Below are 57,671 nucleotides of genomic sequence, written 5' to 3' on the forward strand. Positions count from 1 at the left end.
GCGCCTTGCGCAAAGCCATAAAATCCCACGGCGGGCAAAAAGAAAAGGAAATGGATTTGTCTTTTTCGTATCTAAAATAATAATTTATAAAATTATGCTCAAACCAAAATATTTTCTCTACGCTCGTAAATCAACGGAAGATGACGACCACCAAATTATGAGTATTGAAGCTCAATTATTTGAATTGCGAGAATATGCGCGTAGAGAAAATGTAGAAATTCTTGCAGAATTTACAGAAGCGAAAAGCGCAAAGAAACCCGGACGGGAAATGTTTGCCGCCATGATTACAGAAATTGAGAAAATGGACGGCGTAGGAATACTTTCGTGGCACCCTGATAGATTAGCAAGAAATAGTGTTGATGGCGGCAAAATTATTTATCTCGTAGACACGCAGAAAATAGTTTCTTTGCGCTTTCCGACATTTTGGTTTGAGCCCACGCCGCAAGGGTTGTTTATGTTGCAAGTGGCGTTCGGTCAATCCAAATATTACAGCGACAATCTCGTTGAAAATATCAATCGTGGTATTCGCCAAAAACTCCGCCGCGGAGAGTGGCTGACAAAAGCGCCGTTTGGTTATGTGAATAATACTAAAACACGAACAATAGAACCACACCCGACACTTTCAAAAGTTATTGTTCGCGCTTTTGAAGAGTTCGCCACCGGAAAACATACGCTCGGAAGTTTGGCGGAGTTTTTGGCTGAACTTGGTTTGGAAACAAAAAACCGAACGCCACTTGCCAAAGCGTCCGTTTCGCGAATGCTCACTAATCAAGCATATTTAGGTTTGGTGAAGCATAAAGGCGAATATCACGAAGGACGCTTTGAGCCAATTCTTTCCGCAACGCTTTTTGAAGTCGTGCAAAAAATTCTTTTGCGCCGTGCCAAACCTCGCAAAAGCAAACAACGCCACGATTTTCCATTTACCGGACTAATGACTTGCGGAGAATGCGGCTCGGCGATCACGGCGCAATTTTCGCGCGGCAAGTGCGGCGGACTATATCGCTATTATCGTTGCACAAAAAAGAAAGGTGTTTGCTCGCAAAAATATATCCAAGAAAAAGAACTTGCCGCGCAAATAAAGGCACGGCTTCAAAGCGTTGCCATTTGCGACGAGTGGACGAATAAAATGCTAAAGCAAGTTGACGAATGGGAAAAAGAACAAAACCACTCGTCGCAAAAGTTTGTCCAAAATCTGAAAAATAAAATGTTTGAAACGCAAGAGAAACTGGATAAATTGGTTTCCGCTTACATTGACGGCGACATTCCAAAAGAAAATTATCTGCCGAAAAAAGAGGAACTATTGAAGCAAAAAGTTTCTCTTGCGAACGATTTGGAAGATTTTGGACAAACGGGAAAGAATTGGCTCCAACCCTTGCGTGCGTGGATTTTAGATACGAAAAAAGCCAAAAATTTGGCTTCTTCCGAAAACTATGAGGAAATGAAGCGGTTTGTTCAAAAAGTCGGAACGAACCCCAAATTTTTGGATAAATCCATTTCCTTTTCTTTTTGCCCGCCGTGGGATTTTATGGCTTTGCGCAAGGCGCAAAGCCCGAATGCCGAGCGGCGAAGCCGCGAGGCAATCCTTTCCCAAAACGGCGAAAGTTGCGATTGGTGGACCTGAGGGGATTTGAACCCCTTACCTCTACAATGCGAATGTAGCGCTCTACCAAATGAGCTACAGGCCCGTTTTTTTAATTTTTAATTTTCAATTTTAAATTTTCATTCAATTTTTAATGCATTAATTTTAAAACTGTTTAAAAATTTTTTCATTAGAAATTTAATAGAAATTAGAAATTGAAAATTAGAAATTTATTAGAATCCCGTCTTTTCCCTTAAAATTCTAATCCTTTCTTCCACTGGGGGGTGAGTAGAAAAGAGTTTGGCTAGAAAACTCACTGCTTTTCTCCCTTTGAAGGGCGAAGTAATAAAAAGATGGGCATTGTAGTTCTGGGCGACACGCATCGGCGTCTTATCTTGCGCTATTTTTTCCAAAGCGCGCGCCAAACCTTCAGGATAACGGGTCAAAAGGGCACTGGAAGCATCGGCTAAAAATTCGCGTTTGCGGGAAATCGCAAGCTGAATCAGAGTGGCGGCAATCGGCGCGATAATCGCAGTTACCAATCCTAAAATCAAGACCAGAATACCTCCGCCCCCTGAATCTTCATCATTTCCACCTCTTCCCCAAAAAAATGCTCTTAAAATCCAATTCGCGAGCAGAGTTACAATACCCGCTAGAATGACCACAACCGTTTGCAATAATGTATCACGATTTTTAATATGGGAGATTTCGTGAGCAATCACCCCCTCTAATTCCACCCTTTCTAGTTTCTGCAATAACCCTGCGGTTACCGCCACCACGGCGTGTTTTTCATCTCTGCCTGTGGCAAAGGCATTGGGTTGCGCTTCGGGAATAATATAGACCTTGGGCGTGGGCATACCAGCGGTAATCGCCAAATTATACACAACACGATACAGTTCTGGAGCGTCTTTCTCTTGTATAGCTTCCGCACGGGTTAAGGATAAAACAATTTTATCAGAATACCAATAGCTTAAGATCGCGCTAATTGTGCTAAACAAAAAGGCAATTATTAAAATCAACTCGCTATCAAAGATATAGCTCAAAACCCAACCTAAAAATAAAATCACGAGCAAAAATAAGGTAATAAAAAACCATGTTTTGCGGATATTGGAACTAATTTGATTATAAACATTAGGCATTAAAATAAATTAAAAATTTAAAATGAAAAATGAAAAATTACAATGTAAAATTCAAAAGGTAAAATCTCGGGGTTTAAAGAAAGAGTATAGTGCGCTCAGCAGGATTTGAACCTGCGACCTCAAGCTCCGGAGGCTTGCGCTCTATCCGCTGAGCTATGAGCGCCAAAAAATAATATATGTCTGGAATTACAAATCAAAAATCAATATTAAAAAATTTTCTAAATAGAAAAACAACATTCAAGGATTACAATGACAAATGGGCATTTGATTGCCTATCCTAAAACCTTATAGACCGCATCCCCTTCGCGCACCTTTTGGCTTATTTGCAAACCAATTACATCACCCTGTTTTGCTTCTTGGACCTCTTTGTGCTCAATTTGCATTGATTCTACTTTTTGATCAAAATCATCACTATGCCCTTTCACGTGGATTGTATCGCCAATCTTTAATTCGCCTTTTGTAATCTCAATAATTCCCACGCCAATTTTGTTGTAATAATGGGTAATTTTGCCAATTTCTTCTTCTTGGCGCTCTGCTTGTTTTTTTTCTTCTGCCATATTTACCACCTCCTTTTTTGGAATATGGAATTATGAATTAGGAATATAGAATCAGAGTGTTTATTTATGATACTCTGCTTTTTTCAGAAAAATTGTTGTGTATTACTATTAATTCAGCTTAGTTCATTATAGCAAAAATATGTAAAAAAAGAAATTTTTTCAATAAAAATTCAAAAAATTTCATCTGTGGATAACTCACTTGTATTCGGTTTTTGTTTGGGTTATAATACAAAGAGATGGGCCTCGATGAGCAAACAACATAAAGCGTCATTGCGAGGAGTCCCGAGCTTGTCCCGTAGTACGCCTTAACCGGACAGGGCTTGCCGAGGGACAACAAAGACCGCCCGCCTCGCACTCCCGCGAAGCTTGCGAGCGGGAAGGCAATCTCATTAACAGCCATAAGAATGGTTATCAAAAAGATTTTCTAAAGAACAAAGGTTTTATAATTTTATGAGATTGCTTCGTCGCTCCTTGCGGTCACTCCTCGCAATGACGATATCAGTATGCAAATCACTAAACGTCAAAAACAAATTCTGGACTTTTTGGTTGAATTTATTGCCACGCACGACTATGCCCCTTCCTTTCGGGAAATAGCCGATCATTTTGGTTTGTCCTCCACCGCCACCATTCACGAACATATTAAAAACTTAGAAGATGCGGGTTATTTGCAGGCAGTCAAAGGCGAGGCGCGCTCCTTGAGTCCCTCCGGAAAATTCATCCGCTTTAAAAAAGCAATTGAATTGCCCTTGGTGGGTTTAATCGCCGCGGGCGAACCCATTGAAGCGATACAGGAAAATGAAACATTCTGCGTGCCCTTGGGGCTTGTAGACCACAAACCCAGCTCTTTTGTCCTGCAGGTAAAAGGCAGTTCTATGATTGAAGACGGAATTTTAGATGGCGACTATATTATTGCCGAGCGCAACTTTTCGCCAAAGAATGGAGACACAGTGGTCGCGCTTTTGAACAATCAATACGCGACGTTGAAAAAATTCTTTCGCGAAAAGAATCGAATTCGCTTGCAGCCCGCCAATCGCACAATGAAGCCGATTTATGTGAAGAATCCGGCGATTCAAGGAATTGTAAGGGCGGTGATGAGGAAGTATGTGTGAAAAGTTAAAAGTCAAATCTCAAAAGTCAAAACTACATCTAAAAGTGTAAAAGTAGCTTTTACTTTTCAGTTTGAAATATAAGGGGAACAAAAATCGACCTTGAAATGGGTCGATTTTTGGGTCTGGAAAAATTTTACAATTTCGGATATTTCAAAAAATTACTTTCTTTGGATTTTTGCAGAGATTTATAAAAGAAGTAATCATCGCTGCCATAATAATTCTCTGCTATTTTACCTAGCAATTTGTATCCTCTATTTTTATAAAAGTTTACATTCTTCTGATCGGTCCAAAGGTGAAGCTTGTGCACGCCTTTCTTCTTTAAATCGGTCTCACATAATTCTAAAAGCTTACTTGCAATCCCCTGACCTTGGTGTTTTGAATCCACTGCGATCCAAATAATCAAACATACGCCGCCGACATAAACGCCAACAACAAGATAGCCTACCACTTTTTGGTTGGCACAAGCCAAATAAATAACGATGTTATGATTTTTAAGACGCGCGGACAAGGAGACCGGATCGTATTCTTTTTTAAAAAAGTACTCTTGGGTTTTGATTGAATATTGCGGGAATTGAGAGTGAATGCTTTGCTTGAAAAATACATAAAATGGCTTGAAATCATTGGCAGTTGCTTTTTTAAATGTATATTTCTGTCTCATAAAATTTCATTCTTTTATTTTAGTTTAGCACCAAAATAAGCGATATACAAATATATGATGAAATTCTCCCCTGACAAGAGGAAGGGTAAAAATAAAAAAAGCTCGCTTCGTAGGTATTGCCTAAGAGGCGAGCGAAGGTTCTGAACATCTAAACTTCAAATCTATGATGAGGTTCATGACGATTACGAAACACCTCTATCATTCTTTGAAGTTTTGGGTCGTATTGTTTTTTGACCCACCACCAACTTCCATCTGGATCTTTTTGGAAAAAGAGGTGTGGTTCTGTGTGAGCCACTTCTTTTTCTACCCGGATTATTGTCACAACTATTTCACCGCGATAATTTCTATATCGCAGGAACATTGCTTTTTGGGGCGGATCTATGAGAATTTCACGACCTCCCCAGCCAACATTGCTGGGTTGCCAGCCTCGAGCACTATAACCAACCACTCTGCCGGAGATTTCAACTATCTCCTCATCAGTGCCTTGGACTATATCTTCGAGACTATTGTAAACTGGAACCAAAACCTCACTATAATATCTAGCGGATGGGTATTGAGGTTTGAGTTCACCGGAAACAACAGATCTTCTTGCAAACATTTTCGTTCTCCTTTCAAGATTCTCCTCTTCCCTTCCGGCCAGAAGGGATTTTTTCTAAAGTATTGACTTCAACATAGAAGTGAATACTGGCCATCAGCCTGACTAAGTTTGTTTAAAAAACTTAGAAGACCCATCGCCCTAAATCGGGCCAGAGAAAATAGCACCCTAAACGGGTAGAAAGGAGCGGCTACTTTTCCAAGCAACCAAATTAATTCTAAAGAAATAGAATCAAATTGCTTGCTTTGAATATTCAATCTCTAAAACCACAAATATTTATGGGTTTGGGGATTGGGGGCAATGTTATTATCATTGCCCGAGGTTTGATGTGTTAATTAGGCTAGTAGTGTGAGGCCTTTTAGAACCCCCAGTTGCTCGTCTGACAAAAGATGATCTAGCGAAGTCCCTAGGAGTAGCTTCATCATTCTTAAGGTCTCAAAGAGTTGGTTGATATACTTTCTAATGAACCCCCATGTCTGCTCACATAGCGAAAGATATTCTGCGTCTGCGAGATAAGCTGATGGGATATCATAATTCGCCCAACCGGCATTGAAGAGTATTTTTGCATATTGGCTGGATCCGGTTGAAATCATTACCGCCGCTGGAATTGGGTCGTGACGACCTTCTTCCCAATCTAACTTTCCTTCCTTCTTCAAACGATCAGTAATGTCTCCCATTTTTCCCTGAATATATCCATACTGCGGGAGACCCATTATTTCCATTTTAACATAGCCATTAACATCCTTATAAAACATTTCATATCCTCCATACAAAACAAACTGTAAGAAACTAATCTCGAGCAACCACACAATGTAGTGCTCCAGGGAATATGGAACGGCTATTGCAAGCCGCTTAAAATCCACGCCTTCGGTCAGGCATTCACTATAGATCGTCTAGGCGACCAAGCTGAGGCGGAAAGTTTTAAGAAGAGGAATTATAACCCCTCCTAACCTCCCCCCTTATCAGGGGAGGGACCGTACTTCCTTCTTTCGCCGCAATTTGGTCGCTTGGAGACATATAAAGTTTTAAAGAGCAAATGTTGCACTTCAAGGGTAAATTTACCCTTTTATTTTGTAAATAGAATTATAGCATATTTCAACAAAAAAGTCAACATTTAGCATCAAGTTTGGCTAAAATAAACGAAAAATTGCTTTATTTTGAGCTATTTTTGACTCCTAATACTTAGTCTGGATTCTGCTTTTTTGGCTTGACTCTGGTAGTAGCTTTCATTATACTACATATGCTTATGACGCAAAATCGTTCCGATAAACAACTAATCGCCGATTATCTTGCTGGCGACGAACCATCGCTGGAGGTTTTAATTCAGCAATATCTGAAGCCAATATACAGTTTTGTTTATAGATATGTGGGCAATATGGACAATACGGAAGATATCACCCAAGAGGTATTTGCGCGAATGTGGAAGAATATTAAAAAATTTGACCCCAAAAGAAAATTCAAAACTTGGCTTTTTAGTATTGCCAAAAACGCGGCCATTGATTTCTTGAGAAAGAAAAAAACCATACCATTTTCGGAATTTTTCGCCCAAGGCAGATCCGCTTTTGATGGAAAAAATGAAGAGGGAGAAAATATGATTTACGAAACATTAAGCGATCCAGCTCCCCTTCCCGATGAATTACTTGAACGCGCGGATATCGCCCAAATGCTCGCCTCGGCAATGGATAAACTTTCACCCAAATATCGTATGGTGATATTCCTTCGCTACAATGACCATTTTACTTTTCACGAAATCGCTGAATCCCTAGAAGAGCCGCTCAATACTGTAAAAAGCCGCCACAGAAGAGCGCTTGTTAAACTTAGACAAATTATTACTAAATCCGCCTGATACAGACCCGCCTAAATCTAGGCGGGTTTTATGATTATCCCTTTTGAATTACGAAATCCACGATTTGCCCATCGAAAGAACCCCCCTACCCCCCCTGTCAGGGGGAAATTTGTATTTTCTAACCTTCCACAAGGGGGTAAAGTATGGACGGGTGCACCAAAATGCATTCTTTGTTCGTATTAGTATATGTAGTAAACCCCGTTAGAGAACCTCGTTTTCTAACCCCGTCTAGAAATTTATTTCTAACGGGGCTAACGGTCTGCACCAATTAAAATCGGCGTATCCGTTACAAATTCATTTATAACGGGATGCACTTTCTCTAACGGGGTGAAAAACTATGCATAAAAACTACGAACAACTTTTTTCTCACCTTACGCCTCCAGAAATGCCGGATAATCTTTTTGAAAAGACGATGCGCCGCATCCAAAAAGAACGTCAATCTTCCATTCTTAAACGAAAGGTGATGATTCTCTCTATCGGAATGATTGGAATAATAGGCGCGGCAGCGGCTTTTATCCCTGCTTTTAAAATGGCGCAAACCGAACTGAGCGAATCTGGCTTTCCGTATTTTTTGTCATTAATATTTTCTGATTTTGAAACTGTGGTTGCATATTGGCAAAACTTCATTATGTCGCTTTTAGAAACATTGCCCGTTATGGGTTTAGCTACACTTCTCCTAACCATCTTAGTGTTTTTAGGCTCACTAAAATTTCTTGTAAGAAATGTTAAATCAATTTTTACACTAACAAATAACGCCTAAATTTATGGATTTCAACCAATTTTTTCGCTCAAAAATATTTAAAATTACACTCTTGACGATCGGGCTGCTAATCATCATTCTGCTTATTTTCCAAGCAGGAATGCTTGTCGGTTTCAAAAAAGCAGGTTTTTCCTACCGCTGGGGAGAGAATTATCATCGTAATTTTGCCGGACCTCGCGGAGGATTCTTTCAAGACTTTGCAGACAAGGATTTTATTGAAGCTCACGGTGTTTTCGGTCCAATTATTAAAATTGACGGTTCTACCCTTGTTATTAAAGGAGAAAGGGATATAGAGAAAATAATTTTATTGAAAGATGACACCGTAATTAAACATTTTCAAGACACAATCAAACCCGGCGATTTAAAAATTGACGACCATATTATCGTTATTGGCTCCCCTAATGATGCTGGTCAAATAGAAGCAAAATTAATTCGGGTTTTGCCGCCGCCATCTTCCGGGATGCCACCACCACCTGGAATGTAACCGTATTTATTAAAGATTATATATCAAAAATATGCTGCGAAATTTTTTCAAAATGATATCGCGCCACAAAATTATCACAACAATAGTTATTCTTGCGCTAGCAGGCGGTGGCTATTTCGGATATAAGGCATTAAAAGGAAACACAACCGAAACCCGCTATGTTTTGGCAACGGTTGAAAAAGGAACACTTGTGACATCGGTTACGGGAACTGGACAAGTGTTACCCGTTAATCAAATAGACATTAAACCCAGAGTTGCCGGCGACATAATTGATATTAATTTGAAAAGCGGCCAAGCGGTGTCTTCCGGCGAAGTTATTGCCAAACTTGATGTGAGAGATGCTACAAAAGCCGTAAGCGATGCAAAAATAAACCTGAATAGCGCAAAACTTGCTTTAGAAAAATTAACATCCTCATCTTTATCAACAAAACAAGATTATGTAGATGCTTATAATACTCTTGAGGGCGCGTTCCTTAATCTCACTACGAGTATTAACGGAATTGATGATATCTTGCATTATTCTTCTTATATCTGGGGTGATAATGGCAAGGCAGTGGAAGCATTCGGAGGCACTGCCACAACATATAGAAAAGACGCGGAACAAAAATATGCCGCCGCGCGCCAAAAATATGATAAAAATTTAAAAGATTATTCAGCTTTAAACCGAGACTCCGCGATAAGCACTTTAGAATCAGTTTTGGAGGAAACATACAACACGATAGAACTCTCCACGGAAGCGATAAAAAGCACAAAAGTACTGGTGGATTATGTCAATAATGAAACTGATCCAAATAATCGCACAACAGCAATGACAGTAGACCAAACGAGTCTTGCGACCTATACAACTAAAGCTGATTCCGATCTTACAGATCTTTTAGCGGCACAACAGGCAATTAAAGATTCGCAACAGGCAATTAAGGATTCACAAATTGATGTTCAATCGCAACAACTCGCTATTCAACTCAAAGAAAGCGCGCTTGGAAGTGTCCAAAAGGACCTCCCGAAGTATACTGTTGTCGCCCCGTTTGATGGCGTGATCACAACCGTAAATTCAAAAAAGGGAGACTCTATTACCACGGCAACAGCAATTGCCACGCTCATTAGCAAAGAGATGATTGCAGAGGTTACCCTTAATGAAGTTGATATGGCGAAAGTTCAATTAGGTCAGAAGGCAACGCTCACCTTTGACGCGATTGAAGGTTTAAGCCTCACAGGGGAGGTGGCAGAAATTGACACACTAGGAACAGTAACCCAAGGAGTGGTGACTTACAATGCGACAATCGCTTTTGATACGCAAGATAAAAGGATAAAACCCAATATGAGCGTTTCCGCCACGATCATCACTGAAGCAAAACAAAATGTTTTGTTGGTTCCCAATTCCGCGGTCAAATCTTCAGGCAATAATACAAATTACGTGGAAATGCTTGAACCGACGGTTATTGCGAGCCAACCTGCGGCAGGGAGTGCTGGCATTGTCTCAAGGACGCCTCCGAGAGACCAACAAATACAAGTTGGTTTAGTGAATGACACATCCACAGAAGTCATAAGCGGACTCAAAGAAGGCGACCAAGTGATTATTCAAACTATCAACACATCAAGTACGCAAAGTACTCAATCGCAAAGTCAAGGTGGTCTATTTCAAGTGCCAGGAGGAGCCAACAGAGGCGGTGGCGCTGGAATTAGAGGCGCTTCGCAAATCCACGACGATTAATTTAACCCCGCTCCCTCCCTCTCCGCCTCCCCCTCGGGCAGGGGGAGAGCCGCTCCCTTCCCCTTCGAACCCGCTACGCCGACCCGCTACGCCAGAGTGTCAGCGAGGCGAGCAGGAGGAGTAAATTTCGTAATTTAAGGTTTAATATGATTGAATGCAAAAATATAACAAAAATATACCAAAGCGGCACAGTGGAAACAATCGCTCTCAAGGGAATATCATTAACCATTAAAGATGGTGAATTTGTGGCTATCATAGGCCCTTCTGGTTCAGGCAAATCAACCCTAATGCACATAATAGGAGCGCTGGATACGCCAACAGAAGGCGAATATTTATTTGATGGTGATGATGTTTCCAAACTTTCTGATGACGAATTAGCCGACATCAGAAAAAATAAAATCGGATTTGTTTTCCAATCATTTAACCTCTTGCCGCGCGCAACCGTTTTGCGCAATGTTGTGTTGCCGCTCGTTTACGCTGGCATCCCAAAGAGTGAGCGTGAAGCGCGAGCGAAAACCGCGCTCCAAAACGCGGGTTTAAGCGAATCTCACTTTAATCATCTTTCTAATCAACTTTCAGGTGGACAAATGCAGAGAGTGGCAATCGCGCGGGCGCTCGTCAACAATCCAACACTGATTTTAGCTGATGAACCAACGGGTAACCTTGATAGTAAAACTGGTGAAGCTGTTCTTAAAACTTTTCAGAGTCTAAACAAACAAGGCAAAACAATTATTTTAATTACTCACGAAAAATATATCGCAGAGAGAACGAAACGCATAATTGATATCAAGGACGGAGAAATTATTGAAGATATTGCTACTCATCATTCTAAAACAGCTCAACAAATTCAAGAATAAAAAATATGTTCATCGCTGATCTATTTCAAGAAACATTTTCGGCTATATTTGTAAATAAAGCACGTTCGGGACTTACTATGCTTGGTATTGTTATTGGCATTGGTTCAGTGATCGCGATGATCTCTATTGGCCAAGGAGCGCAAGGTTCAATTGAATCCAGCATCCAATCAATCGGATCAAATCTAATATTAATTATGCCTGGATTTCAAAGAGGATTCAGCCAAGTTAGCTCCGGGCGCGGCGCGGCAACAACTTTAACCCAAGCCGATGCCGATGCCATCCAAAAAGAAATTACGCTGACGAAAGCTGTTGCTCCGGAAATCTCAAGAAGATATCAAGTAACCGCGAAGGGTAAAAATACCAACACGCAAATTGTGGGAACCGTCGCAGTATATCCAGAAGTGCGCAATATTCAAATTGACAATGGTTCATTTATTTCTGATCAAAATGTGGTTGGTTTATCTAAAGTAGCTGTGCTCGGCCCTACGACAAGAGATGATCTTTTCGGAGAAGGCACAAACCCCATCGGAGCAAGTATCCGCATCAACCACGTGGATTTCAAAGTGATCGGCGTTACTAAATCCAAAGGGGGTAGCGGCTTTGGCAGCCAAGATGATGTGATTTTCGTGCCCCTTTCCACAGCCCAACGGTTTCTCGCGGGCGATACTTACGTGACCACAATCAGCGTGGAAGCAATGGACCAAAACTCTATGGTTACCATTCAGCAGGAAATCAGTGATTTATTGCTCCAAAGACATAATATATCTGATCCCCAGCTCGCCGACTTTCAAATATTAAATCAGCAGGATATTGTGCAAACCGCTTCAACAGTGACAAACACTTTTACAATGCTCCTTGCTTCCATAGCTGGTATCTCTCTTATCGTGGGCGGCATCGGCATTATGAATATGATGCTCACGACCGTCACGGAACGGACGCGGGAAATCGGATTGCGCAAAGCCATTGGCGCCAAAAAGAAAGACATTAATCTTCAATTTCTGACTGAAGCTATTATGCTTACATTTATAAGCGGAATAATTGGGGTCTTCTTGGGGTGGCTGGTCTCTTTAATAATTTCTCATTTTGGTGGTATTGCGACACAAATTTCACTATCTTCAATCATCTTGGCATTTGGCGTGTCAGCCGCTATCGGAATTATCTTTGGTTATTACCCCGCCCGCCGTGCCGCGGGACTAAATCCTATAGAGGCGCTGCGCTATGAATAATACAAAATTTTAATTCTTAATTTTTGATTTTTAACTAACTCTTATTTGCCCTGTTAGAAATAAATTTCTAAACGGAGTCAGAGAATGAGGTTCCCCCAATGGAGTTTGCTTAATTTTTATTGACATTATAAATAAGATAATAATTTAATAACTTAATAAAAAATAACCAAAAAATTATGACTACAGAAAATTTATCAAAAACATCTAACGGGATAAAAAAAATATTGCCTATGGTGATTTTGCTGATATTGGTTATTGGTGGCGGAACTTTTTACGGAGGAATGAAATATAGTCAAAGCAAGAGAGGTAATCCAAACTTCGGAAATCTTTCACCAGAACAACGTCAGCAACTCGGCGCGAACGCGAGAGGAGGATTAAGATCAGGAAATCAGGGAAGAGATAATTTTACTGCTGGAGAAATCATTGCTAAAGATGATAAAAGCGTAACCGTTAAACTCAGTGATGGCGGTTCAAAAATTATTTTCTTTTCGGATTCTACTGAAGTTGTAAAATCGGTGAGCGGCGCTGCAAGCGACTTAGAAATCGGTAAGACAATTACCGTAAATGGCACAGCGAATCAGGACGGCAGTATGACCGCCCAATCAATTCAGCTAAGACCGGCAAATCCACCTACTCCCTAATATGGAAACAAAAGCAAGTATACGGGGAATAAATCCCGCGTTAATTTTGATGCGGGATTTTTATAATCGGAAATAAAAAAAGGTAATTAACTTTTGTTTGTTAATTACCTTAAATAATAATTTCACTATCACGCCGGCCGGACGTCCGTCTTTACAGGTACTTTCTTTTCAGCTTCTTGAACAGCTTTTAGGATTTCATCGAGTCCTGCTTCTCCCTTCTGCACCACCTGACAGCCCATATTTGTTATCTCCTCTAAGACTTCTGAGTCGTCAACCACTTATCCCGCTTTCTTCTTCATTTTAATCTGAACACCTTTCACCGCGATCTTCTCTTTTAAATTAACAACTTTTTTCTTCTTTATCTCTTTGATGGGTTTATCCGAGACTAGGGCTTCATTTAAAACCTGATCCATATTGGAAACGGGGATGAATTTTAATTCAGCTCTCGCTTCTTTCGGAATTTCATTTAAGTCCTTTTGGTTATCCTTGGGAATAATGACCACTTTAGCTCCAGCCCGATGGGCGGCTAAAGCTTTTTCTTTTAAACCGCCGATTTCCAATGTATTGCCGCGAAGCGTCACCTCACCCGTCATTGCCACCTCTCTCTTCACAGGACGCCTAGAAATAGCGGAAATTAAGGCGGTGGTAATCGCAATCCCGGCTGATGGTCCGTCTTTAGGAATGGCGCCGGCAGGAACATGGACATGAATATCATTCTTTTGAAAAAAATTCTCATCAATTCCCAACGCCCGCGCCTTGCTGCGCGCATAGGAAAGAGCGGCTTGCGCCGATTCCTTCATTACCTCGCCGAGCTGACCAGTCAAAATCAAATTACCCTTGCCAACCATTGTCGTGGCTTCAATGGACAAAATTTCGCCGCCAGCCTGGGTCCAGGCAAGACCTGTCACCACCCCGATCTCATTTTTTTTCTCGGTCAAAGAGAGGGCGAATTTGGCTGGCCCAAGGTATTTGCCAAGTTCCGCAAGTTTAATCCGATAGCCTTTTTTCTTACCATTTCCCGCAATCTTGCGCACAATCTTGCGACACAAAGTGGCAATCTCTCTTTCCAGATTACGCACACCCGCTTCCCGCGTATATTCTGTGATCACCGCCCGAATCACCGCATCATTAATTAGCAAATCTTTATTCTTCAAACCGTGGGATTTATACAGTTTTGGCAAAAGATGCCTTTTGGCAATGGCGAGTTTTTCATCCTCGGTATACCCGGGAAAATGAATCACTTCCATCCGATCACGCAGAGCAGAAGGAATCGTGTCTAAAACATTGGCGGTGGTGATAAACATCGCCTTGGATAAGTCAAAGGGCACTTCCAGATAATGATCGGAAAACTCATAATTTTGCTCGGGATCCAGAGCTTCCAAAAGCGCGGAGGTAGGATCGCCGCGAAAATCCTTGCCGACCTTGTCAATCTCATCAAGCATAAAAACAGGATTTTTCTCGCCTACCGTGTTCATTCCTTGAATGATGCGTCCCGGAAGAGCGCCGACATAAGTGCGCCTGTGCCCCCGAATCTCTGCTTCGTCGCGAACCCCGCCCAAGCTCATCCGAAAAAATTTTCGGCCAAGCGCGCGCGCAATAGATTTGCCAATAGAGGTTTTACCCGTGCCGGGCGGTCCTACAAAGCATAAAATCGGCCCTTTAATCTTGCCGACCATCTTCTGCACCGCTAAATATTCAATGATTCTCTCCTTAATCTTTTCCAAGCCATAATGATCCTCGGCTAAAATTTTCTCCGCTTTTTTGATGTCAATTTCGGTTTTCGCTTCCCGCGACCAAGGCAAATCAATGAGCCAGTCCAAATAAGTGCGCAGATAAGAAATTTCCGGCGAAAAAGAAGGCATTTGTTCCATGCGGGCTAATTCTTTCAAAGCGACCTTCTCCACGTTCTCGGGCATCTTTGCCATTTTGATTTTCGCCTGCAAATCTTCACCCCCCGCGCCCTCTCCTTCGCCCAGTTCTTTCTGAATGCTCTTTAATTGCTCGCGCAAAAACATCTCTTTCTGCATTTTGCCTAATTCCTTCTGGGTTTTGCGTTCAATTCTTTTCCCTGTTTCCAAAATTTGTTTCTCGCGCGCGAGGTGGCGAGAGAGCAATGCCAATCTCTCCTGAATGCCCACAGTCTCTAAAATCTTCTGCCGTTCTTCCAGCGATAAATCTAAATTAAAAACAATAAGATCAATCATCTGATCAGGGGTTTTGGCGTTAAAAATCGCGACAAGAACATCCAAAGGAACCATCTTGCCCATAGAAATGCATTCTTTGAATTGGGCGAGAATATTCCGAATCAAAGCCTTGACCGCCAGAGTGTTTTTTTCTTTGGGCTCTAAAACTTTGATCCTCACCTTAAGAAAAGGTGATTCCTGCGCAAGATCCAAAATCTTAGCGCGAGCCATACCTTCTATAATTACCTTTATTGAACCGTCCGGCAATAATAAATCTTGAGCAATCATCGCCACCGTGCCCATTTTGTAAATATTTTTCAAAGTCACTCCCCCTATCTCTTCTTTTTTCCCTTCTTCCTTTTTTGGGGAAATTTGGGTGACAAAAAGGGCAAGGCGATCCTTCTTCACCGCTTCCTCGAGGGCGGCGACGCTTTTTTTCTCGCGAATAATTAAAGGTAAAACCAGTTTTGGAAAAATCACCGCGTCTTGCACTGCAACCAAAGGCATCACTTTTTTAATTTGGGGTTTTTTAGGGTTAGGGGGATTAATCTCTTTACTTTGAAAGTTGAGGCTGAAATCTTCGTTATCTCCCTCAATCTCTCCTTCTTCAGGGTCAATGTCCGCGGGAGCGTTATTTGGATGCATCATTTTTGTTTTTAGGTTAAATATGGAACTGTGAATTATAAAACTTCCATAAAATCATAAAATATTCCTCCCGCTTAGGGAAGCGAGGGGTCTAGGAGGGCTTCTGAAAGTTTATCTCCCACCCCTTCCACCTCCCCCTCGGGCAGGGGGAGGACCGCTCCCACCCCCTCTTGCCTCCCCGCTCAGGGCAGTGGGAGTGCATAAGGCTTAACTAAATTTATTATAACATATTTCAGAAAATAAAAAAGGGCGGTATGTTTTTCAGAACATATGCCCTCAAGACTTTTGAGATCTCTCCTTTCGAAGTTTTTTTAATTCTTTGATACCGGATACCTCAGGCTTGCCTAATTCCTCCAAGACGCGTTTCCAATATTTATCCCTTTGAAGAATACAACCGCCCCCGCAAAGAAGACCAAATAAAAAAAATAAAATAGCGGGAAGAATCCATTCCATTCTAACACTCCTTTTCATAATAAGGACACACTTTACAAGCATATGATCTTGTTTCACTACAATGAAAGCATTCGGGCGGATCCGTATAATGCGGAGCATTTTTTATCCCTCGCCAAAGAGGATAAACTATAACCACAAACAAAAAAAAGGCTATAAGAATACTGAAAAGCATCCTCATTCAGTACACCTCCTATCATTGAATAATTATCACCGCTTTCCTTCCCTGTTCTATTTTCTCTTTCGTCCCAGGGAAATCGTGAATCGCGTTATATAATACATCGTAAGGATAGAAGTAATGTTCACCGCGCCGCGTGCCGGGGTCATTAGCGATAAATCCCTTTTCATTAAAACCAATCAAAACTAAATTGTGATATAAAGGACCGGGTGGGGTAAAATAAGGATTATAGAGAAGGCGGCCCGCTGCCGGAACAATAACGGGATTACCAGCCGCAATTTCTCTTTTTAAGCTAGAAATACTAATATCATAGCTTACCCTTACTTTTTTGTAATGATAACACTCTTCTGCCAATTTAGCAATACCCTCGGCATCACTATCTTTGTAATCGCCATAATGCTTAATCTGGAACTCAATGAGCGCGTCCAGCTCCTGCCGCATTAACTCTTTGGTTAAAACTTTCTTTTGCCGAAAATAATGAACCATCACGATACTCGCTTCTTCGCAGGATTCCTCGTCGCGTTCGTCCCACTTGCTATAAGGGGATTGGGAAGCGAAGGGCACATCTAATAGAAATTCCGAAGGTATTTTCTCTTCTTCACGGGGGATCTTTGCTGACGCAAGGGGCAAAGAACCTTGAGGCAAACTACTCGTGTCTTTTTGCTCCTTTACCTCCATAGTCTCAGGGGTTGAGGGCAAATCACTATTGTGTTGCGCGGATTGCTGTACTTCTAAAAATTCTACCTCCACCCTACTCCAATATAAAATAAACCCCGCGGCAATAATGCTCAAGGTTAAAACTAGGAAGATGCTTTTCTTAGGTGAAATAATCATTAAAAAAATTATTCAGAGACCTGAAAATATAATTCTAAAACCACACCAAGAATTAAAACTCCTAACAAAACATAAGGCATCCAGTGAGAAAAAGGCAGGCGATAAGAAACCCTCTTTTTCCCTTTGCGCCGCGCGGCGTAAAAAAGCTTAATCATCAAGACGCCCTCAATTCCAACAATAAAAACACCTATTAAAGAAATAATCCCTATAAAATCCCGCGCTCCCACCAAAAATAAACACAGCGGAACAATAAGGGTAATAAAGGTTGCTAAATGCTGATTTATTTTATAATCATACCAAAGAATTTTTTTAAAATTTGATCCTATAGTGAAAAAAGAAGTCATTATAGCCAAAAAACCCAAAAAGGCGCCAAAAATCACCACCCATTTGCCTAAAAATAATTCTAAAGCCGAAATCGCATCCTTGGTTACGGCTGGACCAGCTATCCCAATGACAAGGACTGCGAAAAAGAAAAAAACAAATAAAGGCACTAAGGTACCGATGACAATTGCTCTTTTAATCTTGAAGGGTTTTCTTTTTAATACTTCCACTATCTCCGGCACAGCGCATCCCCCGCTTAAAGAAAATAAAACTGCTCCATAAGGAAAGAAGAAGTCAGCCACACTCACTTTGGCTAGATTACCTGCCTGAACATAAGGCAACCCCCAAAATCCCAAAATGACAATCATTAAAAAAAGGAGCAAACCAACTAAAATCAAATTTATTTTATCCAGTAATTTGACCCCGAAGATAACGCCAGGAGCGAGGAGGGCGAAAAAAAATAAAGTATAAATTTCTACCGAGCCTCCTAACCAGAAATGGAAAATATTCTGGAGGAAAACGCCGCCAAGAACTAAATAAGCAAGCAGAGTGCCAATATGCCCAAATGCACTCATTACGGTGGCAAAAATTTGGACTTTGCGGGAAAAATATTTTTTGATGAAGCCGATATAGCGCCGTTTACCCGGCGTACGCAACACAACCTCTCCATAAAGCAAATGCAAATAAAGGGTGAGACAGCCTCCCAAAAATAACAAAAGCGCGCCCAAAAAAAAGCCGCTTTTCTCCATCGCGTAAGGAAGACCGAATATACCCGCGCCGATAATGGTGCCTACAAGAAGCGAGACAGCGTACCAAAAAGTTTTATTTTTCATGAATTTAGAATCAAGAAGCAAGAATCAAGGAGCGATTTGATTTTACCATATTTAAGTCTCATTTCAAAACCTTAATTCTTAATTCGTAATTCTTGCTTCTGATTAAAAGTGGATAACCCTCTATCCCCTATTTTAAAAATATGCTATAGTGATATGATTTCTTGATACTTATCCACAACTTTTAGAAACAAAATAAAATAATTCCTCCTTCCTTTGATAATTTATCCCGTTAGAAATAAATTTCTAACCAGGGTTTACAAAGGAAGGAAACGGGAAATAGAAAGGAGGTGATTATTCTTGGATAACAATACTCTCTTTAATGAAGAAGACGACAAAAAAGAAAAAGATTCAAAAAAAGATGAGATTGAAGACGAGTTAAATTTAGAAGAAGGAGAAGAGGATATCATTCCGATTGAAGAAACCGGCGGGGGCGGACGTAAAATTCTTTGGACCATCGTTGTCTTGATTATTATTGGGTTAGGCATTTATTCTTTCGCGAAAAGAGAGCAAATCAGAGAAAGCCTGAAGAGCCAAACAGGCGAAGACCAAACAGGAGAACTAGGAGCAGCTTCTGAAACAACTCTAGAAAAATTTACCTGGGAGAATCAAGATCAAAACACAGGTGAAACTCAAGCCAAGACTAGCATCCAAGAGGAGGACAATAAAATTGTCACCACGGAAACCGAACCGCCAAAACTAGAAGAATTTACTGCCAATGGAGAAGAAGGTACGGATGGATCCGCAGACACCCAGACGGAAGTGAAAGAAGAAGTGACCGCAAACGCGCAAGAAAATACCCCACCCGCTATAGAAAGCCAAGAAGATAAATTTGTCGTTGCCGCGCAAAAAGGAGAAGGGATCACCAATCTTGCCCGCCGCGCCCTCAAAGAATATCTGGATAAGACCAACCGCGGAGGAGAACTCAATGCCGAACAAAAAATTTACATTGAGGATTATCTCCAAAACAAAACTGGCACCGAAAGGCTGGGAATCAATGAAACGCGAACGTTTACGGTGGGAATGATGGAAGAATCTATCAATGCCGCAAAACAGCTCAATGAAAAACAACTTAAAAATTTGGAAAAATATTCAAAGCTTGTTTATTCCGAATGAAAATATAAAAAACCGTAATGGAGCCTGTTTTAAAATGGGTTCCATAAAATAAAAAAGCCCTCCACTTAAAAAATGGAGGGGCAGAAAATAAAAAGCAGCCGCTCGCGAAAAGGCATGCCAAAAACCGCGGGCGGTTTTGTTTTCACCCCCTATGGTATAGATGGGGGTACTATTTTAAAACAGAAAACTGTTTCTCCTTACTTGAGATGAGATCTGCCAGGGAATCAATAATCTCCTCTGATTTTACACCTAGCTTCAGAAAATCTTCTCTTTTCATATAACTGGAGGTAATCATTAGTACCCCCACGCCAGCAGCTTTCCCTGCCATAAAATCAGATTTATAACTATCGCCAATCAGGAGAATCTCGCTAGGCTTGATGGGCCATTGCTGCAAAATAGGATCAAAAACCCGGGGGTCAGGCTTCTTAAAGTCGTCGTCACGGGTAATAATAATGTCAAAAACATTCAGATCTAAACCTAAGCGCCGAGCATGCCACCTCAAAATCTTTGAACTGCGGACAGTAACTATCCCCAATAAATATTCTTCTCTTTTTAAGTAAGATATCACATCAATGGCACCAGGGATTAAATCCTTCCTTGATGTTCCTAAGGGCAAAGAAAGATAAGCGCTAACCTCTTGCAAAAACAAATAAATAACCAGAGGGATATTCTTTAAGGTCTTCCATAATCCTAAACGATAAGCCGTTTTGAAACAAAGCCCTAAAGAATTGGTCAAAAAGAGCCGCAACACTCCATCAAAATCAAACAGGGTAATTTTTATTTCCTGATTCACGCTAAACCTCCTTCCTTTAGGACATCAATAGTTTCCGTTTTAAAAAATAAAGAACAATAAACAAGAAGATAATATAATAGCTCAAAAAGAACTAAGAATCAATAGAATTCGGATTCTTAATTATTTTTGAGCTTTTAGATTATTTTTGTTGAGTCCCGCGGCTTTTTTTCAACACAGCGCCAGTAATAAGAAGAATGATGGAAAAACCAATAATAGCTCCAGCCTCAACTGATTTGAATAAATTAAATCGTCCAAATATATCCGAAAAAATCGAACCAACGCTGTCCGATATGGCAGGATCTAACGCAATCGGCGTTTGAAATAATTTCAGAATATCGGATATTTTGATACTGACAGCGAAAATATAAGAACATAAAGAAAGAAGGAAAATTGGCAGACTGCTAACCAAAAGAACAATGCCAATTTTCTTTAAGACTGCGGCAAAGGGCCGCCAAGTTAAAAGCCCAATGGAAACTAAAAGGATAACTAAAACGACTGTGGCAAGATTAAGGATAAAAAATCCTAAATGTATATAATCTCGAAATTTATTTAAACCTGACATTACAAGCTCTTGAGGGTTGGCGCTGCCGGCAGAGGCAGCTGTTTTATTTTGATTCAAGTTGAGCAAGTCAAAAGTATCAGGAATATCTTTGAGGCTAGAGGCGGAAACCGTCTCATTCACAAGTTTATCTAAATCAGCGTCTTTCATATTAGAAGGAAGACAACCAGTCGGTTTCCCTTGAGAGGATTTCAACTGGCTAGGGGTGCACTGCGGCAATTGAAGCAAAGTTTGTTTCTGCATCTTTTGCAGTTCTGGTTGCGCGGCTTGTTTTAACCCCTTCAGGGAGATTGCGAGGTCAAGACTAGAATCGTCAGAATAAAGCCAGGCAAAAAAATTGTCCACCACTCTTACCACCTCTTTTTCCAAGCCCGCTTTACTAATTATGTTAGTTAATGCCTGACCTATAGCGTCACTCCCTTGCGGCGTCCCTTCAGTTTGACTTTTTTGCAAGGAGCTAACAATTAAAGAAGTAAGTGCGTTCGTGATCCGACCTTGCTCCAAGAGTTCTTCATAAATTCCGGGCTTCAAGAAGACATATTTGACATTGTAGCCATAGAGAACGAGCGCAAAGAGAAAAAAGAAAATGATACTTAATAAAACGGCGACGATTTTGCGAAACATAAGTTTTTTTTATTTTTTATTTTAAAAATTAAGCTTTGTTTTTATTATAGCACGAAAAATGATTTTCAAAAAATTATTTACCCCATTAGAGAAAACCGTTAGGGAACTAAGTTCTCTAACCCCGTTTAGAAATTTATTTCTAATGGGGCTAACGGGGTTTACTCATAGCGCAGCGCCTCTATGGGATTCAGAGCTGCGGCGCGGCGAGCAGGATAAAGACCGAAAATTAAACCTACGGCAGCGGCAACGCTCACGGCTAAAATAATGGACATCAAAGGCACAGAGAAAACCCAATCCGCGTACCCAAGACTTTTAATGATAATGGAGGCAACCAAAGAAAAGAGAGCGCCTAAAATAATCCCGCCGATTCCCCCCAAAACCGTGAGCATTACCGACTCCAATAAAAATTGGGTTAAAATATCAGAATTAGTCGCGCCGAGAGCTTTGCGCAATCCGATTTCCCGCGTCCGTTCGGTAACCGAAACAAGCATAATATTCATAATCCCGATCCCGCCAACCACTAAAGAAATGGCGGCAATGGAAGAAAGCATGATAGATAAGGCGCCCATAACCTGCGAGAGCATATCTTGCGCTTGCGCTTGCGTCCCCGTATGAAAATCATCCTTGGATGGATCGCTACTGGGGTTATCAATTTTATGCTGGGCGCGCATTGTCCATTGGATATCTTGTTCCGCCTCACTGACCACATCCTTGCTTCGCGCTTCGGCAATAAAAGCTAAAAGATAATCAATACCCAGAAGTTTCTTTTGGGCAGTCAAAAGAGGAATATAAATTTGACTATCCTGACTTTGGAAACTAGCGCTTCCTATTTTTTCCAGTACGCCAATTACCTCAAAATTCTTGCCTTTGATTTTTACTTTTTTACCTAGAGGATCCTGGTCATTAAATAAATCTTCTTTAATTTGAGCCCCCAAAACCACGACTTGGGCTTCAGATTTCACCTCATCAGAGGTAAAGAAACGTCCCGCGACAACCTTTAAATCCGATATTTTTTCCATATCCGCGTCCACCCCAATAAAGGTTGCCCCAACATCATTATTTTCATAAACAACCTGACTTTTGCCAGGAATGTAGCCTGAAACCGCGGCAATTAAATTCAACTTCCTGACTGCTTCCACGTCTTTATTTTTAATCGTGGTCAGATTAATTCCACTCATCATATCCGGCGGCCCATTTTTATTTAAAGCCCCCGGCTCAACAATAATATTAGCTGCCCCAAAACCCTGAATTTGATTTAGAATAAACCCCTCGGCGCCAGAGCCAATAGACATAATTAAAATCACGGAGGTAATGCCGATAATAATTCCGAGCATAGTTAAGGCACTCCGAGATTTATTGCGGGTCAGGGCGTGGGTGGAAGTTTTTAGGGTATCAAATATTTTCATAGATTATTTTAATTTAGAGTAAGCAGCGTGAAATAATTTTTAATTTTTATTTCTTAATTTTTAACTAATTTTTGTTGAGTTATTGAATTATTGTCTTATTTATAATGACAATAGAAATTAGTCAAAAATCAAAAATTAAGAACTAAAAATTTTGATGGTTCTTTACGTCGCTTTCTATTTCTCCGTCTCTTAAGTGAATAAGTCTTTTCGCATGTCCAGCATCTTCTGGGTCGTGAGTGACCATAATAATCGTCCTGCCTTCCTGATTTAATTTTTGCAAAAGATGTAAAATCTGATCTGAATTTTTACTGTCTAAATTGCCCGTCGGCTCATCCGCGAAAATCACACTCGGATTAGTAACGAGCGCGCGGGCAATCGCTACCCTTTGCGCTTCTCCGCCGGATAACTGGTTGGACAAATTATTCAGGCGAAACCCTAAATTCACTTTGAGAGCGGCTACTCTGGCTAAATCGTCCCTATCTTTTGCCTTAGAATAAATGAGGGGCAGCTTAATATTTTCTAAAACCGTAGTTCGAGGCAATAAATTAAAAGCTTGAAAAATAAACCCTACTTTTTCATTACGCAAATGAGCCAAGGATTCATCATCCAATCCCTCACTGCTTTGGCCGCCAAAAATATATTGACCTTCGCTTGGACGATCTAAAAAACCCATAATGTGCATTAAGGTAGACTTGCCGGAACCGGAAGGGCCCATAATGGCGACAAATTCACCCTCTCCGATTTTAAGGTTAATATTATGCAGAGCGATAGTGGCCACGCCTTCGTTTTGATAAATTTTACTTAGATTTTTTAGCGCAATCAAAGACATAAATTGTTAAATTCCAAATTCAAAATTCTCTCGCTCCGCGAGATCTGGCGAAGCCAGACAAATAAATTCAAAATTCCAATTTCCAAAATCCAAAACAAAGCAGTTCTGAATTTTAGTATCGTGATTATTTTGGAACTTGAGATTTTGGGTCTAGGATTCCAAATTTTATTGCTTAACAAACGTTATCACTTCATCTCCTTCTTTTAAGCCTTCTAAAATTTCAATTCTGCCGCCATCACCCTTTAAGCCTGTTTGAACGAAAATTTGTTTATTGGGTTTATCTTCTCCTTCCCATATCTCAACATATTTTTTTCCATCTTGCTCTTTCACGGCGCGCAATGGCACACTTAGAACATTCTTTTTTTCTAAGATTTTAACATTGATATCCGCGCTCATACCGGAACGGGTTAATTTTCCAGGATCTTGAAAATTAATCTTAATTTTGTAGTAGGTTACGCCTTCAATAATCGTCTCGGCTGGCTCAATAGAGGCAACCTGACCACTAAAAGTTTGGTCTGGAACAGCATCCAAAGTAATTTCGCATTCCTGACCTGTCTTGACCGCGTTAATATCGCTCTCGGGCACCTCTGCTTCAATCTCCCGCTCTTGCGCAATCAGAGTCATTATTGGCGAAAACGCAGAGGCTATCTCTCCCTCCTCAACATTAATCTTGCTTACAATACCAGCAATAGGGCTCACAAACGAATTTTTCGTTATCTGCAACTGTGCTAATTCTAAAGCTATCCGATCATAATCCACTTGGTGCAAAAGATTGGATTTTTCCCAGTTTTGGGCTAAAGCCTTCTGCCGTTCTAAAGCTTCGCGCGCTTGTTCTTGTCTATACCACGCATCATCCTCCGCTTGTTTAGTGGTTAATTCCAAAGTCGCTAAGGCTTCACGCGTTTTGCGCTCTTGGGCTTGAATATTGGTAAGATTGGTCCGCGCCAAATCGCGCAGGGTGAGAGTAGTATCACCATCCTCATAATCCTTTTCAATATCATTAAAATACTCTTGATAATCACGCGTATAATTTTCTGCTTCTTCCAAGCTCACCTCTCCCTCGCGAAGATCGCGTTTGTTCTTCTCTTGAAGATTAAGATAACTTTGATGAGCCTCATTATAAGTCGTTTCCGCGACCAGCAAGTCATTGGTTTGCGCCATCGCAAGATTACTTTTCGCCAGATTCAAACTGGCTTGCACCTGCTCCAGACGGAGAGCTTCTTCGCGGTTATCTAATTGAATTAAGGGCTGTCCTGCTTTCACTTCATCGCCTACTTTCACGTTCATCTTTTTCACCACGCCCGTATTTTCAAAAGACAATTCCAAAACTTTTTGCGGCTTCACCGTGCCATTAACACTTACGGTTTGTTTCAAATCCCCCGCCGCCGCTTTTTCCACAGAATATTGAGGTTGCTTTTGAGGACGCAAAAAAATCGCGGCTAATATACCGCCAATAACCAAAACGATAATAACCAGCATAATCCATTTAGTGCGTTTTTTCATCTTTTTAAATAGATAATACTAAGTATCTAAGATAGCATTTTTGGCTATTTTAGTCAACCCCTCACCCACCTTTCGTCATTGCGAGGAGGACTTTCAAAGCCCGACGAAGCAATCTCATTAAACGATATTTATGCCTAATTTATAAAATTGTTTCGTCGTCACTCAATAAGCTCGGGACTCATCGCTAATAGACACAAGGTAAGGGATTAAACAAAAAAGAGGCTGGTTTTCAGACTCCCTTATTCTCTTTTTTTAAAAATCCACTTTAAATCCTCCGCTTTCAATAATCTTTTTAGGATTTAAAAATAATTTTTCTTTTAACTGCGCTTCGGAGAGTGCTCCTTCTAAAACTAAACCATAGGAAAGAGGGAGGAAAGAGGAAAAATTGGCAATGCCCGTTTTGCGCGGCAGGGGAGCATAATCACTCGCAATAACGTCAATCGTGCCGTCGGCTAGCCCTTTTTTCACTGCCTCAATGTCTTCCTTCAATCCTAAAGGAGGATTCACTTTCACGTCTAAATCATCTTTAGTGTAGGTGAAATAATGGGGACAGGTTTCGCAGGTTATTTTTAAGCCTTGCTTCTTGGCGCGGCGAATTAAAATCACACTCCCCTTTTTGCTAACGTGCTGAATATGGAGCCTGCCGCCAACTTTTTTTAGAACCATTAAATATTTTTTTATAAACTCTGTTTCCAGATAAGGTCTTTTTAATCCTACCTTATAAGATGGACTGCAATGAGCCATCACTAAAACCCCTTTTCGCAAAATTACTGTTAACAAATTAAGGTTGGCTAAGTAATTTCCATCATCGCTAAATCCAACTACAGAGGATTTTATTTTATCTACTGCCACTAGCCTTTTGCCGGACAAATTTTTGGTGATTGCGCTTACAGGCAATGCTTCGCAATATCTTTTTTTCTTTAAAGACCGCTTGATAGCCGCCAAATTATCCAAGGGAGGATCAGTATTGGCCATATAAATAACAACGTCAATACCGCACATTTTAGCAATTCTGGTGTGCCCTGCGATATCATTTCTTAAATGAGCATGAAGATCAATGACCGGATAACCTAGAAACATAATTTGTTAAAAATATTAAAGATTGGAATTTTACCCCCAAATCAACAAGGTAGCCATAATGCCAATGCCTGAAATTATAGCCATTAACTGTTTTATGGAGGTTTTGGGATTAAATTCATGATGTAATTCCGGAATTAAATCCGCGCCCGCGATATAGATGAAACCGCCGGCGGCAATAGGGAGAATTATAGATGAAAATCCAGCCACGACCGAGCCAACTAATAAAGCAATCACCGCGCCCAAAATGGCGGTAGAAGCGGAAAGAAAGTTAAATATAACCGCTTTTTTGACCGAAAGACCACCATAGACCAAAACACCAAAGTCCCCAATCTCCTGCGGAATTTCGTGTAAAATCACGGCCAAGGTGGTAGCAAGCCCCAAAGAAAAATCAAGACTATAACTTGCCGCAATAATCATTCCATCAGTCAAATTATGCAATCCATCGCCAATTAAATTCATCGGCACCACGGGGTGAATATGGGTTTTGGAATTTGGAATATGACAATGCCGCCAACGCACTACTTTTTCTAAAATAAAGAACAGGCAGATTCCAGCCAAAATCAAAAGGGAAATTAAAAGGTGGTCTGTCTCGCTTTGAAAAGCTTGAGGCAAAAGATGGATAAAAGCGTCACCAAAAAGACCGCCCACGGCAAAACTCACGAGATAAAGCAATATTTTCTGCAATCTTTCTTTATTTAAAGAAAGAAAAAAAATCCCCACTAAAGAGATGAGGCTCACAATCACCACGCTCGCAATGGTGTATAACCAAATAGTCATAGGTTCAAATCTTTTTAATTTTTTTTAGTATAGCAAATTTTTGTTAAAAAATAAATAAAAAACCCACCCTAAATTTTGATTGAGTGAGGGTAGATTATTTATTGTAAGCTTCTAGATGAGGCTCTAAGACCTTCTCTATCCGGTCTGTTTGATCCCAAGGAATGGGCTCTGTCAGCACCCAGGTTTCCTTGTGCGCACACATCTCGCCAGGCTTCAAGGTCACCCAAGGGCTCATTGTTTCCATTTCCACCATAAAGTTTTCTAGCCCTATATACAAAGCTACATTACAACCACGAGGATACCGTTCTTCCAGCGCAGTTTCAAACTTCGCAATTTTAAAGAAAGAACAACCGGCGTGGGGCGCGTAACAACCAATCCAACCCTGATGAACAGCAAACATTCTTTTTGCTTCTATGCCTCGCGGCTCAATGATCATAAGCTCGTCTCTCGCGTCAGGCTGGAACTGGGGATCATTCACGCGCGACGTGTGCCCAGCCCATCTCTTAAAAATTACCATCGGCACAGTACTCCAATCACCTTTTCCTCCCAAAGGCACAGCAAAACTTTTTCCTATGGGATCAATGCAAGTTAAAGCCCAGACCCCGCCGCTCCAGAGCATATCACTGCCATTTCGAATAAAACTCTCCACATCAATCGCACCTGATCCTGCTTCCGTAATACTGAAGCCGCGTTGGATCTTGAAAACGGAATCTTGTGCTCCCCAAAATCCCCAAGTGCGGTCCATCGCGCCAAAATAACAAGGTTTATTATCAGGCGCATACGCTTCTTCTGTTTCATCCGCACCCGGACGATGCGTCCAAACCCGATGACCGCCATATAAAAACCACCCGCCACGGCACCGCTCTTGATTATCCCAAAAGAGAAGATTATCCTTATTCTGCAAACCAAAATGATGAATCCGTGGACCTATGCCAATAGTCACGCCAATTTTATAACCACCATCGGTTGTAAATACTACCTCCTGCAAAGTACCATCTTTTTTAATCTCTTCAACTTTTTTCATCTTATACTCCTTCTCTAAAAAACAAACCTTAATTCTCTTAAACCTTAAGCTTCCAGAACAACAGTACCACCACCTCCTTCTCTCTATAAAATAAAAAAACCTAACCAGAACTTAATATTTTATTATTTTAACAAAGATGTGTCAACTTATAAAAAATCTTGGCTACTTATAAAAAAGTCAAGGCAAATAATACACGCACATTTTTTGCGCTTTCTGTTAATCCAAGGGCGCATGAAAATTATGCCCAATCCAACCAGCGAGGAACGGTTAAATAGGTTGCTTTTAATAAAAAACACTGATTAATAAAATCAGTGTTAAAGCAGGCTTTCCAGATACGCCTCTTTTTCGCCTAAATCTTCCGAGCTCAAAGGCTCTCCTTTGCAGCTGTCTTGGGGTCTCTCTACAAGATGTCTTTTGGACCGCGGTAAACCGTCCATAATAAACTGGTACGGCCGCCCGACTCGCCGCTTGCCCCACTCGGAAATCAGCCGGCAGTATAATATCGCCCGAAAAACATCAAATCTCAATCCTCGAGGTCCCGACAAGGCTTTGCCTAAACTGTAAATTATGGGGAAAACCTGGGCGGAAACTCTTTTTGCTTCCTCCGGCGACATATAGTAAAGTTTCCTGACGAAATGACCAGTATCATAATTATTCAGGTCCCAATCTATAATTTCCCCGTTGGCGACGGCATCGCAATAATCTTTTGTCCCCGGAAGAGCCGCCAGCCTGAATGGGGCCACGAAATCGAATGTTGCCGCCATGAGGCGCGCATCATTCAAAATATCTTCCTCTCTCTGCCAAGGAAAACCGACAATCCAGCCAGCGTCTACTAAAATGCCGTGCGCGTGGAAGGCGTCCACAATCCGCTTATAGTCTTGCGGCTGGTTTTGTTTTTTATTGGCTTGCTTTAAAGTTGCAGGATCAAAACTCTCAATACCCAGGAAAACTTGATCCACGCCCGCTGCTGCCAAGTCGGGCACTTCTTCGGCGACATCCGGGGACGCATCAAGCTGCACAAGAATTTCCAGTTTCCTTTTGAGCTTCGCGTTCAGCCTGATCAATTTTTCTAACAAAACATGATAATGCGGGGAACGCCGAAAGTTATCGTCCAGAAACATTATCGGCAGACCGAGCGCGTGCGTTTTTAAAACCCACTCAATAATTCCTTCCGGAGCGCGCGCGCGGCAGCGCTCCATCTTGCGGCCGCGCAGAACTGTAACCGAACAAAAAGAACAATTAAACGGACAGCCTTCCGCCGTATCCACGCCAGCTAAACGGTTTAAAGCAAAGCGGTAGCCGTCCCCGATGATATCGGGCATTGCCGGAATAGGCGCCACGCTTAAATCAACAAAAGACCTCTGCCAATATAACGGTTTTAGCGCGCCGCGCGCCGCATCCTGAATAATCTGGGTGGCGGTCACTTCACCCTCACCCACATTAAAAGAGATGCCTTCTTTTTTCAGAAGCGCGTAAACTTTCCAATCTGCCAAAGTAACGCCAATCCCGCCGATGACAACGTCCAAACCTGCCTTTTTAAACTGCCGCGCGAGATCAATAGCCCGTGGCAATTCAAAAGTTTTGGCGCTTAATAAAATCAGCTTTCGGGCGTAATCACGATTCGCAATAATGCGTTGAATATAAGCATCACCAATCTCTGTTCTTTCATTAATACAGAAGATGTCTAACGCGATACCCGCTCCAGCCGCCGCTTGCCAAATCAAAGACTTTAACACGCCGAAAATAGGCGGGATCATCAACAGGCGGAAAAACTGAAACAAATATCCCCCATCATCGTAGGAACTAGGGGAAATTATCCAGACACCCAAATCTTTTTTCATTACATCACTCCTTTACCCCTTTTAAAAAAGAACAAAGTTTTCTAACCCCGTTTAGAAATTTATTTCTAACGGGGACTCGCAACATTCAGGACTATCAAAACAAAAAAACGGAATTGATAAATTTTATAAGCAAAAATCTAACCATACAAATGGAAGTATAAATAAAAAAAGGTCAGGTTTCAAGTCAGGCTTTTTTTAATTACTCAACTTTATTGCCTGCGATACCCTATAAATAAAAAACCTCCATATATGAGAGGATTTCTGTTTAGACAATTTATTTAATTAAACTGATGTCACATTTTTGCTTTATGATTTCGCGCAACAGTTTTTCAATCCGAGCAATACTTTCATCGTCAATCACGGAAATTGGAATCACTTCTTTCTTTAATACTTTTAATTTTTTCAATTTTTGAGCAACCTCCTCTTCGCTCGCCAAGTCGATTTTACTTAAAATAATATATTCTGTTCTATCTAATAATTCTTTGTTGAAAGCTTTAAGCTCATTTCTAATAATCTTATAATCTTTTATTGGTTCCGGCGATTCCGCGGAAACAAAATGAAAAAGCGTTTTAGTTCTTTCAATATGCCGTAAAAATTTAATGCCAAGCCCTTTGCCTTCTGACGCCCCTTCAATCAAGCCCGGAATGTCGGCTAAAATTAGTTCAAAATAAACTCCGAGATTCGGCTCAAGGGTTGTAAAGGGATAATTAGCCACTTTACTTTTGGCATTAGTTAAACTGTTTAACAAACTTGACTTGCCAACATTCGGCAAACCGATAAAGCCAATATCAGCGATCAGTTTTAATTCTAACCTTAACTCACACTCCTCACCCGCTGAACCCTCTTGAAATTCAGTCGGGCTGGTGTTAATTGGCGAACGAAACATAAAATTGCCTTTTCCGCCCCTGCCCCCTTTGGCTACCAACAGACTCTGCCCAATAGCCACTATTTCAATATCCTCGCCACTTGATAAATTATGAACAACTGTGCCAACCGGCACTTTTAAAACCAAGTCCCTGCCATCCGCTCCATTATTTAACTGCCGCCCTCCTTTTTCTCCGTCTTCTCCTATTAATTCTTTTTTATAACGAAACTGAATTAAGGCGCTCAAATCCGTAACGCCCTTAAAATAAATGTTTCCTCCGTTGCCTCCTCTTCCCCCAGTCGGGCCAAGAGACATTTTTGTTTTATTAAAAGCCACGTTGCCGTCCCCGCCACGGCCAGCCCTGACCCTAATTTTTACATCATCAATAAGCATATTGATATAATAATGCTCTAATTTTTCTAATTTGTCGAATATTTTCTAAATAAGCATAGAAATAATTCTATAAGGAGGGATATATTTTGGAACAAAAAACTCCCGTGTCGGGAGCTTTTTGCTGAAGCTGAATAGTCTATATTTCCATCTTCTCGTCTGTTTCTTCTATCTCGCCTATTTCCTCTGTTTCATCTGTTGCATCTGTTTCATCTGTCGCAACGCGGGATACGTTCACCGCGTTTGGTCCCTTTGGAGAGTCGGCCTTTTCAAAAGATACTTTGTCACCGACTTTTAGCTCGTCATAGCTTACGCCTTTGAGTTCATTGCTGTGAAAAAATAAATCTTTTTCTTCGCCATCCACAGTAATAAATCCAAATCCTTTATCTGTAAGGGTTTTAATTGTTCCTTCCATAGTAGTTGTAAAGTTAGTTTAATTAATTTTTTAAGGTTTTACCCTAAAGTTTAGTTCCTTGAATAAACTCGACTAGGGAGCTGGCTGCAAAATTATTCCTACTGCAATTTTATCTTTTTGGCTACGGCTTCGTCAGACATCGCAAAAAGCTTTTCGCCATAGCTCTAGCTATGACTCAAACCTTTTTGCTCGTCTTCCTCGCCTCGCCTAAAAATCTAAAATTTCGCTACGAAATAATTTTGTAGTCAGCTCCATTTTTATTAAGCAACTATCTTACTTATATAACATTAACATCTAAAAGCCAAATAGTCAAACTGATTAAAATTTGAACTCCTCGGCATTACGCGTTAGCGCCTGCCGCGTATCCAGTGCTCCAACAAATTTGCAAGTTATAACCGCCTGTGGGACCGTCTAAATCAATAATTTCACCGGCAAAAAATAAATTTTCAATAATTTTTGACCGCATTGTTCGCGAATCAATTTCTTTTAAATCAATTCCCCCGCTTGTGATAATCGCCTGGCTAAAACCAGTTGACCGCGAAACATTTAATTCTAAACATTTTAAAAAATTAATAATTTTTTTTCGCTCTTCTTTGCTGATACAATTTAATTTTTTATCAGGGCTTATGCCTGTAAACTTAATAATTAAATCGCCCAATCTTTGAGGGAGAAGTTCCGGCAAATAATTTTTAAAATTCTTGTTTCTTGTAAAGTCCCTTTGTAATCTTTTATCCAATATTAAAACATCCAAAGCCGGCTTTAAATCAATTTTTAAACATACTGCCCCTGTAGCCATTAATTCTCCAATTCTCTTGCTTAAATCAAGAATTATCGGTCCGCTTAAACCAAAATGGGTAAAAATCATTTCTCCAAATTTTGAGTCCCACTTTTTGTTATTTTGAAAAACAGAAACGCTGACATTTTTTAAAGTTAAGCCCTGCAAACCCTTAACCCAATTTTCTTTGGTTTCTATCGGCACTAAAGCGGGCATTGGCTTTATAATTTTGTGCCCCATTTTTTGCGCCCATTCATATCCATCGCCGGTGGAACCAGTTCCGGGATAGGCTTTCCCGCCGGTGGCTAAAATAAACGCCTTGGCAATTATTTCTTTTTCTTTAAGTTTTACTGCTTCAATCCTTCCTTCTTTTACATCAAAGCCAACGACTTTTTGGTTAAGCAGAACCTTAACTTTATTTTTATTCAAACATCGCGACAAAACATTTAAAACATCCCGCGATTTATCGGAGGCGGGAAAAATTCTGCCGCCTCTTTCTACTTTTGTTTTCAAACCCTTTTTTTCAAAAAAATTTATAACTTCCTCGGGACCAAAAGCGAAAAGCGAGGAAAAAAGAAACCGACCTTTCTTTCCTAATTTTTCAACAAATTTTTTATCATTAAACTCGGCTTGCCCCATCAGAGACGAAGCCTCTAACGGGGCTTGGGTAATATTGCATCTGCCACCCCCGGTAATTAAAAGTTTTTTGCCAAGAATTGGATTTTTTTCAATCAAAACAACCTTGGCGCCTTTTTCGCCAGCTTTAATCGCGGCTATTATTCCGGAGGGTCCGCCTCCGATAACCGCCACATCAAATTTTTCTGGAATTTTGGACATAGCAAATAAGTATAACACACATTAGGATGAATGGGAGCAGGTCAAAAATTTTGAGGAACACTGTATATTTTGAAATAAAAAGGTCAAGATTCAAAACCTGACCTCTATTCCCTTTTTATCTCTTCCTTTTATCCCGAATGCGGTCAATTTCGGTTAAGATTTTTTTTCTTAGGCGGACGGATTGAGGAGTAATTTCCAAATATTCATCATTACTCACAATTTCTAATCCTCTCTCAATAGTTAATTGAAGGGGTGGAGTGAGAATCAGCGCTTCCTCGGCGCCTTTGGAGCGCACATTAGTCAAGTGTTTGCCTTTAGTGGGATTAACCGCCATCTCATCGCCTTTGGCTGTGTTGCCGATAATCATACCCGCGTAAACTTCAGTGCCCGCGTTAATATAAAGAGCGCCGCGTTCTTGCAAATTATACAGGGCATAAGCGACAGCGGTGCCTGTTGCCATGGAAACCATTGAGCCGACTTTTTTCTTTTTAATATTGCCAACAAATGGTCTAAAACCGATTACCTGACTATAAAGAATGCCTTCGCCCTTTGTATCAACCACGAAGTCGCCGCGATAACCCAATAATCCTCGAGTGGGAATTTCAAAAATAATGCGGGTATAATTTTTTTCTTGGGTGAGGCTAGCCATTATCCCCTTTCTTCGGGATAATTTTTCAATCACCGTGCCCATAGCAAAATTCGGCACGCTCAAGGTTAACTCTTCAAACGGTTCAAGCTTCACCCCATTTTCTTCTTTTATAATGACCTGGGGCTCGCTGACCTGAAGCTCGTGGCCTTCGCGCCGCATATTTTCTAATAAAATCGCGACATGCAATTCACCGCGGCCATATACTTTAAAATAATCTCCGGGCGAAAAATCAATTTTGAGGCCCACATTCACTTCCAGTTCTCTTTCTAATCTTTCCCGAATTTGGCGGCTGGTTACTTTGGCGCCTTCTTTGCCCACAAAGGGTGAATTGTTAACTGAAAAATTCAGAGAGATTGTCGGTTCATCAATATTAATCGCGGGAAGAGCTTCCGTGTCTGGATCATCACAAATTGTTTCACCGATATCAATATCAGGGAGACCGGCGAGCATCACAATATCGCCGGCAGAGGCTTCCGCCACTTCTTTCCTATCCAAGCCTTGAAAGGTAAAGACTTTAGCAATTTTGCCCGGGCGCGCCGCGCTGCCTCCCTTTTTAACATAAACTTTATCGCCCGCCTGAACAGTGCCTTCGTAGACGCGGCAAATCGCCAATCGTCCCATAAAATTATCATAAGCAAGATTAAAGGGTTGGACTTTTAACTTCTTCTCACTTAATCCTTCCTTGGAAGCGATCGGGACCTCCTTTAAAATAAGGTCAAGAAGAGGAGTTAAATCTTTGGATTCATCGCTTAGGTTTTTTTTAGCAATGCCTTCTCTGGCAATCGCATAGACTAAGGGGAATTCAAGTTGTGCTTCATTGGCGCCGAGGTCAATAAAAAGTTCGATTAATTTATCATGCACCCAGGCTGACCGCGCCGCTTCTTTGTCTATTTTATTAATCACTACGATCGGCTTTAATCCGAGCTCTAAAGATTTTTTAAGAACGAATTTAGTCTGGGGCATAGGACCCTCCTGCGCGTCCACGACTAAAATGACGGAATCTATGGAACGCAAAACGCGCTCCACCTCGGAACCAAAATCAACATGACCGGGAGTATCCACGATGTTAATTTTAGTGCCCTTGTAAAAAATAGAGGTATTTTTGGAGTAAATGGTAATGCCGCGCTCTTTTTCAAGATCATTAGAGTCCATGCTGAACCCTTCTTCTGCCGCGCCAGTTTGGCGCATTAGGGCATCGGTAAGGCTGGTTTTACCATGATCAACATGGGCAATAATGGCGATATTTCTAATTTTTATTTTATCAGAATCTCCGATTTCCATAAAAAAAATTTAATGAAGTTTTTAATAAAAAACCCCGCTTACAAAAGAAGGGGGGAATTTTTCCGTTCCATCCTCGCTTTCTTTACTTGGATTATACCATATTTTTGTAAAATGACAATAGCGACAAAAAAAATTAACTTTAGTTGCCAAATTTACTCCTTCGTGCTATTATATACAGCTCTTGAATCCCCTGCCGCAAACGGCGGAATGTAAAAATTCAATAGACAACTGCATACTAGAAACTGTAAATCTATAAAGGAGGTAAGGAAGATGTCCAGAGGGTTATATTATATCCCAATGTTGCATACGGAAGAAGAGCTGGGCGGGCTAAAAGAAACCTTAACAGAAGCGCACAAGAGTTTGTTTAGCGCCCAACAAACAGAGGTGTTATTCAAAGAGATAAAAGAATACTGGAGATTGGTGGCAGAGAGAATTGAAAAAGCCGCGTTTCGCGAAAGAGAAACTGCCTCTCCCCTGCACATTTTTGTAGACAGTTTACCCAATGGCACAGAAGATCTGATCCAGAAAACAGTACAGAGCTTAATCGCTTCAGGCAAAATCCCTGCCTACCAAATTATTGCCAAACTGCAAGCGGACGGCGCAAAAGTGCACGGCACAGAAAATCTTGAATGGCTTATTAAAGAGGTTAACTATTGGAAAGCTGTGGTCGGGCGCGAGCGACTAAGAAACCCCCAAGAGGAAAAAGAGCTCCTTGAAAATCGCGATAAGGCGATAATTGACCGCATCAACGAAGTAGTGCCCCAAGAAGAAATAGGCATTCTTTTCATCGGCAGAATGCATAATGTGGTAAAACCGCTAACCCAACAGCCATACAACTTTGAAATAATCTATCTATGAAAGAAGGTGAAAAGTATGCCGCGAGGCAAAGCAAAATGCGGGAAATGCGGGTTCTTGGTAATTGCTGAAGTGGAGCAAATTATTGAATGCCCAGGTTGCGGCAGAAAATTCTATATACCTAATGAACCGCGATACACAAATTCTTTAAATTCTTTAAGAAGCCACTCCATTGCTCAATTAAGTTCGGGTCTTGGTTTGAGGCCTCTCTGGAATACAGAAGATTCAAGGCGCTTTACAGACGCACCTGAAGGCAAATGGGAGATACACCCAGAAGCAAGGCGCAAGGATTTACGGATAAAGCTGCTGCCTTTTCCAGCAAGAAACGACCCCGAACTGATGCTAGAACAGGGCTGGTTGAGGGTTATTGTAGAATTCTACGGTCACGATGAGATTGAGAAGATTGAAGTGGCTGTAATAAAAGGCGAACTCATCCTTCAGAGCCACCTGTCTCTTTGCCCTTATCGCAACGCAATTGCCTTGCCCGAGGGCTTTGGAACAATATCCGAAGCCACCTTAAGAAATGGCATACTAGAGGTGAAAATAAAAGAATAATCTCCCTACTATTAACCATTTAAAGATATCCTTGCGATATCTTTTTTTATTTATTCAGAATAAGAATCTTCGTTAGTTCAATTCTCCCAAATTAAACCATTAGTTTATGCAGAATTATAGGGTTCAGGTCTGGTTTTTTATTAAATTAAGTTTCCTTTTTCGCCGCCAGCTCTTAATCTCGGCTTCTCTTTGTCTTGCCTCTTTTAGTGTTTTATATTCCTCCGAATGCTTTAAAACAACCGGCCTGCGAATTTTAGTATAATGGGCGCCATGTTTTGATTGATTATGTTCTTGCAATCTCTTTTTTAGATTATTGGTGCAACCAACATAAAGAGAATTATCCGCGCATTCAAGGATGTAAGTATAATACAACATTTTTATTTACTCGCTTTGCAGCTTACTCGCTTCGTCCTCCTTCGTCGCTCCACTCCTTAAGAATTCCTTAGTGTCTCGTTTTGTTCGAGCTGGGCATAAGGTACGACCCGCCTGCTCACAAGCCTGATGGCGAAGCCAATGGCGGGCAGGTCTTCGAACCTTTTTCATGCTGAATGAATGGGAAAATGAATTTGTGACAACAAAAAAACCTAGAGTTTCGAGAATTTTAACGTAAGCGGTAATTATTCTATTTTAGGGCAGATAAAATTGATTTTTTCAATTCTTTCAAATCTTCTTTGCAGGTTTCCCAAATAATTCTTTTGTTTACGCCAAAATATTCATGGATTAAAACATTGCGGATGCCAATTATTTTGCGCCAAGGGATTTCGGGATTGTCTTGGCGAAATTTATCACTGACATTATTCGCTGCTTCACCGATGATTTCTAATTCTTTCATTACGGCATCAATAATTAGATCATTGCAACTAAAAGAACCATAAGATAAACCACTCAGATATTTTTCAATCTTAGTGATTGCGTCTTGAATGTGTTTTAGGTATGTATAGTCATCTTTCATAGATGATTTCTGCTTGATTTAGAACTTCATCGCGGAAATATTCACTTAGTTGTTCAGGGGTAAGAAGATCGATGGGTTTATTAATTTGGTCTTCGAGATCATTTTTGATTTGAACAAATTTAAAAAGTCCCACTTTAGCTTTTGGCGTAAATTCAATAAGAAGATCCACATCGCTATCTTTCTTTGCAGTTTCTGATAAATAGGAGCCAAAAAGAGAGACTTTTTGAATATCTTCTAGGTGGGGATTTTTAATAATGGCTTCTTTAATTTTAGCTTTGATGGCTTGTTTGCTCATAATAATATTGATAATGGATGGTTGATTTTAATATAACATTTTTGGGGGAAGGTGACAAATAAATGTGGGGGAATTATGCTATTTTGGATTTTGAGTAAAAAAATAGCACAATCCATACGAGAGATTGTGCTCAATGAATGTATTCATTTACAATCTTTAATTGGGCTTATTTTTTATATGCCTCTTTTCTGTTTAGCACAAAAAAATATAATTCTTTACGATCATTATTTATTCTCCAAAAGATTCTTACAGGTCCCCTTTTGAGCTTACGCCATCCCTCATAGAGCACATGCAAACGAGGAAATAAGGATCTTTGGTATGGCTCAAGCATCAACAGATATATCAGCTTATCAAGAATCTCTTCGCCTCCAACTGTTAGACTATTTTTAAAATAATCGTTGAAGGCAGTAGGGATCGGTTCAATAGCTTCATTGTTACTATTAGGATGTGCTAATACAAAGAAACTCCACCCTTTAGTTGGGCTTTGAGTATTAGTAACCGTTTCCTCTACTACTTCCACAATGACCTTCGTTTTTCTGTTCTTCTTCTTTGGAGCCCTTTGGGAAGGGGAAGTAGTTTTTGAAAAAAGATAAGAATTATAAGATAGCCCCAGTTTTTCTAATATTATCCACATCAAGAAATCCTGATGAGCCCTTCTTAACTCTTCATCTTCATACCAATCTTTCTTTATAAGTTCATCGGCAACCAGAACTCCAAAATACTCATCTGAATCTGAAGCCTTTTGAAAAAGTTCTTTAAGATGACTGAGTTCTACAACTTTTCCAATCCGTTTAATGAGTGTAATTATTCTCCACGCTCTGTCAAACTGATTTTTAGGAATCCTATGCCGAAGATCAGCCCGCTGAATGTCTAAAAAACCAAGAATGATTTCTATTCCTTCATCTACATCTTCCAGCTCTAGACATTCAGCTCCGCGAAGGAATAAATATTCCACAAAGTTACTTATCTCATCGGAAGCCCTGCGATGGTCTCTTGTATATTCGTCGACAATATCCATGGTTCTGCCTGGATATTTATCAATGTATACCCTCAAGCCATCAAACCCCCTTAAAGCCTCCTCTCTATCAGCACGCTGGGCTGAATCCTCTTCTTGATTTTCTGATTCAGAAGTCAACATTGCTACTAGCTCTTCTTGGAGTGGATGATCTTCTTTTTTATGACTGAGTTCACCGTCCACGTCCACAATTTCTTTTGCTAAGAAATGGGCTTCCTTGAATCTTTTTCGAGAATAAAACAAAGCAAATAAAACTTCCTTTTCCGTTCGCAATAAGTCCTCGAACTTTTTGTCTTGCTTTTTGATAAAACGTTGAAGTAATCTAATCGCTTCATCAGAATTTTTTTCTTTTAAATGAGATAAAACGCTATTCCAGATTTTTTGGGGATTCCCCTTGGAATATGGTGGGAGAAAAGGGAAAATAAAGATGTTTTCAAGAGACAAATTGTCATAGTTACCTTTTATTATCTCTTTAAGGACTTGGTTAGATCTTTCCCGCTTTTCTTCTAACTCTTTTTTAACTATTGCTTCACTTTCCTGTTCTTCATTACCTTGGGAATAATTGGCTATTTCATTTCTTATATCTTGAATCCAATTTTTAATGGTTTGATTAAGATCTTGTCGGTTAACACTTTCTTCAATTAGGGCTTTAACCAAATTATAGTTCCCATCGAAATAATAAACCATAATTTTTAGGATTACGGCTACCCCATCCAAGTGTGGGCAGGAAAAATCCGGAAGCTCAAGAATTTGTTTTCGAATATCCTCTCTTCTGAGTAAGTGTATATATTGCTCGGAAGTATCATGGCTAGACATTTCTTCAGAATTCCATAGTTCAGTCAATGGGCTCCATGCCAGCATTAAACATTGCATAACATTGATGGGGCATATTAATGGGCCAAAGGTTGCCAGCACTTTGGCTAAAATATTGTCTCCGCAATCAATCTGACGGTAGGGCATCTGAAAATCCTTGGGGGATTTTTCAATTGCGATTTGACAGGCTTCTATATCGCCGAAAAATAAGAGCTTTGAAAGAACTTTTTCAACTTCGTTCTTATTTATTTCTCCTGTATACTGCAAGAAATTACGCGCTGATTCAAATAAAGATAATTTATCATCAATGCGCGCTATAGTGAGCGAAAGGTGATTCCATAACTGCGCATTCTTTGGATAGGCAGAAACCCCTGATTTGAGCATCTTAATAATTTCATTTTCAGAGGCATCATCTTCAACATCTGAATGCCGTCCTGCTATTTCGGCTTTCTTAGACCTTTCTTCATATATTTTTTCAACACAGTAAGAGGCGAGTATAAACATATTAGGACTAGGCTTTTCGGCTTGACCAATGGCTCTTTGATAATATTTAAGTGCCTCTTCATAACGTTTTTTGCGAAGGAAACCATTTCCTCTGTTTTCATTCGGGTTCATTAGATCATATCCTCCTTTCAAGGAATGAATTAGTAAAGAACATTAACGGTTTAACTTTAACCTTATAATAATAGAATATTTTCGTATTTAGTCAATGAAATATGGTTTTACTAAAAAATGTCTTTAATAAGCCATTTTAATGCAAGCTGGGCATAAGGTACGATCTTCAAACCTTTTTTATGTTGAATGAATGGGAATGCCCTGTAAAGACAGCAACTTTGATAGGTTAAAAGTTGAAGGAATTACTTTCAAAACGAAAAGGTGCTGGCAAAAATAGAATCAACCCCTATTTCCCTATTTCCTCCTAGTTACCATTTGCAATTTTCTTGGCTCCAGCATATTGAGGATTAATCCATTTAGGAACCTGCTTCTTCCCTGTGACTCTCGTTTTAAGTATGCTAAAAATATATTCTAATTGTTTTGTTTCTTCTGGGGTATAAGTGATTTTTTTAAATTTCCTTTCTCCATGCCCCGGAATTTGATGGGTTCTTTTTCTTGCTTCATACATAATCAGAACCGCCGCCTTCCACAAAATGAATTCTCTGGCCTTCTTTGTTCTTAATGGATATTTTTCAAAGTGAGGAATAACTGCCTTTACCAAATCTGGAATTGAGGTTACTTGCCATTGAGCTTGACCATAAGCATGCAAGAGTTTCAATGATTTTGGATTTGATACTGCAAAGTTTCCGCAACCATTAAAATATTTTTGAATATCTTTTAGAATACTTTGATCGTCACCTCTAAGATTAATTGCAAATGCGGCTTTCCAATAAAAATAATGAAAAATTTTACTTTTCTTTTGTTGTTTATCCTTCCTAACATAAATTGTAAAGCACCCCTCTCCGTCGGTAAATCCTGTAATATAATATGGATGAATCATGATTTTTTATGAAAGTCTAATGCAATAATTTTTTGGGTAAACTATCCATACTTCTTTGAAATCACTGTTATGAAAAATAATTTTAAATTTTTCTGTTACATTATTTTTGACTCGCGTGGTGACATTCCAGAATCCGTCCAGTAGAAGAATTATTTCTTTTCTCTCTTTGCGATCCAGATTCGACAATTTTATGATTTCTTTTTTCCATTGGTCGATTAATGGGTGGCACTCTCCTTGATCAACTATTCTTAAAAAGCTGCCAATTTTTTTATCGTTAAGATATCTTCTTGCTTCGGGATCAAAAGTTTTGATTTGTAGTTTTAATACTTTTTTGATATCAGACTTACTATTTATTAAAACATCAATAGAGTCATCAATGTTGGGTTGGATTTCTGACAGAATGTAATTTGTTTGATTTTTTCTATTATAGAATTTAACAAATCTGGAGGCAACTTGTAGTTCTTCAGGTTTATGGGGATCATCCGAATTTTTTATTAGTTTTTGAATTTGTGCAATTGTTTTGCATATCAACATTATTTTTTATAACAAAAAGTAAAATATCTATCTTTAATTATGTCTCGAAATTGGTATTAAGGCAAACATTCTGCTTCTTTTAGCTATTTCTATAATATGCCTATTTGTTTTATTGACAAAAGGCATTGAAAGAGGTAAATGTCCGAGGGGCCATATGCCAATCTTCTAAAATACTCCGGCTACATCCGTACTTGTAATGGCCGCCGAGACCTTCTCCATGTGTTTCAGTCATCCTTGATAGTATTTGATCACAACTACAACCATATGTATAGTCCATATTAAAGTTTTTGGATGGCTTTTTTCCTTTACTTGCAGTAGTTTCCCAGCTATCCCCATCCCACATCCAACGGTTTACTCCAAGCCTTATCGAGGGATCATCTGCAACTGTTTCTGGACATTGATCATCTGTATTCAAAACTCCATCGCCATCTTCATCAACTTCGATGTTAGTAGTGTCAGCGAGGCACCGAACAGAATAACCGAACGCCTTTTGATAGTTGGAGCGGTAAATCATATCATTGCCAGAACCCATGCCACGATTCCACATGTAAGAAGGGACTATGTGTGGGAGTAATTGTTCAGAGGATGACAAAAAATGAATAGCTGGCTCACGCTTGTCAAAAAAACTGTCTTCCCCATTCGTTTCATGGTTGCCAGCTCCTATCGCATCAAAACCGGAGCTTCCGCCGAGCTTGAGTTTAGTTCCAGCATCGGCACAGCCCCAACCCAACCTTGCCGCATCACATGTCTGCCCCGGTGTTTTTAGATAATTTTCCAGTATATAAAATTCCTCATCAGTCGGGATGTGCCAACCGTTGGGACAGATGCCTTGATTGAGAGTTGGAATACTGCAAGAAGTCAGATTGCAAGAATCAGGCAGGGCGTTGGCTTCGGCCCAGGTATATAATCCTCCTTCGCTGGTGCAATAAGCTAGAGAATTGTCATAACACCATTTTGAAAAAGTGTTTGGATCATTGAGGGTTGGAGCGGTGTCATCAGGGGTTTCAAAATTCCCTATCATTTCTCCAGCATTGAGATTTTTTTTGAACCAACATTGGGTGCCGATGAGAACTGTATTGTAGGTAACGCCTCCGTATGAGCAAGCGTTTCCGCAGGTCGTCGAAGCGCTACATTCAGCTGCCTTAGTATCTTTTGGAAAAAGAATTATAGCTCCGGCCAGCATGATTAGGATCAGTAGACATTTTTTGATCTTTATGTTTTTCATAGGTTTTTAGTTGATAATAAAAAAGCAAAACGCCTACCCTCAATCTCAAAAACTTGAATCGGATGATTAGTAAACATTTTGCTTGTTTTAGCTCTTTTTATGATATACCTATTCGGTTTTCTTGGTAAACGGGTTCAAATATTGTAATTTCGAACTTTTTTGATTTTTAACATTCGAACTCTTTGTCTTTGGCTTAATGCAACCGAGAATAGACCGTTTTTAGCTCGGTCATCCTAGCAAGCTGGGGAGGCAGGATCTCTCGGCAAGCTCGAGATTAAACATTACCTCTCTAACCTTTCGACAGTCTCAGGGCCTTTACTAAGTTTTTTGAGAAGATCGATATTTTGCTTAATTAACGCTAACTTCTTTGGGAAGCTCCATTTTTTAAGTTGAATTTCTCTATTTTCAGCGTCTTGCCGTCTATTATATTTTTCATAATAAACAAGCCTTATATCAGAAAACCTCTTGGTGTAGAATGATTTTTTATTTTTATGTTGAGAGATTCTTTCTTGAAGGTCATTCGTGATACCAATATAAAAGATTTTCTGATTGCAAAGAAGAATATATGTATACCACATTTTTTGAGGACAGGCCCTGAGCCTGCCGAAGGGCTGGGCATAAGGTACGATCTTCGAACTTTTTTTGTCCTTAACGAATGGAAAAATGAGTTTATAAAAGAAAAAAAGGTTAGAGTCCGGAAAGTCTATGCGTAGGATAGATTGTGCCAGCCAAAGACAGCAACTGTCATTGTTTAAGCTTAGGTTGAATGTTATTCAATTTTTGGTTTTTATTTATTTTCAAATACTTTTAACGTTTAATTCTAATTTCTTAATTCTTTTTTCATGATTTTCAAGATCATCGGAAAAACGGCGGTTCTGTGAGTATTACATGGTGTTTTCCTGGACTAAAGTTTCCAGATTTTTAGCTATTTTATCATTGCTAGTTAAAACCTGATCAAATTTTTCTGACATTTCCTCTCTAAGATCATTTTCGAGATTTTTTAAATCTTGTTTGGTCGCAAAAACCTCTTCCATGGCTGGAATTAAAACTTCCCGAATATCTTTAATGGTTAATGGTTGGTTGTCTATCGGTTTAGGCATAGATCTATGTCTTTAGTATAACATTCTATTAAGATAAGTTAAAGTGTGGATAAAAATATCGTTTAGATTTTTTATTATTCAAATTTTGGTTAGATTATTCGTGCGCCTTATCGCTTTAATCGCTTTTTTAACATCTCTGGTTATTTCCCACTGTTTGGCACTTTTATTCCTGACTCTGATTTTAGTAAAGATTTTCATTGCCTCTTTACGTTGTTTGGTTGCAGAATTCATAAATTTTACAGGAATAAGTAATATTAGGTAAATGGAAGGGAAAATACAATCATGATGGAGAGTTTTATTGTTAAGGTATAAGACTTTAACTAATCAATGAATTTATTTTAGTAAAATTTGCTGCCAGTATCTTTCAAGATATCGGATAACTTCTCGCCAAGCATTCTCTAATAGATTATTCGGGCTATCAAAGTCTTTTCTAACTTTACCTCCGGAACCTACAGAATGGTGAGTAACCTCTCTCCAATCAAGATATTTATGTTCTTTTTTGAATTTTGGGAATCTAAAGCGAATATAACTGCCATTGATTTCTATAGCTGGCAAAAACCTGCCATGTAGTATTCTGTTTCTGTATTGCCTCAAAAAAGAGAGAGGATCCTTTATTTTTGACCTCCATGCAATTCTTGCCTTCCGACCTTCTTTTGTGGACCATGCTTTATAAAGTTTGGGGTTTATAAAGCGTTCTAAAAGTTCGTCAGCAACATCTAGGCACGCACAAAGTCTCGTGATACCCTCAATAAATTGGTCTATATTTAAAATGCAAACATTTTTAAGCTCATATACTCTTGCTAGATGTTTCAAGGCAGTATAATGTAGTTGCGCAATACATATATCATTGGCTGTTTTTTTAATTCTTTTTAATTCTTTGTCGGTTTTAAAGAATATATTGTGGGGACGATTAGTAAGAGCAACGATTTTCTTTTTCCAGAACTTTTCATAACTGGGGAATTCACTTGGCAGAAATAAAAACCAACATTTTTGTTCTGTATCGTCACCATCATCTTTTAAATGGTAGATTTTTTTTATTTTTAGTATTGTAGCTTTAGATTTACTTCTATTTTACCTCTTTCATTTTTATGGAGCAAATAAAAAAGGACAGTGTTTATCTGTCCTATTAGAGACTTGTTTTTCCCTAATTAATAATGAACTCTGTTTCGAGTTCATTATTCTGCGGCACATATTGCCGCCATATCCTCCCATTATTGAACCATAGCGGATCTATAACAAGACCCGTCGTTCCTGGTTTTAGTCCCTGATATCCCACTGCAAAGAATGTAGACGTAGGTAAAGATCTGCCGTATGTCCAACCCATGCATAAAAGAAATCCAGGGCCTGCTGGAAGTGTCCATAGATAAACGTCCTCTACCTTACAATTGATTGAAACAATATTAATTGCTTCAGGATCATATCGTATCACGAAACAGAAACCATTTATTCCATTTAGTCCGTAAAATGAGAGAATACTATACTCATTCATATTGCCTGTCCACTTGGCAGAGAGCTTAATCGTTGGAACAACTCTAAGTGTTCCTTCTATCCCATAGACCGCCGGACCTGTGTAGAGGTATGATTTATATCCGCCATCAGAGAAATATATATCTCTAATACAAATATAGTTCATTCCTTCTACCAGTCCTTGGAAGTTCATGGTCAGCCTGAACTCGTTCGGAAGATTCCCGTTTTCCGCCCAACCGGTGAAGAAGTAGGCGTTATCTTCATTGGGGTGTTGGAAGTAGTTTATTGTGACTCCTTCTGATGAATACACGCTATTCAAGGCCAAGTTCGGGGGAAAGGTCATGTAGAATCTAAAAATAGTTGCTTTTAATCCTCCAATACCGGAGAAATTCATGTATTTGTCTACATTGTTACCAACCGCTACTTCGTAGTTGTGGTCGTTAATGTTTACATAAACTTCCGCCAGAGATGAGGTTGCAAGGGTTAAAACCATTAATCCAGCCAACGCGAACAAAGACATCTTTTTCATTGCATACTCCTTAATGTGTGAATGTGTGGGTTGTAGAAAGAATAGAGAACAGGGTAACTTTTGATTATTTTGACCGCTTAGTTTGTGTGTAACATTATCGCTTAAAAGAGCGCTTTGTACTTAAACTCGAAGTTTAGGCACAAATTAGCTATTTCAAGTGAACGAGGAATTTGAAAAGGGCAAGAATGAGCGGAATATCGAAAAATATGGAAGAAATTGAAAAGAGATAGTTTTGTTTATAGATTTTGCACTATATCATACTTATTACAATCTGTCAATATTTTGAGACTATTTTAGCTAAAATAAGGCAAAAAAATGCCATTCAACTGGCACATTTTTAATTTTGTGATTGTAGTATGGCATTTTTATGTACTTTATAATTTCGGCACTTCGTTCTCCTTCGTCGCTCCGCTCCTCGGAGTTCCTCAGTGTCTCGTTTCACTCGAGCTGGGCATAAGGTACGATCTTCGAACCTTTTTCACTCTAAATACTTGGGAAAACGAGTTTGTGAAGAGAAAAAAGGTTAGGGTTAGGAAGGTTTATGCGTAATATAGAATATGCCAGCCAGAGACGAACAGCGCCATTATAAAAGGTTGGTGAATATTACTCAATTTTTTTCTTCATCTATTTGTCAAATAGTTTTAACTTTTAGCTCTAATTTATTGATTCTTTTTTCGTTGAGCTTCAAGACGATCTAAGAAACGGCGATTTTGAGAAAATTGTATTTTCTTTTGTTGGATTAAATCATCTAGCTTTTTCAACATTTTATCTAGGACATTCATTACGAGATTGATGTTTTTTTTGATAGCAAACTTTTCCAAATTATATTTGGGAGCAAAATTCAGTGTATTCTCTTTACGTTGTTTGGTTGCATAATTCATATTATTGATATATCAATCTCATTTAGGTGATATATTCTCTAACCATTAGCGCTTGAAGCCGTGTGACTTGGAGAGTGGTGATGACTTGAGCGATAGTGGATTCAAGCCACGTGCTTCTAGCCATTACGGCTCGAAGCGTGATGATTCGAAGCATTACGGCTCTATGCACCATGATTATTTATATCTGACGATTCTGTTTTCAGCGAAAAATAATGTTGTTTTTCACTTTTTAATTCCATTGCAATAACATCGGAATAGCCTTTGTTTTTAAAATATTTAGTTTCTTGAACAAAATTTTCAAAAGCGGATTTTGCATCATCTCCACTATTAACTCCTAAAACTTGCATATTTTCAACATCCTCTTCACTTGGGGTTTTAGTTTCACCCTCATGGGTGAGGAAAATAAAATGTTTCATTGTTTTATTGTTAGAAAATCTGTCACATCTTCTTCTATGAAGTCTTATCACCGCACGTAACGACGGAATCGAATAATATGGTATCGCTGAATTCTAGAATTACAGGGGATAAATTACTTCATAGGGAGATTCACGTTTATAATCCTTCCATAAAGACCGTACATCCTGTTTAAAGACTTCCATAAGGAAATCTTCTATTCGCTCACCATTATAAATCCAGTCATTAAGATTTGGGATAAAATTTTTTTCTGGGCTTTTCCTCTCCAACCAGATGATGAATGCTGCGGCACAATAGTATATATCAGTTTCGTAGCATTTTCCTTGCGGACACTCAATCTTCCAACCTAGATCGTCTTTGCCAAATCTATATCTGCAATATTGCGCCATACCTTCTATAATCCATTTTTGAGTATCATCACCATACTTGTTCTTCTCAGGATAATTTTGAACGATGTGACCGACCTCGTGAACCAAGCACCCCATGTCCTCTAAAGAGTTATCAATACCATATTCAATCTCTGTTTTTTGGTTGTTTACGCCTAAGCCACTTCCTTTACGGAAGGATATCTTAATCTTATCATGCGGCACTTTTTTCTTAAGGAAATCAAATACCCCTTGGTAGTGCTTATCAAAATATTCCACCAACCTTTGGGCCCTTTTGTGGCAACTCGGAAACATCGAATAATCGAATACACAATGATGGCCATATATAATGTATTTGTTGCTATTTTCTGTTCTCATGAGATCCTCCCGCATATTAGTCAAAATTTAGACATTCAAATGAATCTACTGCTACCATAAACCTACTGTAAAGGTTAAGAAACTTTGTAGCTTTATTGAACGTCATCTAATCAGAGAGCTCTCCGCCAAATCTCTTTTTATAAAACTCCTTAAACTCATTTATATCCTTCTCGGATAACACTTTGTTTTAATTGATTTTGTATTTTATCTATAATGTCAAAATGCTAAAGATATGAATTAAGAATTTTTATCCTCAATTGGTCTACCGAAATAGTTACTTAATGCCCATCCCAAGTGGTGACGCCCCCAATCAGTCATAGTAATAATTTTATTGCTCTTATATTTTTCTAAAAAAGTTTTTGGAATATAATGAATAGTTAAAAAATCTACCAAGGAATCTCCTATAATTCCTTCTAATTCTGGTAAATAGAACCAGTAGTTAATTTTGCGTTTTTTTATCAGTCCTGCTTTACCATCTGTAAGTATACCGTTATCTTCAAATAGTTTAATCGGATAAACCGGGGCAATAATTATATTTTCTTTATCCTGAACATCGCAGGTTTGAGATAATATAATTATATTATTCAGCTTTGCGTTTATCGCTAAAAGCGCCTCGCCATTATTAAATGATTTCTCCCCAATCTTTATTGCTTCGTATGTGTTGGTCTTTTTTAGGTTCTTTAAACTTCGCAATTCATCTTCAAAAATAAAAAAGGGGGCGTTTTTGATGACATCCCCTTGATATAAAATATCAAAACTCAAATCTTCCGATTTCACATACATAAAATCTAAACATTAAAAGCTTTTGGTTTCAAAAACCTTTTTATAAAACTTTATTCTGTCTTCTTTAGAAATCGTTTCTTCTGGGGATAAATCATCAAAGATGATGGGGTTTGAATTAAATTTATAGTCTTTCTTACTGTCGTTAACATCGGAATTAGAACTCTCGTGGAGAGTAATGTCTTCAGCACCTGTTTGTGAAAAATATTTATATTGGGTCATATATTTTATACTATTTTTCTAACAACCATTGGTTGTTGATATTATTAACAATAAATTGTTGTCTCCCCGACGGATCGGGGGTTTTCAAAATTTGATAAGTTGATTTGAAATTATATTTTATTTTATTACTGCGAACAATTGCTCTTACCAGATTCATAGTCTTTTCCTGTGCTTCTCCTAATATCTGCGATGGATTAAATTCCTTCTTTGTTTCTAAGAATTCGTTACACTCATCGAATAAATCATCAACTAATTCCTTTGTTTTTGGTTTTGCGAATTCTATTATATTACCAAACCCAATTAAATCCCTTGCTTCTCTTCGGTTAATTAAATGCCTATGGGAATATAGCTTTTGAGTTAAATTCTCAATTATTTCTTTGCTTTGCTTGTCAGTAAGCCTCTGTTTATGCAAATCTAATAGATTTTTCGTTAATCTTCTAACCAACGCATGAGTGCGGTTAACGGACCCAAGCAATGTAGGGTTAATTTCTTTTGCTAATTCCTTCATAACCTCAGCTAAAGACGACTGTTCTGCAATTCCTATTTTTTCTCTTGCGAGATCAATAAACCCAATAATATCTTCTATTTCAAATCTTTTTATCTGCTTTTTATCATTGTCAACAATATCAGCTGCTGGGTCTACTGGGCCTAATTGTGAATAAGGAAGCATTACAATCTTATCTGCCCCTAAAGCAATCATTGTGCCTGCGCTTAGTGCCTTCTCTGGCACAATAACCTCGAAAGCACCACAATATTCTCTTATTAAATTTACAAGTGGCCAAGGAGTTTCTAAGTGACCGCCATTAGTATTAAGAACTAATGATATTTTATTTGTATTCTGACCAAAACTTTCAACAATTTCTTTAAAAAATGGTAAGACGTCTGACGCTATTTGAGTAGCGAATTGCTGAGGAGGGTTCTTCTCCCCCGTAAAATAAACAATGACTCGAGATTTTCTTTCGCCCTCAAGCTGTTCAATTAGAGTCTTTTTTATTGCTTTTCTCTTAGTATTAGATTTATTAGGCATATGAGTATATTCACTATAACCCAAAATAATATTTTTTACTAGCCTTTACTACCTTGAATGTCTTACTGACGAAACTATTAACATATTAAAAAGAAGAAAAATTTAAAACTACTGAACGTAGGTTGAGTAAAAAAAGTATGAGTTACCATGAGTAGTTATGAGATAAATTAATTATATTTTAACTTTTTTGTTTTTGTAGGGTAATAAAATCCTATTTCGTACTCGAATTTACCTTCGAACCGAATATTTTAGCTAATTTAAGCTCATTTTAGGAAAACCGTACGGACTGGGGTATAAAGGGTAAAAAATCTTCGAACCATAATTTTCTCTAAAAAATCGCCTTTTCAGGCGATAGTACGAACTGGCTGGGCATAAGGTACGATCTTCGAACCTTTTTTATGCTTAATGAGTGGAAAAATGAGTTTGTAGAAGGGAAAAAGGTTAGAGTTCGGAAGGTTTATGCGTAAATCAAAGCTTACGTGAAGTATGCCCGCCAAAGATGATAACCGTCATTATTTTATGCTTTGGTGGATTTTATTCAATTTTTTATTTTTACGATAGTGCTCCTAACCATCAACGCTCGAAGCCATACGGCTTGGAGAATGGTGGCTCTAAAAATAGTGCTTCGAAGTATTACGGTTGGATATTCTCTACTCTAACCATTATTAAATGCGAGCATTTTTATCGCCTAGACATACTTGATGGTTCATGTTCCAGAACAAATCTTTTGCGTCTTCAAGATCATTTGAATCTTTAGAATGAGTTAGTAAAGACACGATTTCGGTTTTAAATGCTTTTTTTGAATTTTCCGATGCCTCTTTTGTAGTATGCCCTTTAATTAATGAGATTGCTACTTTATTGGATGGATCCAAAAATCTTTCCGCGCGTTTATCTTTTAATGGATGATTGAGAAAATTGCGATCTATGTTTAGAATAAAGGAATCTTTATAGCCGATAAACGAAGCTTTGTTGTGAGCGCAAACTTTTTTTCCTAATACTTTTGCGGAGGAGCAAGAAACAGCATAGGTAATCCGATTTTGAAGCAGGACCTCATTTTCCCCTACTTCTACCAAAACTTCATTATCATGACCACAGATGGAAAAGTTGTCGCCGTGTCCGTTTAATAATACTAAAGAAGGATCAGTTTTTTTGATCCTTCCGGTGAAATCTTTTTGGTTAGCCTTTTTTTAATATAAATCAATGACATCAATCCCTTTCTTTTTGGCGTTTTCAATAACTTTCGTATTCCAGTGGGATAAATGCCTGGTCAAGGGATCATGTTCTGGGCGCGTGATGAGAATTTTAGCCATTTATTATTGTTGATTAGAAAGTTCATGAACAATGCCTTTTTTGAGGGCTTTAAGCCATTCCATTTCTACTTTTTCAATGGTTTTGCCAATGTTATCTCCTTTTTGGACGTGCGCGATTAACTGATCTCGACTGTAATAACCAGCATTTCCGATACATTTAATTGTATCTGGGGAAATAGTTTTTAGACGGGCAACCACAAGTTTCCTGATTTCCTCATCAGTGGAAATACTATTATTGGTCTTTTTTTGACTTTTTTTATTCATGTTAAATTAATTCAAGTTTTTCTAATTTAGCTAAAATTGTTTTACCGGCTGGAGTATCATTATCAATTTCGAAAAAAGCGACATCCCAAGTAATGGGTCTGTTATCGAGGGTTAAAATAATCTCGTTTCGGAGATTGAGGGGTAGATTGGCATAAACTTTGAGAAATTTTTCTTTGGAAGTTAAGGGCATGATTTTTGGGTAATATATTTTGGTAGCATGGCTTGAGTTTAATATAGCATTTTTGGAATAAATTGCCAAACAAATATATCTGATGTTATTTCGTGTTGGGGTAGGGGAAACAAATTATTTATAAAATGATTGTAATTTTTTATCTATTCTGCCGAGTATTTCCAAGTGTAAGTTAGTCATAAAGTCATTCCATAACATGTATGGGTGTTTGAATTCTTTTATTGTAGCAACTATTTCCTCTGGTTCTTTTTTTACAAATTTTCGATATCTCTCAACTGTTATTTCTGTAGGAGTCATTAAGTCTATAATGTCTGGTGTCATCTTATCAATTGCTTTTGCAAAACGAGCGGTTTCCGACCGCCTTTCTTCCATTTCAATATAGACTGAATGGAATGATTCTGGCAAAAGAGTTAAAGCTTGTTTCTTCTCGTTGCTCGCCTTTCTTCCATTTTTTGTAAAGGTCATTTCGTCACCTGTAATTAATTCACCGATATCGTGTATAGCCAGCATTATCAAGGCTCTACCTAAATCAACATTTGGATCATCTATTTTTGAGTAAATCGTTGTAGCCACAATCGGTAAACTTCCTGAATGTTCAATTAATGGTTCTCGAACAAGTAGATCATCATATTTATAAACATAGTCCTTAATGAGTTTCTTAACTTTTTTTAAGTGAAAAGGTTGAGTGCTGGCTCTATGTTCTTCCGAATATCTTTCATACAAAAAGATAATTTTATCCAATGTTTCCTTGTATATGTCATTCATAGATTTAAAATAGGCTTAGTGAGGAAATTTGTAAAGCAGTGAGAAATGTGAGGAGTCGGCGAAGATCATATCAACTGAATTTTCGGGAATCTCTTTGATTAATTCTAGAAAATCGGCGTGATAGAGAGTAAAATTGTTGGGGTTAAAATATGGTTTTTAACCATCTCAATTAAGTGCGATAATCAGAATTAAATTTGAAAACTAAAATTTTTTAAAAATTCTTGCCAATGATTGGAGTTAACAATAAAAGTGGTAGAACGCTCTACCTCGAGTTTCAAGGGTCCCCTTTTTATTAGTGTATTTCCAGAGGTCGGTGATATATCATAAATAAAGTCTTTATAGGATTTCAGATAGTCTGGCAATGGAAATTCATAAGTGATCCATTTTTTTGGTCCGTCAAATTTAATATTTGACGGATTAATTTTTCCATCATTATCAGAAACTTTAATAGGATTATATTTTGTTACAAATAAGTCCGCAGTAGTTACTACGACGGGAACAAAAAGTATTTGCTCCGATATTTCTGAAATTAATTTTCCATTTTTTATTTCTAGAAATTCAATTCCTTCTATTTTAGGTGGGTAATATTCTTCTTGATTGAAGAAAGCGCTCATAGCATGGTTCGCCTGTAATAATGGAGTGTAGACTGTTTTAGTCTTATTTTTATTAATATCTTTTAGATCATCCCTAAATTCCACACATTGTAAACAATAATTGAGATCCGCCGCTGAGGAATACCCCAATCCTGGGAAACTACCTACTCTTTGGATGTTTGGCTCTAGTTTTAAAAATTCGTTGGTTTTTTTGATTATTTTTAAAAAAAACGACGGTGAAACGGAACAGTTATCTTGAGGTGCACTAAATAACCAAATTTTGTTTTCAGGATCGGCTCTCTTACACTCAATAAAAAATAAAACAAGCCCGCCGAAGTCAAAAACTGTTTTTTTGATTTTTTCTCTTAACGCTATAATATCTATTGCTGATGATTGACCCAGTTGAGGACCTTTAGTAGTAGGATAAGTAAAAGGAAATTCCAAGGTGGCTTGGAAATTAGTAAGTTCTTTTATTAATTCCAGGGTCTTATACTGGAATGGAACGCCTGTTTGATTATATAAGTCTGTAAATTTTTCCTGTTTTATTTCCATGAGTTTTTATTTCAGTATGTAATTCGTTTTTTGTATAGATTTTTAATTTAAAAGTGATAATAGGAATGTAATTGAGCTTACTTTATAAGCATCTTTAATAAGTAAAGACTTAAAGCTTTTTAAATGTTCTGAGCCACATATAAAAATAATACTTTGAGCGGGATTATTCTTAAATTTATTTAGCCAATAACTTTCCCTAATGGGCCAAAATTTTTTTATATAGTCCATTCTTTTCTCATACTCTTCTGTACCCATAATTGCTGATTTGTTGCCAAATTTCTCTCGCAATTCTTTTTGCGTGGGGTAGCCTATTTCTTTTCTCACTTGTTCGTCCGGATCACAAAATATACATTGGAGATTTAACTCTTTAGCTATCCTTTGAGGAATAGTGCTTGCAATATTATTTGCAGCTAATACCTCCTCTGAGAATCCCTCACAAATTAGGTCTGCAGAATATTTCTTTATTATTTTGACTAACAAGCATTTAAGGGAATTATTCCTATCTAAACATTGTCTTTTATGATCTATACCTATCAAATTTATTTGTTTATGATTTTTCATTTTGCGCGGTAATAAAACCTACTTCGTATTCGAACTTACCTTCGAACCAATATCTTGGCTAATCTAAGCTCATTTTTGGGAAAATCGTCCGGACTGGGGTATCGAGGTCTTCGAATTAATATTTTGGCTAAAGAATCGCATTTTCAGGAAATTCGTATGGACTAGCTGGGGAGGCAGGATTCGAACCTGCGAATGGCGGCTCCAAAGGCCGCTGCCTTACCACTTGGCTACTCCCCAAAAGACGAATTACGAAGTACGAATTATAGTTTTAGTAGTTTTAATGAGGCCATTGATCATTTTACTAAGTTCAATGGTTTGGGTAGCTACAGGGTCAAAATCTTTATTGCTCAAATAGTTTATATCTCTGGCAATTAACAACTGATTTTGAACCTCGGTTAAGGATCCTAAAGCGCGGCAATAAAACTGCATCTTCTCTTTATAAGAAGGTCTACTAAATCCTTCAGCAATATTAGAAGTGAAAGAAACGGCTGCTCTCCTTAATTGGCTAGTTAAACCAAAGATTTCTTCTCTGGGAAATTTTTGGGTGACTTTGTAGATCATCAAGACTAATTTGTGTCCTTCTTTCCAAACTCGCAAATCGGTAAAAGATTTAATTTTATTTTGATCCATGAAAATTGTTTATCCGTGATTCGTAATTCGGAATTCGTGATTCGCTATTTCACAATCTCCCCTCCCAAAACCTCCAGTGCTTCTTTAGTTAAATTGTTATTCTGTTGCAATTCTACCTTTTCACATTGAATCTGCCATTTGCCACCTAAGATTTGGTCTAAAACCCCTTCCACTGTTTTTTTATTGCGGGCTTGAGAAACCATATCCTTATGGAAATCCCGCGGGAAACCCAAAACTAAAGAGCCATCGCGAAAAGCGACTGGCTGGCAGAGTTTCAAGAAAGCGCACAAAGAATAATTTAAAGGCTCCACCGCCTTTAACACCTCATTCCATTTACCTACCACCTGTTCTAAATTCATTGTCGGCTTTTGATATTCGGGTAAGGAAGGAAATGATGTTTTTTCTTCTTTTTCTTCCAGTTTCGGGCTTTGGATTTTTTCCCGCGCTTCCGCTACCTTACCCATTGCTTCACTATATTCTATAATGGCTAACTCCAAAGACAATTGAGGAATTAAAGCCGCATCCAAACTATTCTTCGCGGCCATAAAAAGCCTCACTAAATAGGCTAAACTTTTCAGAGAGAAATTTTGGGCGCGAGCAACTAATTCTTCTTTTTGGGCAGAAGAAAAAGAAAGCCCGGCGTGATCCAGCAAAGCGGGCTGAACCTTAGCCAACATCATTCTGCGGAGATAATCAACAAGCTCGTCCGTAAAATTAAATAAGTCTTGACCATTGGCGACAGTCTCATTTACTTTGCGAATAGCTTGCGCACTGTCGCAAGAAGCCAGCATATTCACGAAATCTGATATTAAAGACCAATCGACCGTGCCTAAAAAATCAGCCACTTTGCGGAGCTTGAGCTCTTTTTTGGGCCAAGAGAGAATCTGACCTAAAACACCTTCGGCATCCCGCTCCCCGCCGTCCGCTTTGATGGCGATCAATCTCAAAATCTCGGGGTTTAAAACGCGCTTCTCCTCCCTTAAAATCCGCGTTAAGCGGTGTTCAATTTCAGCGACGGTCAATTTTTTAAAATCAAATCTCTGACAGCGCGAGAGAATCGTCTCGGGCACTTCGTGCACCTCTGTCGTCGCTAAAATGAAAAGAGTATGCGGAGGCGGCTCTTCCAAGGTTTTCAAAAGAGCGTTAAAGGCTTCCCGCGTCAACATATGCGCTTCATCAATAATATAAACTTTAAAACTATCTCTTTGGGGCGCGAAACGCACATTCTCACGGAGAGCGCGAATTTCATTGATGCCGCGGTTGGAGGCGGCGTCAATCTCAACCAAATCCAATGACCTGCCAGAGGTAATCTCCTGACAACTCGCGCAACGGTTGCAGGGTTCCACCTTTCCGAGCCTGCGTTCGCGCGCGCTTTTTTTGTTCTGGCAATTAATCGCCTTAGCGAGAATGCGCGCCACGGTGGTCTTGCCAATGCCGCGAGGACCCGCGAAAATATAAGCATGGGCAATCTTGCCCAAGCTTAACTCATTCTTTAAAGTTTGGATAATGGCAGTCTGTCCTTCCATTTCAGAAAATTTTTGAGGTCTGTATTTACGATATAAAGTCATAAATTGGGAATGGGGAATTAAGAATTAGGAATCAGGAATAAGATTACGAATTACTTATATTTTTGCTTGCTTCTTTTTTATTAAACACAAAAAATTTATAGCCAATAAAATTCCAGATTAAAGAAACCGCGGTAGCCACAACCTTGACCGCGTTCGCCCATAATCCGACCGAGAGCCCGAAATGCGCGCTTACCACGGTAGTGCCCAAATAAACAATCGAACTGTTAATCCCCATTCCTATAATTGTCACAAAGATAAACTGGGCATATTGAAAAACTGCCCGCTCCTCTCCTTTATATTTGAAGGCCCACAGGCGATTCCAAAAGAAACTGTTCGTGGAAGCAATCGCGAAAGAGATCGCATTAAAAACGAAAACCGGCCAGCCGCGGTAAATACTAAAAACCCACATCTCTAAATTTAAAATCCCGAAGTCAATCGCCGTGTTTATAAAGCCGACAACCACAAAACGCAAGAATTGACCAATAATGGGATACTTTTGCAAAAGATTTTTATTTTCTGGACCCATAATTTTGTTTTATCTGATTAAAATTAAACAATTTTATTTTAACAAAAAAAAGAGAATCCAGCAATTAAAAAGATTCTTCGTTTCTGAAATTACGAAATAGGCAGAGACGCAAGATTTTGCGTCTCTACTACTCCTCATCTACCAATCCTTCCAAACCTTCCAGCTCGCTGTCCAAGTCATCCACAATCTGACCGGGAACGACTTCTTTCTCTACCTCGGCAGAAGGCACAGCATTCTCATTTCCCCTTTTTTCTACCATATCTTTCAAACTCGTTTTCTTGATAATATTCTCCACCGCGCCCCATTCGGATTCGCCTTGAGCGGGAATAACCAATGTTACCTCATCACCAGCTTCGCCTTTAAAATAAGTGACGCTCGCTAATAAAACTTTGTAGGATTTGTTTTCAACAATTACCTGATACTCCCCTTTATCATCCTGGGAA

General features: G+C 39.1%; 61 protein-coding genes, 3 tRNA genes and 1 pseudogene (1 of these 65 running past the window's edge). 12 read left to right on the forward strand and 53 right to left on the reverse strand.

All coding sequences use genetic code 11. The features are described 5' to 3' along the window. On the forward strand, positions 1 to 1,621 hold a 1,621-nt coding region (locus PHW01_00005), incomplete at its 5' end, for a recombinase family protein (protein ID MDD5626389.1). Here PHW01_00005 and PHW01_00010 read toward each other — a convergent pair. The 4 genes from PHW01_00010 to PHW01_00025 all read right to left on the reverse strand — a co-directional run bounded on the left by PHW01_00010 (position 1,610) and on the right by PHW01_00025 (position 3,275). Next, positions 1,610 to 1,685: transfer RNA gene (locus PHW01_00010), tRNA-Ala, on the reverse strand. The two genes, PHW01_00005 and PHW01_00010, sit on opposite strands and share 12 nt — an antisense overlap. 127 nt (positions 1,686 to 1,812) lie before the next feature. Further along, positions 1,813 to 2,718 carry a M48 family metalloprotease gene (locus PHW01_00015; GenBank protein MDD5626390.1) on the reverse strand — a complete coding sequence of 302 codons (906 nt, stop codon included), beginning with the start codon at positions 2,716 to 2,718 and terminating at the stop codon, positions 1,813 to 1,815. A gap of 90 nt (positions 2,719 to 2,808) precedes the next feature. Beyond that, positions 2,809 to 2,881 (reverse strand) — tRNA-Arg (locus PHW01_00020). A gap of 109 nt (positions 2,882 to 2,990) precedes the next feature. Continuing rightward, the gene (locus tag PHW01_00025; protein ID MDD5626391.1) at positions 2,991 to 3,275 is read right to left on the reverse strand and encodes a hypothetical protein; all 285 of its coding nucleotides are present in this window, start codon (positions 3,273 to 3,275) and stop codon (positions 2,991 to 2,993) included. A gap of 503 nt (positions 3,276 to 3,778) precedes the next feature. Here PHW01_00025 and lexA point away from each other — a divergent pair. Further along, the gene (gene lexA / locus PHW01_00030) at positions 3,779 to 4,384 is read left to right on the forward strand and encodes a transcriptional repressor LexA (GenBank protein MDD5626392.1); all 606 of its coding nucleotides are present in this window, start codon (positions 3,779 to 3,781) and stop codon (positions 4,382 to 4,384) included. A 133-nt stretch (positions 4,385 to 4,517) separates the two neighbouring features. On the opposite strand, the gene PHW01_00035 is transcribed toward lexA, so the two are convergent. From PHW01_00035 to PHW01_00045, 3 genes are all read right to left on the reverse strand, one after another. Then, complete coding sequence (locus tag PHW01_00035) at positions 4,518 to 5,042, reverse strand: GNAT family N-acetyltransferase (GenBank protein ID MDD5626393.1); 525 nt, start codon at positions 5,040 to 5,042, stop codon at positions 4,518 to 4,520. Between the two features lie 148 nt (positions 5,043 to 5,190). Beyond that, the gene (locus tag PHW01_00040; GenBank protein ID MDD5626394.1) at positions 5,191 to 5,640 is read right to left on the reverse strand and encodes a hypothetical protein; all 450 of its coding nucleotides are present in this window, start codon (positions 5,638 to 5,640) and stop codon (positions 5,191 to 5,193) included. 332 nt (positions 5,641 to 5,972) lie between these two features. After that, positions 5,973 to 6,446: a hypothetical protein gene (locus tag PHW01_00045; protein MDD5626395.1), complete on the reverse strand. Its 474-nt coding sequence runs from the start codon at positions 6,444 to 6,446 to the stop codon at positions 5,973 to 5,975. 431 nt (positions 6,447 to 6,877) lie between these two features. Here PHW01_00045 and PHW01_00050 point away from each other — a divergent pair, with 431 nt between their 5' ends. The 7 genes from PHW01_00050 (at position 6,878) to PHW01_00080 (ending at position 13,162) form a co-directional block, all read left to right on the forward strand. Then, a complete protein-coding gene (locus PHW01_00050) occupies positions 6,878 to 7,483 on the forward strand; it encodes a sigma-70 family RNA polymerase sigma factor (GenBank protein ID MDD5626396.1) in 606 nt (201 codons plus the stop codon). Between the two features lie 337 nt (positions 7,484 to 7,820). After that, positions 7,821 to 8,243 carry a hypothetical protein gene (locus PHW01_00055; GenBank protein ID MDD5626397.1) on the forward strand — a complete coding sequence of 141 codons (423 nt, stop codon included), beginning with the start codon at positions 7,821 to 7,823 and terminating at the stop codon, positions 8,241 to 8,243. Positions 8,244 to 8,247: 4 nt separating this feature from the next. Beyond that, positions 8,248 to 8,727, forward strand: coding sequence for a hypothetical protein (locus PHW01_00060; GenBank protein ID MDD5626398.1), 480 nt, complete (start codon positions 8,248 to 8,250; stop codon positions 8,725 to 8,727). A gap of 31 nt (positions 8,728 to 8,758) precedes the next feature. Further along, entirely contained in the window at positions 8,759 to 10,438 is a 1,680-nt protein-coding gene (locus PHW01_00065) for an efflux RND transporter periplasmic adaptor subunit (protein ID MDD5626399.1), read from the forward strand. A gap of 146 nt (positions 10,439 to 10,584) precedes the next feature. Continuing rightward, a complete protein-coding gene (locus PHW01_00070; GenBank protein ID MDD5626400.1) occupies positions 10,585 to 11,295 on the forward strand; it encodes an ABC transporter ATP-binding protein in 711 nt (236 codons plus the stop codon). A gap of 5 nt (positions 11,296 to 11,300) precedes the next feature. After that, complete coding sequence (locus PHW01_00075; GenBank protein ID MDD5626401.1) at positions 11,301 to 12,521, forward strand: ABC transporter permease; 1,221 nt, start codon at positions 11,301 to 11,303, stop codon at positions 12,519 to 12,521. Between the two features lie 176 nt (positions 12,522 to 12,697). Beyond that, the gene (locus tag PHW01_00080; GenBank protein MDD5626402.1) at positions 12,698 to 13,162 is read left to right on the forward strand and encodes a hypothetical protein; all 465 of its coding nucleotides are present in this window, start codon (positions 12,698 to 12,700) and stop codon (positions 13,160 to 13,162) included. 278 nt (positions 13,163 to 13,440) lie between these two features. Here the strand turns inward: PHW01_00080 and lon are convergent, their stop codons facing one another. The 3 genes from lon to PHW01_00095 all read right to left on the reverse strand — a co-directional run bounded on the left by lon (position 13,441) and on the right by PHW01_00095 (position 18,606). Next, positions 13,441 to 15,993: an endopeptidase La gene (gene lon / locus PHW01_00085; GenBank protein MDD5626403.1), complete on the reverse strand. Its 2,553-nt coding sequence runs from the start codon at positions 15,991 to 15,993 to the stop codon at positions 13,441 to 13,443. Positions 15,994 to 16,636: 643 nt separating this feature from the next. Continuing rightward, on the reverse strand, positions 16,637 to 17,452 hold the full coding sequence (locus tag PHW01_00090) for a C39 family peptidase (protein MDD5626404.1): 816 nt from the start codon (positions 17,450 to 17,452) through the stop codon (positions 16,637 to 16,639). An 8-nt stretch (positions 17,453 to 17,460) separates the two neighbouring features. Next, positions 17,461 to 18,606, reverse strand: coding sequence for an aromatic amino acid transport family protein (locus tag PHW01_00095; protein ID MDD5626405.1), 1,146 nt, complete (start codon positions 18,604 to 18,606; stop codon positions 17,461 to 17,463). A gap of 297 nt (positions 18,607 to 18,903) precedes the next feature. On the opposite strand from PHW01_00095, the gene PHW01_00100 reads away from it, so the two are divergent. After that, on the forward strand, positions 18,904 to 19,719 hold the full coding sequence (locus PHW01_00100) for a hypothetical protein (GenBank protein ID MDD5626406.1): 816 nt from the start codon (positions 18,904 to 18,906) through the stop codon (positions 19,717 to 19,719). Between the two features lie 169 nt (positions 19,720 to 19,888). Here the strand turns inward: PHW01_00100 and PHW01_00105 are convergent, their stop codons facing one another. The 13 genes and pseudogenes from PHW01_00105 to typA all read right to left on the reverse strand — a co-directional run bounded on the left by PHW01_00105 (position 19,889) and on the right by typA (position 35,367). Continuing rightward, positions 19,889 to 20,512, reverse strand: coding sequence for an HAD-IA family hydrolase (locus PHW01_00105; protein ID MDD5626407.1), 624 nt, complete (start codon positions 20,510 to 20,512; stop codon positions 19,889 to 19,891). Positions 20,513 to 20,651: 139 nt separating this feature from the next. After that, complete coding sequence (locus PHW01_00110; protein ID MDD5626408.1) at positions 20,652 to 21,695, reverse strand: hypothetical protein; 1,044 nt, start codon at positions 21,693 to 21,695, stop codon at positions 20,652 to 20,654. 158 nt (positions 21,696 to 21,853) lie between these two features. Further along, a complete protein-coding gene (locus PHW01_00115) occupies positions 21,854 to 23,101 on the reverse strand; it encodes an ABC transporter permease (GenBank protein MDD5626409.1) in 1,248 nt (415 codons plus the stop codon). A gap of 142 nt (positions 23,102 to 23,243) precedes the next feature. After that, complete coding sequence (locus PHW01_00120; GenBank protein ID MDD5626410.1) at positions 23,244 to 23,930, reverse strand: ABC transporter ATP-binding protein; 687 nt, start codon at positions 23,928 to 23,930, stop codon at positions 23,244 to 23,246. 165 nt (positions 23,931 to 24,095) lie between these two features. Further along, positions 24,096 to 25,433, reverse strand: coding sequence for an efflux RND transporter periplasmic adaptor subunit (locus PHW01_00125; GenBank protein ID MDD5626411.1), 1,338 nt, complete (start codon positions 25,431 to 25,433; stop codon positions 24,096 to 24,098). Positions 25,434 to 25,685: 252 nt separating this feature from the next. Continuing rightward, entirely contained in the window at positions 25,686 to 26,513 is an 828-nt protein-coding gene (locus tag PHW01_00130; GenBank protein MDD5626412.1) for a hypothetical protein, read from the reverse strand. A gap of 30 nt (positions 26,514 to 26,543) precedes the next feature. After that, complete coding sequence (locus tag PHW01_00135) at positions 26,544 to 27,290, reverse strand: ZIP family metal transporter (protein ID MDD5626413.1); 747 nt, start codon at positions 27,288 to 27,290, stop codon at positions 26,544 to 26,546. A 94-nt stretch (positions 27,291 to 27,384) separates the two neighbouring features. Then, positions 27,385 to 28,314, reverse strand: a complete 930-nt coding sequence (locus PHW01_00140) for a hypothetical protein (GenBank protein MDD5626414.1) — start codon at positions 28,312 to 28,314, stop codon at positions 27,385 to 27,387. Positions 28,315 to 28,628: 314 nt separating this feature from the next. Then, positions 28,629 to 30,155: a B12-binding domain-containing radical SAM protein gene (locus tag PHW01_00145; GenBank protein ID MDD5626415.1), complete on the reverse strand. Its 1,527-nt coding sequence runs from the start codon at positions 30,153 to 30,155 to the stop codon at positions 28,629 to 28,631. A gap of 274 nt (positions 30,156 to 30,429) precedes the next feature. Then, entirely contained in the window at positions 30,430 to 31,413 is a 984-nt protein-coding gene (obgE, locus tag PHW01_00150; GenBank protein MDD5626416.1) for a GTPase ObgE, read from the reverse strand. Positions 31,414 to 31,636: 223 nt separating this feature from the next. Then, positions 31,637 to 31,825, reverse strand: a pseudogene (locus tag PHW01_00155) (cold shock domain-containing protein). A gap of 340 nt (positions 31,826 to 32,165) precedes the next feature. After that, on the reverse strand, positions 32,166 to 33,437 hold the full coding sequence (locus PHW01_00160; protein ID MDD5626417.1) for an NAD(P)/FAD-dependent oxidoreductase: 1,272 nt from the start codon (positions 33,435 to 33,437) through the stop codon (positions 32,166 to 32,168). A gap of 115 nt (positions 33,438 to 33,552) precedes the next feature. Then, entirely contained in the window at positions 33,553 to 35,367 is a 1,815-nt protein-coding gene (gene typA, locus PHW01_00165) for a translational GTPase TypA (GenBank protein ID MDD5626418.1), read from the reverse strand. Between the two features lie 270 nt (positions 35,368 to 35,637). Between typA and PHW01_00170 the strand changes: the two genes are divergently transcribed. Together PHW01_00170 and PHW01_00175 are read left to right on the forward strand one after the other, a co-directional pair. Continuing rightward, the gene (locus PHW01_00170) at positions 35,638 to 36,225 is read left to right on the forward strand and encodes a hypothetical protein (protein MDD5626419.1); all 588 of its coding nucleotides are present in this window, start codon (positions 35,638 to 35,640) and stop codon (positions 36,223 to 36,225) included. Between the two features lie 15 nt (positions 36,226 to 36,240). Beyond that, entirely contained in the window at positions 36,241 to 36,777 is a 537-nt protein-coding gene (locus PHW01_00175; GenBank protein ID MDD5626420.1) for a hypothetical protein, read from the forward strand. Positions 36,778 to 36,900: 123 nt separating this feature from the next. On the opposite strand, the gene PHW01_00180 is transcribed toward PHW01_00175, so the two are convergent. From PHW01_00180 to PHW01_00325, 30 genes are all read right to left on the reverse strand, one after another. Continuing rightward, positions 36,901 to 37,152 carry a GIY-YIG nuclease family protein gene (locus PHW01_00180; GenBank protein MDD5626421.1) on the reverse strand — a complete coding sequence of 84 codons (252 nt, stop codon included), beginning with the start codon at positions 37,150 to 37,152 and terminating at the stop codon, positions 36,901 to 36,903. 247 nt (positions 37,153 to 37,399) lie between these two features. Next, positions 37,400 to 37,729: a DUF86 domain-containing protein gene (locus tag PHW01_00185; protein ID MDD5626422.1), complete on the reverse strand. Its 330-nt coding sequence runs from the start codon at positions 37,727 to 37,729 to the stop codon at positions 37,400 to 37,402. Continuing rightward, the gene (locus PHW01_00190; protein MDD5626423.1) at positions 37,719 to 38,024 is read right to left on the reverse strand and encodes a nucleotidyltransferase domain-containing protein; all 306 of its coding nucleotides are present in this window, start codon (positions 38,022 to 38,024) and stop codon (positions 37,719 to 37,721) included. Before PHW01_00190 ends, PHW01_00185 begins: the two co-directional genes overlap by 11 nt. Positions 38,025 to 38,190: 166 nt before the next feature. Then, positions 38,191 to 40,467: a tetratricopeptide repeat protein gene (locus tag PHW01_00195; GenBank protein ID MDD5626424.1), complete on the reverse strand. Its 2,277-nt coding sequence runs from the start codon at positions 40,465 to 40,467 to the stop codon at positions 38,191 to 38,193. Positions 40,468 to 40,771: 304 nt separating this feature from the next. Continuing rightward, positions 40,772 to 41,347, reverse strand: coding sequence for an LAGLIDADG family homing endonuclease (locus PHW01_00200; protein MDD5626425.1), 576 nt, complete (start codon positions 41,345 to 41,347; stop codon positions 40,772 to 40,774). Between the two features lie 6 nt (positions 41,348 to 41,353). Continuing rightward, on the reverse strand, positions 41,354 to 41,881 hold the full coding sequence (locus PHW01_00205) for a hypothetical protein (GenBank protein MDD5626426.1): 528 nt from the start codon (positions 41,879 to 41,881) through the stop codon (positions 41,354 to 41,356). A gap of 109 nt (positions 41,882 to 41,990) precedes the next feature. Beyond that, entirely contained in the window at positions 41,991 to 43,106 is a 1,116-nt protein-coding gene (locus PHW01_00210) for an FISUMP domain-containing protein (protein MDD5626427.1), read from the reverse strand. Between the two features lie 884 nt (positions 43,107 to 43,990). Beyond that, entirely contained in the window at positions 43,991 to 44,206 is a 216-nt protein-coding gene (locus PHW01_00215; protein MDD5626428.1) for a hypothetical protein, read from the reverse strand. Between the two features lie 78 nt (positions 44,207 to 44,284). Beyond that, positions 44,285 to 44,437 (reverse strand): hypothetical protein, encoded by a 153-nt coding sequence (locus tag PHW01_00220; protein ID MDD5626429.1) that lies wholly within the window; start codon positions 44,435 to 44,437, stop codon positions 44,285 to 44,287. Positions 44,438 to 44,539: 102 nt separating this feature from the next. Then, on the reverse strand, positions 44,540 to 44,761 hold the full coding sequence (locus tag PHW01_00225) for a hypothetical protein (GenBank protein MDD5626430.1): 222 nt from the start codon (positions 44,759 to 44,761) through the stop codon (positions 44,540 to 44,542). A 589-nt stretch (positions 44,762 to 45,350) separates the two neighbouring features. Beyond that, entirely contained in the window at positions 45,351 to 46,202 is an 852-nt protein-coding gene (locus PHW01_00230) for a hypothetical protein (GenBank protein ID MDD5626431.1), read from the reverse strand. Positions 46,203 to 46,861: 659 nt separating this feature from the next. After that, positions 46,862 to 47,083 carry a hypothetical protein gene (locus PHW01_00235; protein MDD5626432.1) on the reverse strand — a complete coding sequence of 74 codons (222 nt, stop codon included), beginning with the start codon at positions 47,081 to 47,083 and terminating at the stop codon, positions 46,862 to 46,864. A gap of 22 nt (positions 47,084 to 47,105) precedes the next feature. Further along, entirely contained in the window at positions 47,106 to 47,237 is a 132-nt protein-coding gene (locus PHW01_00240) for a hypothetical protein (protein ID MDD5626433.1), read from the reverse strand. Positions 47,238 to 47,244: 7 nt separating this feature from the next. Next, a complete protein-coding gene (locus PHW01_00245) occupies positions 47,245 to 47,499 on the reverse strand; it encodes a hypothetical protein (GenBank protein ID MDD5626434.1) in 255 nt (84 codons plus the stop codon). A 99-nt stretch (positions 47,500 to 47,598) separates the two neighbouring features. Then, a complete protein-coding gene (locus PHW01_00250; GenBank protein ID MDD5626435.1) occupies positions 47,599 to 48,177 on the reverse strand; it encodes a basic secretory protein-like protein in 579 nt (192 codons plus the stop codon). Between the two features lie 300 nt (positions 48,178 to 48,477). Then, positions 48,478 to 49,023 (reverse strand): hypothetical protein, encoded by a 546-nt coding sequence (locus PHW01_00255; GenBank protein MDD5626436.1) that lies wholly within the window; start codon positions 49,021 to 49,023, stop codon positions 48,478 to 48,480. Between the two features lie 12 nt (positions 49,024 to 49,035). Beyond that, positions 49,036 to 49,242, reverse strand: a complete 207-nt coding sequence (locus tag PHW01_00260; GenBank protein MDD5626437.1) for a hypothetical protein — start codon at positions 49,240 to 49,242, stop codon at positions 49,036 to 49,038. A 10-nt stretch (positions 49,243 to 49,252) separates the two neighbouring features. Next, a complete protein-coding gene (locus tag PHW01_00265; GenBank protein ID MDD5626438.1) occupies positions 49,253 to 50,269 on the reverse strand; it encodes a hypothetical protein in 1,017 nt (338 codons plus the stop codon). A 665-nt stretch (positions 50,270 to 50,934) separates the two neighbouring features. Then, complete coding sequence (locus PHW01_00270) at positions 50,935 to 51,342, reverse strand: hypothetical protein (protein ID MDD5626439.1); 408 nt, start codon at positions 51,340 to 51,342, stop codon at positions 50,935 to 50,937. Between the two features lie 114 nt (positions 51,343 to 51,456). Then, the gene (locus tag PHW01_00275) at positions 51,457 to 51,579 is read right to left on the reverse strand and encodes a hypothetical protein (protein ID MDD5626440.1); all 123 of its coding nucleotides are present in this window, start codon (positions 51,577 to 51,579) and stop codon (positions 51,457 to 51,459) included. A gap of 3 nt (positions 51,580 to 51,582) precedes the next feature. Then, positions 51,583 to 51,843: a hypothetical protein gene (locus PHW01_00280; protein MDD5626441.1), complete on the reverse strand. Its 261-nt coding sequence runs from the start codon at positions 51,841 to 51,843 to the stop codon at positions 51,583 to 51,585. A 1-nt stretch (position 51,844) separates the two neighbouring features. Beyond that, positions 51,845 to 52,033 (reverse strand): hypothetical protein, encoded by a 189-nt coding sequence (locus tag PHW01_00285; protein ID MDD5626442.1) that lies wholly within the window; start codon positions 52,031 to 52,033, stop codon positions 51,845 to 51,847. 114 nt (positions 52,034 to 52,147) lie between these two features. After that, on the reverse strand, positions 52,148 to 52,798 hold the full coding sequence (locus PHW01_00290; protein MDD5626443.1) for an HD domain-containing protein: 651 nt from the start codon (positions 52,796 to 52,798) through the stop codon (positions 52,148 to 52,150). Positions 52,799 to 52,986: 188 nt separating this feature from the next. Further along, positions 52,987 to 53,943: a hypothetical protein gene (locus PHW01_00295; protein ID MDD5626444.1), complete on the reverse strand. Its 957-nt coding sequence runs from the start codon at positions 53,941 to 53,943 to the stop codon at positions 52,987 to 52,989. A gap of 42 nt (positions 53,944 to 53,985) precedes the next feature. After that, positions 53,986 to 54,504, reverse strand: coding sequence for a hypothetical protein (locus tag PHW01_00300; GenBank protein MDD5626445.1), 519 nt, complete (start codon positions 54,502 to 54,504; stop codon positions 53,986 to 53,988). 165 nt (positions 54,505 to 54,669) lie between these two features. Next, positions 54,670 to 54,741, reverse strand: a tRNA-Gln gene (locus tag PHW01_00305). Between the two features lie 9 nt (positions 54,742 to 54,750). After that, complete coding sequence (locus tag PHW01_00310) at positions 54,751 to 55,134, reverse strand: four helix bundle protein (protein ID MDD5626446.1); 384 nt, start codon at positions 55,132 to 55,134, stop codon at positions 54,751 to 54,753. A gap of 44 nt (positions 55,135 to 55,178) precedes the next feature. Then, positions 55,179 to 56,702 carry a DNA polymerase III subunit gamma/tau gene (gene dnaX / locus PHW01_00315; GenBank protein ID MDD5626447.1) on the reverse strand — a complete coding sequence of 508 codons (1,524 nt, stop codon included), beginning with the start codon at positions 56,700 to 56,702 and terminating at the stop codon, positions 55,179 to 55,181. A 43-nt stretch (positions 56,703 to 56,745) separates the two neighbouring features. Next, entirely contained in the window at positions 56,746 to 57,228 is a 483-nt protein-coding gene (locus tag PHW01_00320; protein MDD5626448.1) for a GtrA family protein, read from the reverse strand. A 127-nt stretch (positions 57,229 to 57,355) separates the two neighbouring features. Further along, a protein-coding gene (locus tag PHW01_00325; GenBank protein ID MDD5626449.1) for a hypothetical protein crosses the window boundary here: on the reverse strand, positions 57,356 to 57,671 show its 3' end. 380 nt of this gene lie beyond the right edge of the window; the window shows 316 of its 696 coding nt (coding positions 381-696); the start codon falls outside the window, past its right edge; the stop codon is at positions 57,356 to 57,358.

The sequence above is a fragment of the Patescibacteria group bacterium genome (assembly GCA_028717685.1).
In the GTDB taxonomy this organism is placed as follows: domain Bacteria; phylum Patescibacteriota; class JAQUNI01; order JAQUNI01; family JAQUNI01; genus JAQUNI01.

Bases quoted from the DNA above. Each gene is read 5' to 3' on its own strand.
- PHW01_00090 (MDD5626404.1), bottom strand. From the start codon at position 17,452: ATGATTATTTCACCTAAGAAAAGCATCTTCCTAGTTTTAACCTTGAGC.
- PHW01_00110 (MDD5626408.1), bottom strand. From the start codon at position 21,695: ATGTTTCGCAAAATCGTCGCCGTTTTATTAAGTATCATTTTCTTTTTT.
- PHW01_00060 (MDD5626398.1), top strand. From the start codon at position 8,248: ATGGATTTCAACCAATTTTTTCGCTCAAAAATATTTAAAATTACACTC.
- PHW01_00210 (MDD5626427.1), bottom strand. From the start codon at position 43,106: ATGAAAAACATAAAGATCAAAAAATGTCTACTGATCCTAATCATGCTG.
- PHW01_00075 (MDD5626401.1), top strand. From the start codon at position 11,301: ATGTTCATCGCTGATCTATTTCAAGAAACATTTTCGGCTATATTTGTA.
- PHW01_00310 (MDD5626446.1), bottom strand. From the start codon at position 55,134: ATGGATCAAAATAAAATTAAATCTTTTACCGATTTGCGAGTTTGGAAA.
- obgE (MDD5626416.1), bottom strand. From the start codon at position 31,413: ATGCTTATTGATGATGTAAAAATTAGGGTCAGGGCTGGCCGTGGCGGG.
- PHW01_00175 (MDD5626420.1), top strand. From the start codon at position 36,241: ATGCCGCGAGGCAAAGCAAAATGCGGGAAATGCGGGTTCTTGGTAATT.
- PHW01_00145 (MDD5626415.1), bottom strand. From the start codon at position 30,155: ATGAAAAAAGATTTGGGTGTCTGGATAATTTCCCCTAGTTCCTACGAT.
- PHW01_00025 (MDD5626391.1), bottom strand. From the start codon at position 3,275: ATGGCAGAAGAAAAAAAACAAGCAGAGCGCCAAGAAGAAGAAATTGGC.
- dnaX (MDD5626447.1), bottom strand. From the start codon at position 56,702: ATGACTTTATATCGTAAATACAGACCTCAAAAATTTTCTGAAATGGAA.
- lexA (MDD5626392.1), top strand. From the start codon at position 3,779: ATGCAAATCACTAAACGTCAAAAACAAATTCTGGACTTTTTGGTTGAA.
- PHW01_00055 (MDD5626397.1), top strand. From the start codon at position 7,821: ATGCATAAAAACTACGAACAACTTTTTTCTCACCTTACGCCTCCAGAA.
- PHW01_00190 (MDD5626423.1), bottom strand. From the start codon at position 38,024: ATGAGCAAACAAGCCATCAAAGCTAAAATTAAAGAAGCCATTATTAAA.
- PHW01_00290 (MDD5626443.1), bottom strand. From the start codon at position 52,798: ATGAATGACATATACAAGGAAACATTGGATAAAATTATCTTTTTGTAT.
- PHW01_00230 (MDD5626431.1), bottom strand. From the start codon at position 46,202: ATGAAAAAGATGTCTTTGTTCGCGTTGGCTGGATTAATGGTTTTAACC.
- PHW01_00200 (MDD5626425.1), bottom strand. From the start codon at position 41,347: ATGATTCATCCATATTATATTACAGGATTTACCGACGGAGAGGGGTGC.
- PHW01_00095 (MDD5626405.1), bottom strand. From the start codon at position 18,606: ATGAAAAATAAAACTTTTTGGTACGCTGTCTCGCTTCTTGTAGGCACC.
- PHW01_00255 (MDD5626436.1), bottom strand. From the start codon at position 49,023: ATGTATGTGAAATCGGAAGATTTGAGTTTTGATATTTTATATCAAGGG.
- lon (MDD5626403.1), bottom strand. From the start codon at position 15,993: ATGATGCATCCAAATAACGCTCCCGCGGACATTGACCCTGAAGAAGGA.
- PHW01_00065 (MDD5626399.1), top strand. From the start codon at position 8,759: ATGCTGCGAAATTTTTTCAAAATGATATCGCGCCACAAAATTATCACA.
- typA (MDD5626418.1), bottom strand. From the start codon at position 35,367: ATGGAAATCGGAGATTCTGATAAAATAAAAATTAGAAATATCGCCATT.
- PHW01_00035 (MDD5626393.1), bottom strand. From the start codon at position 5,042: ATGAGACAGAAATATACATTTAAAAAAGCAACTGCCAATGATTTCAAG.
- PHW01_00235 (MDD5626432.1), bottom strand. From the start codon at position 47,083: ATGAATTATGCAACCAAACAACGTAAAGAGAATACACTGAATTTTGCT.
- PHW01_00115 (MDD5626409.1), bottom strand. From the start codon at position 23,101: ATGAAAATATTTGATACCCTAAAAACTTCCACCCACGCCCTGACCCGC.
- PHW01_00245 (MDD5626434.1), bottom strand. From the start codon at position 47,499: ATGAAACATTTTATTTTCCTCACCCATGAGGGTGAAACTAAAACCCCA.
- PHW01_00185 (MDD5626422.1), bottom strand. From the start codon at position 37,729: ATGAAAGATGACTATACATACCTAAAACACATTCAAGACGCAATCACT.
- PHW01_00130 (MDD5626412.1), bottom strand. From the start codon at position 26,513: ATGTTTCTAGGTTATCCGGTCATTGATCTTCATGCTCATTTAAGAAAT.
- PHW01_00300 (MDD5626445.1), bottom strand. From the start codon at position 54,504: ATGAAAAATCATAAACAAATAAATTTGATAGGTATAGATCATAAAAGA.
- PHW01_00135 (MDD5626413.1), bottom strand. From the start codon at position 27,290: ATGACTATTTGGTTATACACCATTGCGAGCGTGGTGATTGTGAGCCTC.
- PHW01_00160 (MDD5626417.1), bottom strand. From the start codon at position 33,437: ATGTCCAAAATTCCAGAAAAATTTGATGTGGCGGTTATCGGAGGCGGA.
- PHW01_00250 (MDD5626435.1), bottom strand. From the start codon at position 48,177: ATGTTTCCGAGTTGCCACAAAAGGGCCCAAAGGTTGGTGGAATATTTT.
- PHW01_00220 (MDD5626429.1), bottom strand. From the start codon at position 44,437: ATGAATTCTGCAACCAAACAACGTAAAGAGGCAATGAAAATCTTTACT.
- PHW01_00295 (MDD5626444.1), bottom strand. From the start codon at position 53,943: ATGGAAATAAAACAGGAAAAATTTACAGACTTATATAATCAAACAGGC.
- PHW01_00070 (MDD5626400.1), top strand. From the start codon at position 10,585: ATGATTGAATGCAAAAATATAACAAAAATATACCAAAGCGGCACAGTG.
- PHW01_00015 (MDD5626390.1), bottom strand. From the start codon at position 2,718: ATGCCTAATGTTTATAATCAAATTAGTTCCAATATCCGCAAAACATGG.
- PHW01_00320 (MDD5626448.1), bottom strand. From the start codon at position 57,228: ATGGGTCCAGAAAATAAAAATCTTTTGCAAAAGTATCCCATTATTGGT.
- PHW01_00215 (MDD5626428.1), bottom strand. From the start codon at position 44,206: ATGCCTAAACCGATAGACAACCAACCATTAACCATTAAAGATATTCGG.
- PHW01_00280 (MDD5626441.1), bottom strand. From the start codon at position 51,843: ATGAATAAAAAAAGTCAAAAAAAGACCAATAATAGTATTTCCACTGAT.
- PHW01_00265 (MDD5626438.1), bottom strand. From the start codon at position 50,269: ATGCCTAATAAATCTAATACTAAGAGAAAAGCAATAAAAAAGACTCTA.
- PHW01_00180 (MDD5626421.1), bottom strand. From the start codon at position 37,152: ATGTTGTATTATACTTACATCCTTGAATGCGCGGATAATTCTCTTTAT.
- PHW01_00050 (MDD5626396.1), top strand. From the start codon at position 6,878: ATGCTTATGACGCAAAATCGTTCCGATAAACAACTAATCGCCGATTAT.
- PHW01_00240 (MDD5626433.1), bottom strand. From the start codon at position 47,237: ATGCTTCGAATCATCACGCTTCGAGCCGTAATGGCTAGAAGCACGTGG.
- PHW01_00140 (MDD5626414.1), bottom strand. From the start codon at position 28,314: ATGAAAAAAGTTGAAGAGATTAAAAAAGATGGTACTTTGCAGGAGGTA.
- PHW01_00040 (MDD5626394.1), bottom strand. From the start codon at position 5,640: ATGTTTGCAAGAAGATCTGTTGTTTCCGGTGAACTCAAACCTCAATAC.
- PHW01_00275 (MDD5626440.1), bottom strand. From the start codon at position 51,579: ATGGCTAAAATTCTCATCACGCGCCCAGAACATGATCCCTTGACCAGG.
- PHW01_00205 (MDD5626426.1), bottom strand. From the start codon at position 41,881: ATGTTGATATGCAAAACAATTGCACAAATTCAAAAACTAATAAAAAAT.
- PHW01_00195 (MDD5626424.1), bottom strand. From the start codon at position 40,467: ATGAACCCGAATGAAAACAGAGGAAATGGTTTCCTTCGCAAAAAACGT.
- PHW01_00260 (MDD5626437.1), bottom strand. From the start codon at position 49,242: ATGACCCAATATAAATATTTTTCACAAACAGGTGCTGAAGACATTACT.
- PHW01_00170 (MDD5626419.1), top strand. From the start codon at position 35,638: ATGTCCAGAGGGTTATATTATATCCCAATGTTGCATACGGAAGAAGAG.
- PHW01_00285 (MDD5626442.1), bottom strand. From the start codon at position 52,033: ATGCCCTTAACTTCCAAAGAAAAATTTCTCAAAGTTTATGCCAATCTA.
- PHW01_00120 (MDD5626410.1), bottom strand. From the start codon at position 23,930: ATGTCTTTGATTGCGCTAAAAAATCTAAGTAAAATTTATCAAAACGAA.
- PHW01_00125 (MDD5626411.1), bottom strand. From the start codon at position 25,433: ATGAAAAAACGCACTAAATGGATTATGCTGGTTATTATCGTTTTGGTT.
- PHW01_00080 (MDD5626402.1), top strand. From the start codon at position 12,698: ATGACTACAGAAAATTTATCAAAAACATCTAACGGGATAAAAAAAATA.